Origin of the sequence: uncultured Corynebacterium sp. (genome assembly GCF_902782855.1) — a bacterium.
In the GTDB taxonomy this organism is placed as follows: Bacteria; Actinomycetota; Actinomycetes; order Mycobacteriales; family Mycobacteriaceae; genus Corynebacterium.
Window position 1 is genome coordinate 1 of sequence record NZ_CACZOO010000137.1, and the last position, 41,695, is coordinate 41,695.

40 protein-coding genes are annotated in these 41,695 nt (G+C 68.6%); 17 read left to right on the forward strand and 23 right to left on the reverse strand.

Features of this window, described 5'->3' with window-relative positions; translation table 11 throughout:
• The 6 genes from QZV72_RS06245 to QZV72_RS06270 all read left to right on the forward strand — a co-directional run.
• Positions 1-212 (forward strand): hypothetical protein (locus QZV72_RS06245; RefSeq protein WP_297006366.1); only part of this gene is annotated, 212 nt, incomplete at its 5' end.
• Between the two features lie 50 nt (positions 213-262).
• The gene (locus QZV72_RS06250) at positions 263-1,417 is read left to right on the forward strand and encodes an ABC transporter ATP-binding protein (RefSeq protein ID WP_297006367.1); all 1,155 of its coding nucleotides are present in this window, start codon (positions 263-265) and stop codon (positions 1,415-1,417) included.
• Positions 1,418-1,533: 116 nt separating this feature from the next.
• Positions 1,534-2,649 carry an ABC transporter substrate-binding protein gene (locus QZV72_RS06255; RefSeq protein ID WP_297006369.1) on the forward strand — a complete coding sequence of 372 codons (1,116 nt, stop codon included), beginning with the start codon at positions 1,534-1,536 and terminating at the stop codon, positions 2,647-2,649.
• A complete protein-coding gene (locus tag QZV72_RS06260) occupies positions 2,646-4,418 on the forward strand; it encodes an iron ABC transporter permease (RefSeq protein WP_297006370.1) in 1,773 nt (590 codons plus the stop codon). Before QZV72_RS06255 ends, QZV72_RS06260 begins: the two co-directional genes overlap by 4 nt.
• Positions 4,419-4,450: 32 nt before the next feature.
• Complete coding sequence (locus QZV72_RS06265; RefSeq protein ID WP_297006371.1) at positions 4,451-5,086, forward strand: metallophosphoesterase; 636 nt, start codon at positions 4,451-4,453, stop codon at positions 5,084-5,086.
• 351 nt (positions 5,087-5,437) lie between these two features.
• The gene (locus QZV72_RS06270) at positions 5,438-6,274 is read left to right on the forward strand and encodes a TetR/AcrR family transcriptional regulator (protein WP_297006373.1); all 837 of its coding nucleotides are present in this window, start codon (positions 5,438-5,440) and stop codon (positions 6,272-6,274) included.
• Between the two features lie 23 nt (positions 6,275-6,297).
• On the opposite strand, the gene QZV72_RS06275 is transcribed toward QZV72_RS06270, so the two are convergent.
• From QZV72_RS06275 to trxA, 3 genes are all read right to left on the reverse strand, one after another.
• The gene (locus QZV72_RS06275) at positions 6,298-7,797 is read right to left on the reverse strand and encodes an MDR family MFS transporter (protein ID WP_297006375.1); all 1,500 of its coding nucleotides are present in this window, start codon (positions 7,795-7,797) and stop codon (positions 6,298-6,300) included.
• Positions 7,798-8,083: 286 nt separating this feature from the next.
• A complete protein-coding gene (locus QZV72_RS06280) occupies positions 8,084-8,857 on the reverse strand; it encodes a PspA/IM30 family protein (protein ID WP_297006377.1) in 774 nt (257 codons plus the stop codon).
• A gap of 139 nt (positions 8,858-8,996) precedes the next feature.
• Entirely contained in the window at positions 8,997-9,368 is a 372-nt protein-coding gene (trxA, locus tag QZV72_RS06285) for a thioredoxin (protein ID WP_297006379.1), read from the reverse strand.
• Positions 9,369-9,500: 132 nt separating this feature from the next.
• Here trxA and QZV72_RS06290 point away from each other — a divergent pair, with 132 nt between their 5' ends.
• From QZV72_RS06290 to QZV72_RS06305, 4 genes are all read left to right on the forward strand, one after another.
• A complete protein-coding gene (locus QZV72_RS06290; RefSeq protein ID WP_297006381.1) occupies positions 9,501-9,995 on the forward strand; it encodes a hotdog fold domain-containing protein in 495 nt (164 codons plus the stop codon).
• Between the two features lie 97 nt (positions 9,996-10,092).
• Positions 10,093-10,854 carry an SDR family NAD(P)-dependent oxidoreductase gene (locus QZV72_RS06295; protein WP_297006383.1) on the forward strand — a complete coding sequence of 254 codons (762 nt, stop codon included), beginning with the start codon at positions 10,093-10,095 and terminating at the stop codon, positions 10,852-10,854.
• A gap of 150 nt (positions 10,855-11,004) precedes the next feature.
• Positions 11,005-11,448: a CrcB family protein gene (locus QZV72_RS06300; protein WP_297006385.1), complete on the forward strand. Its 444-nt coding sequence runs from the start codon at positions 11,005-11,007 to the stop codon at positions 11,446-11,448.
• Positions 11,445-11,852, forward strand: a complete 408-nt coding sequence (locus QZV72_RS06305; RefSeq protein ID WP_297006387.1) for a CrcB family protein — start codon at positions 11,445-11,447, stop codon at positions 11,850-11,852. Before QZV72_RS06300 ends, QZV72_RS06305 begins: the two co-directional genes overlap by 4 nt.
• Before the next feature lie 9 nt (positions 11,853-11,861).
• On the opposite strand, the gene QZV72_RS06310 is transcribed toward QZV72_RS06305, so the two are convergent.
• The gene (locus tag QZV72_RS06310; protein ID WP_297006389.1) at positions 11,862-12,410 is read right to left on the reverse strand and encodes a YceI family protein; all 549 of its coding nucleotides are present in this window, start codon (positions 12,408-12,410) and stop codon (positions 11,862-11,864) included.
• A gap of 131 nt (positions 12,411-12,541) precedes the next feature.
• Between QZV72_RS06310 and QZV72_RS06315 the strand changes: the two genes are divergently transcribed.
• Positions 12,542-13,045, forward strand: coding sequence for a MarR family winged helix-turn-helix transcriptional regulator (locus QZV72_RS06315; RefSeq protein ID WP_297006391.1), 504 nt, complete (start codon positions 12,542-12,544; stop codon positions 13,043-13,045).
• Between the two features lie 7 nt (positions 13,046-13,052).
• On the opposite strand, the gene dnaB is transcribed toward QZV72_RS06315, so the two are convergent.
• From dnaB to QZV72_RS06350, 7 genes are all read right to left on the reverse strand, one after another.
• Positions 13,053-14,603, reverse strand: coding sequence for a replicative DNA helicase (dnaB, locus tag QZV72_RS06320; RefSeq protein ID WP_297006393.1), 1,551 nt, complete (start codon positions 14,601-14,603; stop codon positions 13,053-13,055).
• Between the two features lie 598 nt (positions 14,604-15,201).
• The gene (gene rplI / locus QZV72_RS06325; RefSeq protein ID WP_291473414.1) at positions 15,202-15,654 is read right to left on the reverse strand and encodes a 50S ribosomal protein L9; all 453 of its coding nucleotides are present in this window, start codon (positions 15,652-15,654) and stop codon (positions 15,202-15,204) included.
• A gap of 67 nt (positions 15,655-15,721) precedes the next feature.
• Positions 15,722-16,372, reverse strand: a complete 651-nt coding sequence (locus QZV72_RS06330) for a single-stranded DNA-binding protein (protein WP_297006397.1) — start codon at positions 16,370-16,372, stop codon at positions 15,722-15,724.
• A gap of 78 nt (positions 16,373-16,450) precedes the next feature.
• Positions 16,451-16,750, reverse strand: coding sequence for a 30S ribosomal protein S6 (rpsF, locus tag QZV72_RS06335; protein ID WP_211213217.1), 300 nt, complete (start codon positions 16,748-16,750; stop codon positions 16,451-16,453).
• An 85-nt stretch (positions 16,751-16,835) separates the two neighbouring features.
• Positions 16,836-17,018, reverse strand: coding sequence for a hypothetical protein (locus QZV72_RS06340; RefSeq protein WP_297006403.1), 183 nt, complete (start codon positions 17,016-17,018; stop codon positions 16,836-16,838).
• 2 nt (positions 17,019-17,020) lie between these two features.
• Positions 17,021-19,192: a transglycosylase domain-containing protein gene (locus tag QZV72_RS06345; protein ID WP_297006404.1), complete on the reverse strand. Its 2,172-nt coding sequence runs from the start codon at positions 19,190-19,192 to the stop codon at positions 17,021-17,023.
• A complete protein-coding gene (locus QZV72_RS06350) occupies positions 19,193-19,654 on the reverse strand; it encodes a DUF5318 family protein (RefSeq protein ID WP_297006406.1) in 462 nt (153 codons plus the stop codon).
• Positions 19,655-19,795: 141 nt separating this feature from the next.
• Between QZV72_RS06350 and QZV72_RS06355 the strand changes: the two genes are divergently transcribed.
• The 4 genes from QZV72_RS06355 to QZV72_RS06370 all read left to right on the forward strand — a co-directional run bounded on the left by QZV72_RS06355 (position 19,796) and on the right by QZV72_RS06370 (position 22,907).
• Entirely contained in the window at positions 19,796-20,917 is a 1,122-nt protein-coding gene (locus QZV72_RS06355) for an inositol-3-phosphate synthase (protein WP_297006408.1), read from the forward strand.
• Positions 20,918-21,056: 139 nt separating this feature from the next.
• Positions 21,057-21,551 (forward strand): MarR family winged helix-turn-helix transcriptional regulator, encoded by a 495-nt coding sequence (locus QZV72_RS06360; RefSeq protein WP_297006409.1) that lies wholly within the window; start codon positions 21,057-21,059, stop codon positions 21,549-21,551.
• A gap of 3 nt (positions 21,552-21,554) precedes the next feature.
• Positions 21,555-22,526 carry a universal stress protein gene (locus QZV72_RS06365; protein WP_297006412.1) on the forward strand — a complete coding sequence of 324 codons (972 nt, stop codon included), beginning with the start codon at positions 21,555-21,557 and terminating at the stop codon, positions 22,524-22,526.
• 42 nt (positions 22,527-22,568) lie between these two features.
• A complete protein-coding gene (locus QZV72_RS06370) occupies positions 22,569-22,907 on the forward strand; it encodes a hypothetical protein (RefSeq protein WP_297006413.1) in 339 nt (112 codons plus the stop codon).
• Between the two features lie 68 nt (positions 22,908-22,975).
• Here QZV72_RS06370 and leuS read toward each other — a convergent pair whose 3' ends face one another.
• Positions 22,976-25,834: a leucine--tRNA ligase gene (leuS, locus tag QZV72_RS06375; protein ID WP_297006415.1), complete on the reverse strand. Its 2,859-nt coding sequence runs from the start codon at positions 25,832-25,834 to the stop codon at positions 22,976-22,978.
• Positions 25,835-25,862: 28 nt separating this feature from the next.
• Between leuS and QZV72_RS06380 the strand changes: the two genes are divergently transcribed.
• Positions 25,863-26,453 carry an SdpI family protein gene (locus QZV72_RS06380; protein ID WP_297006417.1) on the forward strand — a complete coding sequence of 197 codons (591 nt, stop codon included), beginning with the start codon at positions 25,863-25,865 and terminating at the stop codon, positions 26,451-26,453.
• 36 nt (positions 26,454-26,489) lie between these two features.
• Positions 26,490-27,536: a ribokinase gene (locus tag QZV72_RS06385; protein ID WP_297006419.1), complete on the forward strand. Its 1,047-nt coding sequence runs from the start codon at positions 26,490-26,492 to the stop codon at positions 27,534-27,536.
• Positions 27,537-27,584: 48 nt separating this feature from the next.
• Here the strand turns inward: QZV72_RS06385 and QZV72_RS06390 are convergent, their stop codons facing one another.
• The 11 genes from QZV72_RS06390 to QZV72_RS06440 form a co-directional block, all read right to left on the reverse strand.
• Complete coding sequence (locus QZV72_RS06390; protein WP_297006421.1) at positions 27,585-29,126, reverse strand: AMP-binding protein; 1,542 nt, start codon at positions 29,124-29,126, stop codon at positions 27,585-27,587.
• Between the two features lie 31 nt (positions 29,127-29,157).
• Positions 29,158-30,120 (reverse strand): alpha/beta fold hydrolase, encoded by a 963-nt coding sequence (locus tag QZV72_RS06395; RefSeq protein WP_297006423.1) that lies wholly within the window; start codon positions 30,118-30,120, stop codon positions 29,158-29,160.
• Positions 30,121-30,146: 26 nt separating this feature from the next.
• A complete protein-coding gene (locus QZV72_RS06400) occupies positions 30,147-30,977 on the reverse strand; it encodes a glycoside hydrolase family 16 protein (protein ID WP_297006425.1) in 831 nt (276 codons plus the stop codon).
• Positions 30,978-30,991: 14 nt separating this feature from the next.
• On the reverse strand, positions 30,992-32,071 hold the full coding sequence (locus QZV72_RS06405) for a glycosyltransferase family A protein (RefSeq protein WP_297006427.1): 1,080 nt from the start codon (positions 32,069-32,071) through the stop codon (positions 30,992-30,994).
• Entirely contained in the window at positions 32,068-34,044 is a 1,977-nt protein-coding gene (locus tag QZV72_RS06410; RefSeq protein ID WP_297006428.1) for a glycosyltransferase family 2 protein, read from the reverse strand. Before QZV72_RS06410 ends, QZV72_RS06405 begins: the two co-directional genes overlap by 4 nt.
• A 51-nt stretch (positions 34,045-34,095) precedes the next feature.
• A complete protein-coding gene (locus QZV72_RS06415) occupies positions 34,096-34,899 on the reverse strand; it encodes a glycosyltransferase family 2 protein (protein ID WP_297006429.1) in 804 nt (267 codons plus the stop codon).
• A complete protein-coding gene (locus QZV72_RS06420; protein WP_297006431.1) occupies positions 34,896-35,441 on the reverse strand; it encodes an FcoT family thioesterase in 546 nt (181 codons plus the stop codon). Before QZV72_RS06420 ends, QZV72_RS06415 begins: the two co-directional genes overlap by 4 nt.
• A 17-nt stretch (positions 35,442-35,458) precedes the next feature.
• Positions 35,459-36,343 carry a TauD/TfdA family dioxygenase gene (locus QZV72_RS06425; protein ID WP_297006433.1) on the reverse strand — a complete coding sequence of 295 codons (885 nt, stop codon included), beginning with the start codon at positions 36,341-36,343 and terminating at the stop codon, positions 35,459-35,461.
• Positions 36,344-36,477: 134 nt separating this feature from the next.
• Complete coding sequence (locus tag QZV72_RS06430) at positions 36,478-40,542, reverse strand: AMP-binding protein (RefSeq protein ID WP_297006435.1); 4,065 nt, start codon at positions 40,540-40,542, stop codon at positions 36,478-36,480.
• Complete coding sequence (locus QZV72_RS06435) at positions 40,539-40,769, reverse strand: acyl carrier protein (RefSeq protein WP_297006436.1); 231 nt, start codon at positions 40,767-40,769, stop codon at positions 40,539-40,541. The genes QZV72_RS06430 and QZV72_RS06435 overlap by 4 nt, the downstream gene beginning before the upstream one ends.
• Positions 40,766-41,695, reverse strand: a 930-nt coding sequence (locus QZV72_RS06440; RefSeq protein WP_297006438.1) for an AMP-binding protein, incomplete at its 5' end; no start/stop codon positions are given. The genes QZV72_RS06435 and QZV72_RS06440, both read right to left, overlap by 4 nt.

The window sequence follows — 41,695 nt, forward strand, 5'->3', positions numbered from 1 at the left end:
ATGACGAGCTTCCGGGGGAACTGAAGAAGGCCTCCGGCCTGAAGGTCACCACCGTGTCCGGCGGCTGCTCCGTGGAACTCACCACCGAGACCGACGACCGGCGAGACACCGCCTCGACCTGTGAGGCACTGACCTCCGCCCTCGACGGTGCGGACATGCTGCGACGCGAGGACGCATTCAGGACCGGCCTGCCCCTGGGCGGCACACTGTGACATCTGCGACATCAGCTACATCTGCGACAACCCCAGCAACTGTGGCCCCTGTGACCCCTGTGACCCAGGAGCCCAAGGTGCCCCCGGCGCCGGCACCCATGCTCACCCTCGACAGTGTGTCCCGGGTCTTCGCCGACGGCAGCGGGCTGAAACCCGTCGACCTCACCGTCAACGCCGGGGAATTCATCAGCGTGCTGGGCCCGTCGGGCTGTGGAAAGTCGACCCTGCTGCGCTGTGTCGCCGGTCTGGAGACACCGCAGACCGGCACCGTCACCATCGACGGGAAGCAGGTCTTCCACGCTGGTCGTGCCAGTTCTGCTGGAGCGGACGGCCCAGCCGCCCCAGCCGACCCGGTCAGCCCTGCTCCACTGGACGTCCCGCCCGCGCGCCGCGGCCTGTCGATGGTCTTCCAGGACCTGGCTCTGTGGCCGCACATGAGTGTGGCGGACAACGTGGCCTTCCCACTGACGGTGCGGGTCCCCGGCCGACCGAAGTTGACGGCGGGGGAACGGGACCGACGCACCATCGAGGCTCTGGAGACCGTGGACCTTGCGGCGAAAGCCGACCAGCGGCCCGACACCCTGTCCGGAGGCCAGCAGCAGCGCGTCGCGATCGCCCGGGCGATCATCAACCACCCCCGGCTGCTGCTCATGGATGAGCCGCTGTCCGCACTCGACGCCTCTCTCCGTGAGCAGGTCCGCGCCGAGATCACCGACCTCACCCGCCGACTCGGCCTCACCGTCCTCTACGTCACCCACGACCAGGAGGAGGCCTTGTCGATGGCGGACCGCGTCCTCGTCCTCAACAACGGTGAGATCGCGCAGTTCGCCGCGCCGGCAGACCTGTACGAGCATCCGGCGGACGGCTTCGTCGCCGATTTCGTCGGCACGATGAACCGGCTCGACGGGCACCCGGCCTGGCCGCGGGGCCTGGCGGTGCGTCCTGAGCACGTCGCGGTCGCGACCCCCGACGACAGCATTGCGAATAGCGCAGCTGACGCAGCGGGCACAGCGGGCACAGCGGGCACAGAAAGCACAGGCCGCTCCAGGACAGTCTCCCTGCCCGCCCGCGTCGATTCCTGCCGCTACATCGGAGGACGCTACGAGCTGCGCTGTTCCCTCGACGGCTCCCCACGGCCCTGGCTGCTCCACGCCAGGGACGAGCACCCGGCGGGCTCCACGGTGACACTGCTCGTCGCCTCCTGACCATGCCTGACCATGCCTGACCATGCCTGACCGTGCCTGACAGTGCCTGACCGTGCCTGGCAGTGCCTGACCCCACCTGACGAACCCCTGACGAACACCGACCCAAAAGGACCTCCATGCGCATCCGACGTTTCACCCGCACCGCCACCCGGCACGTCACCGCCCTGCCCTCTCCCCGCACCGTCACCGCCGGTGTCGCCCTCGCGGTCGCTGCCGCCGTCCTCACCGGCTGCGGCTCCGTCGACGGTGATTCCGGGGACGCCACCACGGCGTCCGACGATGTCGAACAGTGGACCGCCCCCGAGGGCCTGTCCGGTGACCTGACCTACTACTCGGCGAACCCGCAGGGTCTCACCGACGACCTCGTGTCCGCGTTCGAGGAGAAGACCGATGTCTCGGTCAACGTCTTCGCCGGTGAGACCGGGAAAATCACCGCAAAGCTCAAGGCTGAGAAGGACAACCCCCAGGCCGACCTGGTCTACCTCGCGTCCTGGTCGGCGGCACAGTCCCAGGCCGCGACCGGCGGGTACGAGAAGTTCACCCCGGAGCATGCGGACGAAGTCCGGGACGGGTGGGCGTCCTCCACCGGGCAGTTCACCGGACGCGACGGCTCGGCCCTCGCACTCGTGTCCAACACGGAGGCCCTCAACGGGGCACCCGTGCCGGAGGACTGGGAGGATCTGACCGACCCCGCCTACAAAGGCAAGGTCATCATGCCGGACCCGCGGGAGTCCGGCACCGCGGCCGATCTCATTGCCGCGATGGTCGACACCTGGGGCGAGGACCGCACCTGGGATCTGTTCGACCGGCTCTTCGACAACGGTATGCAGGTCCAGGGCGCCAACGGCCCGGCGCTGGACGCCGTCACCTCCGGTTCGAAGGCTGTCGTCTTCGGCGGGGTGGACTACTCTGCCTACGCTGCGGCGAAGAAGGGTGAGCCGCTGGAGGTGACAACCCCGGCGTCCGGCACGACGATCACCCCGCGCCCGGTGCTGATCTCCGACCGGTCGGACAACCTCCCGGCCGCCGAAGCCTTCGTGAACTTCATGTTCTCCCCGGAGGGTCAGGCCATCAGCGCCGACAACCACATGATCCCCGGCGTCGGCGGTACCCCGGCCCCGGCGGACGGCACCGACTACGACGACACGAAACAGCTGACCACAGACCTGGACGGTCTCGCGGAGACGTCCGGCGGTGTCACCGACGCCTTCGTCTCCCGGTACCTGTCGTGACCGACCTTCGGCAGCGTCCGGCGTCCGGTGTGCGCGACGCCCGACGGACCGGACGCGGTGCGCGGCGTCCGGCGCCCTCTGCAGCGCCGGTGCTGCCGGTCCTCCTCGTTCTCCTCGTTCTCCTCGTCATCGTCGCCGCCCCACTGGTGATGGTGCTGGTCACGGCAGTCACCGGCTATGACGGGGAACCGTCGGCACTCGGTGACCTCACCGACGGCGACCTGCCGCGCGTCCTCGGCAACACGGTGTGGCTGTCCACGCTCGTGGTCGTGTTCTCCACCGTGATGGCCGCACCGCTGGCCTTTCTCACCAGTTGGACGCCGATGCGCCGGCACTGGTGGATCGACCTGCTGGTGATGGTGCCGTTCATGACGCCCCCCTTCGTGGCGGCGATGGCGTGGATGGACATCACCCGGCTGGGCGGCGTGGCGGACATGGTCTTCGGCGACCTCGTGGGGTCCGCGGTGCGCGGGACGGTGAACTCGGTGTGGGGCATGGCGCTGATCATGTCCTGCGAACTGTTCCCCTTCCTGTACCTGCTGCTGCGCAACTGTCTGGACACGGTGCCCGCGTCGACGGTGGAGATGGCGGCGGTCGTGGGGGCGTCCCGGTGGACGCGGTTCTCCCGCATCATCGTGCCGCAGGTCATCGGCCCGTGGTCATTGGGCGCGCTGATCGTGTTCGTCCGTGCCGCCGGCGAGTTCGGTACGCCGGTCACGCTCGGCAACGCGATCGGCTTCGAGGTCCTGGTCTCCCGTATCCACCGTGACCTCACCATCGACCCGCTCGACTTCTCCTCCGCCTCGGTCGCAGCGAGCGTGCTGTTCACCCTCGGGGTCGGGATCTGGTTCCTGCAGCAGCGGATCTCCCGGGTGTCCGACGGTGGGGGACGGGTGCAGCGTCCGATGAGGGTGACGCTGCGTCGTGGTGGACGTGCCCTCGGTGGACTGTGGGTCGCGGTGGTGGCGCTGGTCGCCGTCATCGTCCCGTACATCTCGATCCTGCTGGGGGCCACGACGATCCTGCGGTCGAAGGCCCCCACCCCGGACAATCTCACCCTGGACTACTTCTCCATCGTTCTGGGGGACGCCCGGGCCCGGGAGGCGTTGACCACCTCCGCGCTGCTCGGCGCGGTGGGGGCGACGGCAGCGGTACTGCTCGGACTGGCGGTGGTGCTGGTCACCACGCTGCGAACCCGACGACGTGCGGAGCGGCAGGACGCTGGGCTGTCGGGTCCGTCGCCGTTGACCAGGATGACCCGCCTGACCGATTTCCTGTCGGTCGCCCCGGAGACCGTGCCGGCGATCGTGCTGGCCATCGGACTGATCTTCCTGTGGAACGCCCGGTGGCTGCCCGCGACCCCGTACAACACCCCGTGGGTCCTGGTCATCGCCTATGCGGCACTGTTCCTGCCGATGGTCGTGCAGAACATCAGGACCTCGGCCCAGGCGGTCTCCCCGTCAGTGTTCGAGGCGGCGGCGGTGGCCGGGGAGTCCTCCTGGTTGTCGTTCCGCCGGGTCACCCTCCCGTTGCTGGTCCCGGGTCTTGTCGCCGGCTGGTTGCTGGCCTTCCTGACCGGGATCCGGGAGCTGGTGATGTCCTCACTCATCCGGCCGAGCGACATGACGCTCCTCTCGCCGTGGATCATGGGGCAGTTCGATCAGGGGCACCGGGCGGAGGCGATGGCGATGACGGTGATCGGTGTGTTCAGTTCTACGGTGGTGCTGCTGGTGGTGCAGCTGTGGCTGCGTCGACGGTCGGTCCGGTGATCCGGGACATGGCACAGGACAGGACCCGGGCTGTGACCCGTGTCGCGGCCCTCGCTGACATCCACCTGGGCCATCCGGACGCGCCGGGCCTGGACTGGGCTCTGTCCGCCCTGCGGGACGCCGCGGCGCAGGGCGCGGACGTGCTTGTCCTCGCCGGGGACCTGATCGACCGGAATCACGCGGACGAGGCGACGGTCACACAGACGGAGCAGCTGCTGCGGCAGGCGGCGTCGACCGGTCTCCCGGTGATGCTCACCTGGGGCAACCACGATATCTCGGCCCGGTTGCCGGAGCGGTTGCCGACCGTGGCCGGAGTAACTGTCGCACCGCGCACTTCGGTTCTGACTCTGACGACGGGGACACGGGAAACGCCGGGGACGACGCCTCGCGTATTGACGGTGCACATGACCTCGGTGGACGCCGACCCTGATCCACGCCGGCCGGTGTCGGGCTTCCCGGTGGCGGACGGCCCAGGCCCGCACCTGGGAATCCTGCACACCAGCCTGACCGGTGAGTACAGCCGGAAACCGTGCCTGCCGACGACCGTGGCTGAGCTGGAGTCGCGCGGGTATGGCCGGTGGATCCTCGGCCATGTGCATCATCGCCCTCCTGTGACCGAGACGATCGGCTGGGTGGGGATGGGAAACCTGCTGGTCGTCGACCTGTGACGGTAGTCATGGGGTGGCTGGGTGGCATCTGGTCCCGCCCAGCGGCATCCCGTCCTGTCGGGTGACGCCCCCCACGCGACAGGTAGCGATGCCGCTCCGCAGGACGGGATGCCACCCGTACACCCGCAGAAACACCAGAGCTCATCGTGAGAGCACCGGAGCTCATCACCAGATCAGCACCTCCGGTTCAGAGCTGCGGAGAGGCCCCAAGGAGAAGTTTCGCGGAAAGTATGTTGTTTTGGCTACCCTTCCAATAGTAGACCTGTAGTGTGCGCTACAACACAGTCTGAGAGCCTCGCGCCGACAGGCCGTCACCAGACCGCACACCCCACCACGGAAGGTTCGACCACCATGACCGCATCACTCACCACCACCGACTCCACCGACGCCACCGACGCCACGCCCGACACCATGCCCGGCATCACCGACGCCACGATCGTCGGCAACTCCCTGGCCCACGGACACACCCCGACCGACCCCGCCCCCTTCACCACCACCCGCCCTGCAGTCTCCCCGGCCGGTACCCGGACCACCCGGGCCACCCGACGATCCGCCCGGGCACACCACCCGGGGCGGGATGCCCGGACCGCCGTCGTCGACGCGGCGTCCTCCCTGGTCTCCGACGGCGGATTCGCCGCAGCGACGACCCGCAACATCGCCGAGCTCACCGGCTTGGCGTCCGGCGCCGTGGAACGGCAGTTCAGCACCCATGACGACCTGCTCGCAGCGGTTTTCCAACGGCTCGCCGCCGCCGAACTCGCCGCCGTGGACCACGCGTCACGCACCCGCAGGACCACAGCGCGCGACCGGCTCACCGCCCTCGTCGACACGTTCGCCACCCGTGCCCTGCACGGCCGGCACACCGCCGAAGCGCTGCTGTTCGAACCTGTGGGCGCGCGGGTGAACCAGGAACGGCTGACCTGCCGGCGTCAGTATCATTCCCTGATCGTCGGCGTCATCGCCGACGGTGTCAGCACCGGTGAACTCCCCGCCCAGGACCCCGGGACCTCGGCTCGCGCCGTCACCGGCGCCGTCGTCGAGACCCTCCTCGGCCGCCTCTCCCCCGCGGTCCCCTGCGGCACCGGCAACGGCGACAACGGCGGCAACGGCGACAGCCGTGGCGGACGAAGCGCCACCCCCCTGATCGACGAGGTCACGGCACTCGTGCTGCGCCTCGTCGGTGCCTGAGCACGGATGACCGGGACTACCGGTCAGTGCCCCGCCGGCGTGTCCTCGGACCGGACAACCTCGACCGGTCCGCGCTTCGCGTCGATCTTGAAGATCACCGTCATGATGAGAGCGACAACGGCCAGCGCCACACCGAACCAGAACGCGATCGTCACACCATCGGTGACGAAGCCCAGCGGATCCGGGAGACCCTCAGGGGTCGTCGCGGAGGAATGGGACGCGCCGATGCCCATGATGGCCACGAACAGGGCGGTACCGGCGGCACCGGCCAGCTGTTGCAGGGTGTTGAGAATCGAGGAACCGTGCGAGGACAGCTTCACGTTGATCGAGCTCAGGGCATTGGACATCAGCGGGGTCATCATCATCGCCATGCCGGCGTTGAGCACCATACCGTCAAGGATGAGGTACCAGATCGAGGTGTCCTCGTTGACGAAGACCATCAGACCCATCGCGATGACGAGCAGGGCGGCACCGGGGATGATCAGCGGGCGGGTGCCCTTGGCGTCGTACGCGCGGCCGATGAACGGGGCCATGACGCCCTGGAGGACGCCACCGGGCAGAGTCACCAGGCCGGTCTGCAGGGCGGAAAGCCCGAGTACCTGCTGACCGAAGATCGGCATGAGAATGATGAAGCCGAATAGAGCGCAGAAACCGACGAGCAGGATCGCGACCGAGAGGTTGTACTCACGGGACTTCAACGGGGAAATGTTCATCAGCGGGGCAACAGCCTCGCCCGCCTCCTGCGCCTTCAGCAACGCAGACTGACGACGGAAGAAGACGGTGAGGACGAGGACGCCGATAGCCAGGAAAATGACGGACTGCGTCGGGAAACCGTCGGCCAGTTCGGAGAGCTTGGACAGACCGTAGATCGTCGAGGCGAAACCGAGGGCGGAGAGCACTGCGGAGAAGACGTCGAACGGGGGTCGGCTGGTCGGAGTCAGTGCACGCATCTGGGCACCGCCGAAGACGAGCGCGAGGGCACCGAGGATGATCATGGTCCCGAAGATCCAGCGCCAGGACGCGATCTCCAGGACGACACCGGCGTACGTCGGGCCGACAGCCGGGCCGACAGCCATGACGATGGCGACGACTCCCATCATCGCGCCGCGCTTCTCGACCGGGATGAGGACCATGATCGCGGTCATCAGCATCGGCATGATGATCGCGGTGCCGGCGGCCTGCACGATGCGGGCGACGAGCAGCACCCAGAACTCCGGGGCGAAGGTTGCGATGACGCTGCCGACAACGAACAAGGCCAGGGCCGTGATGAACAGCACGCGGCTCGAGACACGGGCCATGAGGTAGCCGGTCATCGGGATGACGACCGCCATGGTCAGCATGAAAGCGGTGGTCAGCCACTGGGCGGTGTCCGCACCGACATTGAATTCGACCATGAGGTCAGGCAGGGCGTTCGACAGGGTCGTCTCATTGAGGATCATCACGAACGCGGCTGCGACGATGATGCCGATGAGGAAGCCCGGACGGGCGGGGGCCGCCGGAGCGGAATTCTGGGGTTCAGACATAGTCTGGGGTATCACACTTTCCGTACACGGTCAGGGCACCGGGACTGCGGTGCATCAGTGGGGGAAGGCTCCCGGGAACACCGTGACCCCGGGTCATCATCCACGGGGTGGGTCTGTTCACCGATTACTTCCGACGTGCCGTCCCCGGACCGGACGGGGCGGCAGACACGGAGGAGAAGCCTATCACCCGTCCGGGGGTACACAAAATCCACAGACATGGCATAAGCGCAGGTGAACGACAGTTTACCTGCGTTCATCTGCGCTCAACGGGCACATGGTGCCGAGTTCACCGGGCCGTCCGGGCCACAACCGGGAGCCGCCCAACGACGGCACCGGCACCACCGCCCATCGACGCCCGGATCTCCGCCAACCGACTGGCCGCGGCCAGGTCCCGACCGGACTGTTCGATCTCCGCCATCCGCCCGGAGACGCTGCTCTCCGTGAGCTCCTGGGCACCGAGGGCATTGGCGTAACGGGCCTCGATCTTCGCGCGCACCCCGTCGAGTGTCGGCACGGAATCATCGGCCTGGATGCCCTGCATGGACTCCAGCGCCTGGTTGGAGGCCTCCTGCATCTTCGCCTGGTCGACCTGGGCGCGCAACTGGTCGATCTGGGCGAGCTGCTCCTGCAGGCGGGTGGCGGACTGCGCCTGCTGCTGCTGAGCCTGCTCGGCAGCCTGGCTGGCCTGCGCGTGGAGCTGCTTGGTCTGCTCGATCTGCTGCTCGACGGTGACCAGCTGGGTGGCGAAGATCTCGGCGGTGGACGCCAGCTCGTTGGCTTTGGCCCGGTCACCGGACGCGGTGGCGGCGTCCGCCTGTTGGATGGCGGTGCGGGTGTTGGCCTCCAGCGACCCGCGGTCTTTCGCCAGTCGGTCGAGCTGCATCTCGAGCTGGTTCCGGTTGCCGATGATCTTCGCGGCGGACGCGGTGATCTGCTGGTGCTGCTTCCTCGCGGCCTCGGTAGCCTGCTGGATCTGGACCTTCGGATCAGCGTTCTCGTCGATCTTCATGTCCAGGGACTGCATGAGGTACTTCCAGCCCTTGGAAAAAGGATTCGCCATGGTGACTCCCGGTTGTCGGTGAGATGTGGAGTGTGTGCTGTCCAGCATAAACACTTCCCGCATGCTGCGTCGGTGACCCCCACCGGCGACCACCGGGGACCGGCCGGTCATCCCGGGCCCGGAGGATCACCTCCGGCGATCAGCCCTCCTGGGGCTGCTGCTCCGCGACCTTCTGCCGGACCTCGTCCATGTCCAGGCCCTCGACCTGCGTGATCAGGTCCTTGAGCGCCTTGGGGGGCAGGGCACCGGCGTCCCGGTAGACGAGGATGCCGTCACGGAAGGCCATGAGGGTCGGAATGGACTGGATCTGCAGCCCGGCGGCGAGCTCCTGGTTGGCCTCGGTGTCGATCTTGCCGAACACGTGGTCCGGGTATTCCTCGGAAACCTGCTCGTAGACCGGGCTGAAGCGCTTGCAGGGACCGCACCACTCGGCCCAGAAGTCGAGGAGGACGATGCCCTCCTTGTCGATGGTGTCCTTGAAGTTGTCACCGGTGATGGTCCGGGTGCTCATGTCTGGTCCTTTCGCGAGAAGCGGTACAGGTGGTCCAACGCACCCGTCGGCGGCACTATTCCTGTTCCACCGTACCGGCAGATTCCACTGAACGTCGGCGCGGCACACTCCCGCCCGCTAGGCTGACCGCACATGAACGCCCCCACCCCTCCCCTGTTGAAACTCTGGCGGAAGTTCAGCGGCTCCGCCCCGCGGCGTGGCCTGTTCTCCCTGGGCTACGCCCTCAAGGCCCCCTACTTCCGCACCGTCGCCCCGCGCGTCCGCGAGGTCGAACCGGGACGTGCCGTCCTGCGCATCGGCGACTGGTGGGGTGTGCGCAACCACATCGGCACCTACCATGTCATCGCCGCACTCAACGGTGCCGAGGCCGCGATGGGCCTGGTCTGTGAGGCGACCGTACCGCCGACCCACCGGTGGATCCCCCGCGGCATGCGCGCCGACTACCCGGCCAAGTCCACCGGCGGCCTGACCGTCACCGCGACCCTCGACATCCCCGACTTCACCGCGATCACCCGCGAGTCCGGCGGCGAGCTGCACACGGTGAGGATCCGACTGCTCGATGATGCGGGGGTCGAGCCGGTCACCGCGGAGATCGACATCTGGATCTCGGCGAAGAAGCCGCACTGACGCCCACCCCCGTCTGTGCCACTCCCGGCGGCACCGCCGCCGCGCACGTACTCTCGTCAGGTGAAACACCACGTCCTTCTCCCCGAGAGGAAACACCATGTCAGACACTGATTTCGCAGGTAGGGTCGCCATCGTCACCGGCGGCGGCTCCGGCATCGGCGAGGCCGTCTCCGTCGAACTCGCCTCCCGCGGCGCGTCCGTCGTCGTCGCCGACATCAACGAGGACGCCGCGACCCGCGTCGCGTCCGCCATCACCGTCGACGGCGGCACCGCCGCCGCCTTCCGGGCGGACTCCTCCTCCGCCGACGACAACAAGGTCCTCGTCGACTTCACGGTGCGGACCTACGGCAAGCTCAACTACGCGGTGAACAACGCGGGCATCGGCGGGAACAACGCCCCGACCGGGGACATCGACCTCGACGACTGGGCCCGGGTCATCGGCATCAACCTCAACGGCGTCCTCTACGGCATGCGCCACCAGATCCCGGCGATGCTCGAGACCGGCGCCGGGGAGAGCGCGATCGTCAACATGGCGTCCATCCACGGCACCGTCGCGGCGATCGGGAACTCGGCCTACACCACCGCCAAGCACGGCGTGGTCGGCCTGACGAAGAACGCCGCGGCAGAGTACGGCCCTGCGGGCCTGCGGATCAACTGCGTCGGCCCGGCGTACATCGACACCCCGCTGCTGGCCCAGCTGCCTCCCGAGGCGAAGGAGGCTCTCGTGGCGAAGCACCCGTTGGGCCGCCTGGGCCGGCCCGGGGAGGTCGCCGCCCTGGTGCGCTTCCTGCTCTCCGACGACGCCTCCTTCATCACCGGCTCGTACCATCTCGTCGACGGGGGTTACACCGCGGTGTAGCCTCGACCGCAGAAGTTCGGTCACCGGTGTCGCCGGTGCCACGGCGGTGGGGCTCGCCGTACCCAACCTCGCATCTCCCCGACCGGGGAGGGCCGCGACAACAGTCCCTACCGACCGCACGTCCGTCGTGCCCGATGGTAGGAGACCTCTGTGCACAACCCGCCCCATCTGCGACCCCACCTCATCGCCGTCGTCATCGTCGGCGGCATGGTCGGCGTCGCCGCCCGCGAGGGCCTCATCCTCCTGTTCCCCTGGTCCGACGTGCCCTGGGTCGTCGGGGCGATCAACGTCGGTGGTGCGTTCATCCTCGGGCTCCTCCTCGACCTGCTGCCCCGGTTCGGCCCGGACACGGGGGGACGCCGCGCCCTGCGGTTGTTCGCCGGCACCGGTGTCCTCGGCGGATTCACGACCTACAGCGCCCTGGCGACGGACACCGCCTCCCTCACGTCGGACGGACTGCCGATCGCGGCCCTCGGCTACGCGCTGGGCTCGGTGATCCTCGGTGTCCTCGCCGCGGCGGCGGGGATGCGCGCGGCTGCGACGGTGCGCGTCACCCCGCGGGTGGAACTGACCGGGCAGGGGGATGGGCGATGACCCCGCTGCTCTTCTGCGCCCTGTGCGCCGCCGGCGGCCTCGGCGCCGGCGTGCGCTTCGTGGTCGACGGTGCGGTGAAGGCGCGGCTCGCCCGGCGGTTCACCGGCGGGGACGCCGCAGGCCTGCCGTGGGCGACCTTCCTCATCAACGCCAGCGGTTCCCTGGTCCTCGGCCTGCTCACCGGCCTGGTGACCGCCGGGGCACTGCCGGAGGACTGGCAACCGGTCATCGGCACCGGGTTCCTCGGCGGCTACACGACCTTCTCCACCGCGATGGTCGAGACCGTGAACCTGGTACGTCAGAACCGCCACCGGGCAGCGGCGCTCAACGGGGTGGGCGTGCTGGCGGTGACGGTTCTGCTCGCGGGTCTCGGCCTCTGGGCCGGGACACGGTTGGCCGGTTAGGCCTGCCGGCTAGGCGTTCTTCGTGGCGGAGATGTCGAAGTTCAGCTTGATCTTCTCGGAGACGAGGACGCCGTCGGTCTTCAGCGGGGCGTTCCAGGTCAGCCCGAAGTCGGTGCGGTTGATCTCGGTGGAGCCCTCGAAGCCGACGCGCGTGTTGCCCCAAGGGTCGACGACCTCGCCGTCGAACTCGAAGTTGACGGTGACGGGCCTGGTGACGTCCTTGATGGTGAGATCGCCGGTCACCACGAGTTCGTCGTCATCGCCGGCGGCGGTGACACTGGTGGAGGTGAAGGTGATCTTCGGGAAGTTCTCGACGTCGAAGAAGTCGGCGGACTTCACGTGGCCGTCGCGGTCGGCGTTGCGGGTGTCGATGGATGCGGCGTCGATCTCGACGGAGATCGAGGCTCCCTCCAGGCCGGTGCCGGTGGTGGCGGTGCCGGTGAAGTCGGTGAAGGAGCCGCGGACCTTGGTGACCATCGCGTGGCGGGCGGTGAAGCCGATCTCGGAGTGGGCGGGGTCGATGGTGAAGGTTCCGGCGTAGGCGTTGACGGAAGTCATGGTGTGGTCCTTTCGCGGTGATGGGTTGTGATGTTCTGGCATCATCCGTGGTCTCCCGCGGTGACGGGGTCCATGATAGACCCCATATAGTTGACGTGTCAACCATATATCCGGTGTGATTGAATGGTGACATGTCCCGCACCAGTCACCAGCCCCCCCAGGTAACCCGTTGGCTCTCCGACGAGGAGCAGCTGCTGTGGCGCCGGTGGTTGCAGGCCGGCGCCCGGATCCAGGCGAACCTGGCCCGCCAGATGCAACGGGACAGCGGACTCTCCATGGCCGACTACGAGGTGCTTGTCAACCTTTCCGAAGCCCCCGACCACCGGATGCGGATCGCCGCCCTGGCCGACCGGTTGCAGTGGGACCGTTCCCGGCTTTCCCACCAGATCACCCGCATGCGCAACCGCGAGCTGGTCGACCGGGAGGCCTGCGGCGATGACCGCCGCGGTGCCTTCATCGTCCTCACCCCGGCCGGCCTCTCGGCGGTCGCCGAGGCCGCCCCCGGCCACGTGGCCGCTGTCCGGGAACTGTTCATCGACCGGCTCTCCCCGTCCCGGGCCGCAGCACTCTCCGCCAGCCTGGGCGACCTCCTCGACCAGTTCAACCTCCCCCCGGGATGCCCCGGCGGGAAGTGACCCCGGATCAGGCCCCCGGACTGAGCTCCGAGAACCGCGAGTAGTGCAGCTGGTGGGCAACCCGCACCGTGCCGATCGGACCACCACGGTGCTTCGCCAGGATCAGGTCGGCCTCGCCGGCCCGCTCATGGTCACGGTTCTGTGAGTCCGGGCGGTTGATGAGGATCACGATGTCGGCGTCCTGCTCCAGCGAACCGGACTCACGCAGGTCGGACACCCGCGGCAGGGCGTCGTCGCCACGGGCCTCGACACCACGGTTGAGCTGCGAAATCGCGACGAGGGGAACGTCGACCTCCTTGGCCAGCAGCTTAAGCTGACGGGAGAATTCAGACACCTCCTGCTGACGCGACTCGACCTTCTTGCCCGAACTCATCAGCTGCAGGTAGTCGACCACGATGAGGCCCAGGTTGTGCTTCTGCGCCAGCCGCCGCGCCTTCGCCCGGATCTCGGTCATCGTCAGGTTCGGTGAGTCGTCGATGAAGATCGGCGCGTTCTCGATCTGGGTGACCCGCCTCGTGAGCTTCTCCCATTGGACGTCATCCATCTTCCCGCCGCGCATCGCCGACAGCGGCACCGCCGCCTCCGCCGAGAAGACGCGCATCATCACCTCGGATTTACTCATCTCCAGCGAGAACAGGACGGACGCCTTCCCCTGCTGGATGGAGCACGACCGCATGAAGTCCAGCGCGAGCGTGGACTTGCCGACACCGGGCCGTGCGGCGACGATGATCATCTGACCACCGCGGAACCCGTTGGTCAGCTCATCGAGGTCGTGGAACCCCGACAGGACGCCACCCTCACCGCCGGCGCCGGAGGCCAGGTCGTCGAGCTCGTCCATGGTGGACTCCAGCAGGTCCGCCAGCACCATGTAGTCCTCGGACGCGGACTCGTTGGTGATGTTGAACATCTCCTGCTGGGCCCGGTCGACCACGCTTTCCAGTTCCGCACCCTCCAGGCCCGAGTAGCCGTACTGGACGATGCGGGTGCCCGCCCCCACCAGCCGTCGCAGCACCGCCTTCTCCGCGACCAGGTCGGCGTAGTAGCCGGCATTGGCGGAGGTCGGCACCTTGCTCGACAGTTCGTGGAGGTAGGGGAGACCGCCGACCTCGTCGATGAGTCCGTTGTTGTCGAGCCTGCCACCGAGGATGACCGGGTCGACCTCCATACCCTCGCCGTAGAGCTCCAGCATGGTCTCGTAGATGGTGCGGTGGGCCGGGCGGTAGAAATCCTCCGGCTTGAGCCGCTCGACCACATCGGCGATGGCGTCCTTGCTCAGCATCATGCCGCCGAGGACGCCCTGCTCCGCCTCCACATTCTGCGGCATCTGGCGCATCGGCTCGCCGAGGCCCGAGAAGTCCGGGTTGCCGTTACCGCGGCCCCGGCCGCCTCTGCCGCCTCTGCCTCCCCGTCCGCCGGCGCGGTAGCCGCCGGAACCTCCGTCAGACCCCTCGTCCCAGGCCGAGGGCTCGGGGGGCAGCGGGGCGTCCCCGAAGCTCGTCGCGAAACTGTCCCCGGAGCTTCCCCCCGGCACATCGGCCGTGTTCTCCTGTGCACTCATGTGCCCACTGTAGACCGCACGCGAGGGTGCACTCCAGTTGCTCCGGTCCCCTGTCAGGCGCTCTGGTCCACAGAGTTGTCCACAGGCTGTTGTGGACAACTTGTGGACATGCGGTGCATATCGCGAAATCTCGCAGGTCGGCTTGTGGACAACATGTGGACAACTTTGCCCCGTGACGCGAGGTGACCGGCATTAATGCTGGTCACAGGCGTGGACGGCTGTGGATTGCATGGAATGGACGGGTGGACAACTTCGTGTCCCACCATCGAACTGCAGGTGAACGTACGTCTGTTTACATCACCGCAGGTCACATATGCGCATATTTTTCATTCTTTATTCAGTACGGTCGGTGAGTGTTGTCCACAGGGCAGAAAACACGACACGGACCTGCCCCGGTGTCTGGCCGGGAGAGGTCCGTGTCGTGTGCTGTTGTCGAAGTATGTTCTTCGGGGTCGCCCCCGTCCGTGGACGCGGTGTACGACGGCGGTCGGGTGTCTGGGCCGACCGTCCCCGGGTGTCTGGGCCGGGGGCCGTCACGCGTCGCGGTTCACCGTGGAGGGTGTACCGCAGGGAGGGCGGATAACGGTGGTGACGCCAGTTACTTGGCGACGACCTTGAAGTTCAGCGAAGCGACAACCTGCGGGTGCAGCTTGACGTCCACGTTGTAGGAGCCGGTGGCCTTGATGTCGCCCTGATTGAGGACGATGGTGCGCTTGTCCAGCTCACGCCCGCCGGCGGCCTTGACGGCGGCGGCGATATCGGCGGCGTTGATGGAGCCGAAGAGCTTGCCCTTGTCAGAGGTGCGGACCTTCACGGTCACACCCTGCAGGTGGTCGATCTCGGCCTTGACCTCGTGAGCGTGGTCGAGGTCACGGATGACCTTGTCGGCCTGCGCGCGACGGATGTTCTCGACCTGTGCCTCAGCACCCTTGGTGGCGGTGATCGCCAGACCGCGGGGGAGCAGGTAGTTACGGCCGTAGCCGGCCTTGACCTCGACGATGTCGCCCGGGACACCGAGGTTGTCAACGGCAGCGGTGAGGATCAGCTTCATTGATCCGGTGCCTTTCGTTGTTCTGGGGGTTTGCGAAAATGTCTGTGAAAAGTGATCACACGACAGATCAGAACGGGGGCTCGTCGCCACCGTCGAAACCGGAGGACTGCGGGGCGGAGCTCCAGGGATCGTCGTCGTTGGACGCATTGCGTCCGCCGAAGCCGCCCTGGTTACCCTGCTGCGGAGCCGGGGGACGGTTCTGGTTCCCACCGAAACCGCCCTGGCCGCCCTGGCCGCCACCCTGGTTCCCACCGGAGTAACCGCCCTGGCCGCCACTCCGGTTCCCACCGGAGTAGCCACCCTGGCCGCCACCCTGGTTCCCACCGTTCCAGTTACCCTGACCACCCTGACGGGGGGTCTTGGTGACCTGGGACGTCGCGTACCGCAGGGACGGGCCGACCTCGTCGACCTCGACCTCGAACACGGTGCGCTTCTCACCTTCGCGCGTGTCGTAACTGCGCTGCCGCAGACGGCCCGTGACGATCACCCGGTCACCCTTGGTGAGCGAGTTCGCCACGTTCTCCGCCGCCTGACGCCAGATGTTGCAGGCGAGGAAAAGAGCCTCACCATCCACCCACTGGTTCGACTGTGAGTCGAACCGGCGCGGGGTGGAGGCGACACGGAAGTTCGCCACGGCTGCGCCGCTGGGCGTGTACCGGAGTTCAGGATCAGCAACGAGGTTGCCGACCAGAGTGATCGGAGTGTCTCCCTGTGCCATGTGGTGTCTTTCCTGTCTTCGCTGGCGATGGTGAAATGGTGGGACCGGAAATCCGGTTGACCTGCGCCGTGAGGAGCCTTACTTGGCGTCCTTGCGCAGCACCTTGGTGCGCATGATGATGTCGTTCAGATTCAGCAGACGGTCAAGCTCCTGGACGGTAGCCGACTCGCAGTGCATGTCGACGACGGCGTAGATGCCCTCGGCCTGCTTGTTGATCGGGTACTCCAGGCGACGCTTGCCCCAGATGTCAACATTGTCGACCGTACCGTTTTCCTTGCGAACCGTCTCGAGGAACTTATCCAGGGACGGGGCAACGGTGCGCTCGTCCTGGGACGGGTCGATGATGATCATCATCTCGTATTGACGCACGGACCTCATCACCTCCTGTGGTCTAGTGTTTCGGCCGTGCCCCTGTTGGGCGCGGCAGGAGGGTTCGTTGCGTCAGCAACCGGTCCAGCATACGCTACGCCGCCCAGAACACCGCAATCCCCACCGGTATGAGCGTGATGAACACGACCGCCACGGTGAAGAGCCCCCAGATCACCGCGGGACGCCGCCGCGACATGAAGCTCTTGAACGACGCTCCGAAGAGCAGGAAACCGATGAACACGCTCACCATCGTCACGATGACCCCGGCGTCCGACACGGTCAGTTACCCCCGTTCAGGAAGTCCTCGATCATCTGCCCGACATCCGGCAGCTCGCCGCCACCGTTGCCGAAGCCGGTACCGTCGCCCGTCTCCGCCGGACTCGGGGTCTGCTCCTGCGGGGTGGACTCCTCCTGCCCCGCGCCCGTGCCGGAGCCCGTCCCCGCGCCGCCGGCGGAGGAGTAGCCGCCGGAGGTGTCGGCGGCCACGCCGCCCTTGAAGTTCTCCGCCGGCTCATTGACCAGCGCGGCATCCATGAAGGTCTTCCAGATGTCCGCCGGGGACTGGGAACCGTACATCGAACTGCCGTAGCGCATGTCGATCAGCGGCTGGTTCTCGACGTTGCCCATCCACACCGCCGTGGCGAGCTGCGGGGTGGAACCGATCATCCAGGCGTCCTTGTTGGCGCCCGTGTCACCCAGCTGGGCGGTACCGGTCTTCGCCGCGGACTGGCGGCCCCCCGCGAGCGTGTGCCCGTTGGAGTAGGCGGCGATCGGTCCCATGGCCGAGATCACGGCGTCCGCGGTGTCCGGGTTGATGACCTGGGTCCCCTCCATGGCGGAGTTGTCCAGCAGGACTTCACCGGACTGTGTCTCGACCTTCTGCACGAAGTGCGCCGGGATGTACTCGCCCCGGTTGGACAGGGTGGCCAGGACAGACGCCATGTCCAGCGGACGGGACTGGTACTGGCCCAGCGTGATGCCCTCGTAGGGGGCGCCGCCGTTCTCGGTGAGGGTCTGGTCGATCCCGGGGATCGACGTCGCGACGCCGAGGCGGTGGGCCATGTCGGCGACATCCTGCGCACCGCCGTTGAGACTCTGGGTCAACCGCACGAAGGTGGTGTTCAGCGACATCTTCAGTGCCTGCGCGAGCGAGCAGGTGCCGCAGGTCTCACCCGAGTCGTTGGTCACCGTGTTGTCGCCGGAGACGACGGGGGATGAATCGTACATCGCGGTGGTCGGGATGCCCTGCTCCACGGCGGCGGCCAGGGTGATGATCTTGAAGGTCGAGCCGGTCTGCAGGCCGGCGTTCGCCCAGTCGAAGCCGTTGGGGTCGTCCCCGCCGTAGTAGGCCTCCACACCACCGGTCTTCGGGTTGACCGCCACGCCGGCGGCCCGCACCGAGTCATCGTAGGAGTCCAGGCGCGAATGGACGGCGTCCACCATGTCCTGCTGCTTCGCGGCGTCGATGGTGGTGGTGATCCGCAGGCCACCGGTGTTCACCGCCTCCTCCGAGATACCGTTGGCCGCCAACTCGTTGAGGACCTGCGACTTGATAAGGCCGTTGGTGCCCTCGGCGACCGATCCCTGGACGACCGTCGCCGGGTCCACCGTCTCCGGGTACACCGCCGCGGTCCGCTGCGCCTGGTCGAGGGTTCCCAGTCCGACCAGGCCGTCCATGACGTAGTTCCAGCGCTGCTCGGCCTCCGGACGGTTCGTCCACGGATCCAGCTGGCTCGGCCGTTGGATCGCCGCGGCGAGCACCGCCCCCTCCTCGACCGTGAGGTCATGGACCGGCTTGTTGAAGTAGGCCTTCGCCGCGGCGTTGATGCCGTAGGCGTTGCGTCCGAAGTAGATGGTGTTGAGGTAGGCCTCGAGGATCTCGTCCTTGGACCACTCTCGCGTCATCTTGGCGGAGATGACCAGCTCCTTGCCCTTGCGGACCAGGGAACGCTCGTCACCGACCACCGCGTTCTTCACGTACTGCTGGGTGATGGTGGAACCACCACCGGCCGAATCGTCACCGGTGAGCTGACCGATCGCGGCACGCCCGAAACCGGTGACCGAGAAACCGCTGTTCGAGTAGAAGTCCCGGTCCTCGGCGGACAGCACCGCGTTGCGGACGTGCTCGGGGACGTCGGCGATGCCGATGTTCTCGCGGTTGCCCTCCGGTGGCACGATGCGGGCGATCTCGCTGGTGCCGTCGGCGGCGTAGATGTTGGAGATCTGGTTGTTCTGGAGCTCTTCGGGCTGCGGAACCTTCGTCACCGCGTAGGCGGCGAAGAAGGCGACGAGCGGCACGATGATGAGGACGGCGATGACCGAGCACACCGTCGTGACGACCCGCCGCCACTGCGGACGCCGACGTCGGGTCCGGACGCGGAGCTGCTCTCCGGCGTCACCCGACGCCGCCGTGCCGTTCACGTCCTCGTTCGAGCTGTTGTCGTTAGTCACCTAGCTTGTCTTCCCGTCGATGGCCGGACCCTGGTCGAGCGTGACTTCCCGCCCGGCAGGCCCGGATTCTGGCAGAACTCTCCCGGCAACTCCCCGGTACCGGTCCTCCCGGTGAAGATGGTTCCACCCGCACCGCAGGCAGACCTCCACCGTGTGGACGGTGACTTCCTCACCGGCCCGGAGGACAGACAGGAGCTGTCGTATCTCCGCAAGACTACGCGCTGTGCCTGACTTTTCCCCTATCGCGGTGCCGTGTATCCACTGAGTTTCCCGCAGGTCGGCACCGCAGACCGGACACGCCGGACCAGCGGGGACGCCGAGAACCTCGGCGGTCGCCCGCACTTCCCGGGTGGCGTCGCACACCGCCGCCCGGGTGATCTCCCCGCGGGCCAGTGCCCGCAGGGTGCGTCGCCGGTCCAGGTCGTGGTCCACCGAATGGTAGGGGACAGGGGTGTGGGTCATGCCCACCATCCTAGGGGCCACGTCCGGTGCGTCCCGGGCCCCGGGCTTGATCGGTCAAGACATCAGGTGAACCGGTCAAGACGCCGAAAAACACCGATCGACATGCACGTTTCCGACATCTCGTGGCTAAGGTCCAGAGCCATGACCGACAACACCTCTTCCAACATCAGGCTCGCCATCGTGGGCCTCGGCAACTGCGCCACCTCCCTCATCCAGGGCCTGGAGTACTACAAGGACACCCCGGACGACGCCACCGTCCCCGGCCTCATGCACGTCCGCTTCGGTAACTACCACGTCCGCGACATCGACCTCGTCGCCGCCTTCGACGTCGACGCCGACAAGGTCGGCAAGGACGTCTCCGTCGCCATCGAGTCCGGTCAGAACTGCACCATCAAGATCTGCGACGTCCCGGAGACCGGCATCACCGTCCGACGCGGCCGCACCCTCGACGGCCTCGGCAAGTACTACCGCGAGACCATCGAGGAGTCCACCGCACCGGAGCCCACCCACGACGACGTCGTCGCCGCACTCAAGGAGACCGGCGCCAACGTGCTGGTCTCCTACCTTCCGGTGGGTTCCGAGGAAGCCGACAAGTTCTACGCCCAGTGCGCCATCGACGCCGGCGTGGCCTTCGTCAACGCCCTGCCCGTCTTCATCGCCTCCGACCCGGAGTGGGAGAAGAAGTTCGCCGACGCCGGCGTCCCCATCGTCGGTGACGACATCAAGAGCCAGGTCGGCGCGACGATCACCCACCGCGTCCTCGCGAAGCTCTTCGAGGACCGTGGCGTGACCGTCGACCGCACCTACCAGCTCAATGTCGGCGGCAACATGGACTTCAAGAACATGCTGGAGCGTGACCGCCTGGAGTCCAAGAAGATCTCCAAGACCCAGGCCGTGACCTCGAACCTCCACGGTGAGCTGGCCGGCAAGATCTCCGACCGCAACGTCCACATCGGCCCGTCCGACCACGTCGAGTGGCTCGAGGACCGCAAGTGGGCCTTCATCCGCCTCGAGGGCCGTGCCTTCGGCGACGTGCCGCTGAACCTGGAGTACAAGCTGGAGGTCTGGGACTCCCCGAACTCCGCCGGCGTCATCATCGACGCGGTCCGTGCCGCGAAGATCGCCCTCGACCGCGGCATCGGCGGCTCGGTTGACCCGGCCTCCACCTACCTGATGAAGTCCCCGCGCCACCAGGTCAACGACGACCAGGGCCGCACGGACCTGGAGGCCTTCATCGCCGGCGACACGGGCGCTGAGCAGTAGCGGGACGTCACGGAGCCCCTCTCCCGGCCCTGGCCCGGAGGGGCCCACATTGGCCGTCCCAGTGTGACGGCCAGCATATTCTTCCAGAACATTCCGCCCGGGTGAACAATTCCTCCGCAGAACAGGTAGATTAGTTGCCATGACCGTCTCTTCCATCGGCGTCGCGAAGCAGCTCCGCCCGGTACTCACCCGCCTGTACCTGCTCTACTTCCGTCAGACCGCTACCTCAGCCATCAGCATGGCCCAGCTCTCGATCATGATGAACCTGCAGGACAACGGCCCCCTGCGCATCAGCCAGATCGCCGATCTCGAAGCCATCCGGATGCCCACCGCCTCCAACGCGGTGAACCACCTGGAGCAGATGGGCCTCGTCTCCCGCGTCCGCGACGTCAGCGACCGTCGCGGCGTGCGCGTCCGCCTCACCGAGGAGGGCACCCGCCAGCTCGCCAAGATCACCGACGAGCGTGTCGAGCAGCTCGCCACACTGCTCAACGGCCTCACCGACGAGGAGCTCCAGAAGGTCGAGAACTCCCTGCCGCTGTTCGACCGGGTCCTCTCCACCTTCGGACCCCACGTCAACGGCACCTCGACCGAGGAGCCTGCGGGGACCACCGACGGGGACGCAGCGAAGTAGCCCGTGGCCGACGTGAGCACCACCCGGATTCTCCTGGCCTGGCGTCCCGGCGACGGCGGCCCCGGTTCCGTCGGCGCGGACACCGCCGCAACCGTCGCCTGGATGGCGCGCAGTGGACCGTTGTCGGTCCGCCCGGTGTGCGTCATTCCCCGTATCTGGCCGGAGAACGCGGGTGACGGCCTCACCGCCGACCCGGCCACCCTGCACCACGTCAACGACTGGGCACGCGCGGAGACGGCGGCCTGTCTGGAGGACGCCTGCACCGCCCTGCGTGAGGCGGGCGTCCCCGACGAGGCCGTCGACACCGGGGTGTCGGACAACGCCGGTGGCACCGGCGCACCGCTGCTCTCGCACTCCGAGACCACGGCCCTGATCACCGCCGCCACCGACTTCGACGCGGACGTGATCCTCATCGGTTCCCGGGAGGACGCCCCGGCCGGCCGGTTCCGGGCCGGCGCCACCGCCGACGCCCTACTGCACTGCTCGCCGCTGCCGGTGCTCGTCGCGCCACATCTGCCGACCTTGTCGAGCCACGGTGTGACCCGGGTGACCTGTGCATACGTGGACACTGAACAGTCCCAGCAGGCACTGCGCCATGCCTCGGACCTCGCCGTGCGCTACGGAGTGCCGTTACGTCTGGTGGCCTTCAGCCCGGTCGGGACGACAATGTACCCGCCCCGTGTCCCCCTGCCCGGCGGCGCCGACCAGCTGGAGCGGTGGCGTCCCCAGGCGGAGAGCATCATCGACCATGGCCGTCGCCGCGCGCTGGAGCGCCACCCCGACCTCGAGGTCCAGACCGGTGTCGGCACCGGCGACGGATGGGCGGAAGCGATCGGCGACCTGCGGTGGAAGAAAGGTGACCTGCTGGTCGTCGGGTCTTCTGTCCTCGGTGCCTTCAACCGGGTCTTCATCGGGCCGTCGACGAACCAGATCCTCCGCCACTCCCCGGCCCCGGTGCTCGTCAGCGCCGTCTGAACCGGCGGTGTGTTTCCTTCCCGCCCGCGTTACGCTGGGAGCATGGATTCCATGAACAGCTCGCCGGACCTCATCTCCCATCTGGAGAAGGAGGACCACCGCGCCACCGTCCGACTGGCGTGGCGACTCGGTCTCGGGGTGCCTGTCCTCACCCTGCTGACGCTGCTGGTGTTCTGGCTGCTGACGGGGGATTCGGCGGCGACGCACATCGCCCCGATCGTCGTGTCGTTCGTGGGGGCGGTGGGGACATGTGTGATCACCAGCCGCAAATGGAGCCGGTACCATGCCTGGGCACCGCTGATGGGCGCCGTGTGGGCGCTGGTCCCGTGGTTCCTCCTGGTGGCGACATCCCTGCTGCCGAAGCTCATCCTGGGGAACTAGCGGACGGGGGCCGGCCCGGTGACGGCAAGCTACCGGGAACGGGGCGCGCGGCGCCGGAGCAGGGGCCCCTACTTGGCGACGATGTTGACCATCTTGCCGGGGACCACGATGATCTTCGCCACCGTTTTGCCTTCGACGTGGGAGGCGACGTTCGGCTCGGCGAGCGCGGCGGCTTCGATGGCGTCACGCGCGGCATCCGCCGCGACGGTGATCCGGCCGCGGACCTTGCCCATGACCTGCACCGGAAGCTCCACAGTGTCGTCGACCAGCCACTTCTCCTCGAAGGTCGGGAAGTCGGCGTGTGCCAGCGAACCGTCGTGGCCGAGCCTGCTCCACATCTCCGCGGCGATGTGCGGGGCGACCGGGGCGAGCATGAGCGCCAGCGGCTCGACCGCGGCACGCGGCGCACCGGCACCGGTGTAGCCCTTGGTGAGGTGGTTGACGTACTCGATGAGCTTCGCCACGGCGGTGTTGTCCCGCAGGTTCGCGTAGTCGTCGCGCACCCCGGCGACGGTGCGGTGCAGGGCACGGAGATCGTCGTCGGTCAGCGCGGCATCCGATACCGCGACGTCCCCGGTCTCCTCGTCGACCACCAGCCGCCAGGCGCGCTGCAGGAAACGCTGCGCACCGACGACATCCTTGGTGGCCCAGGGTCGGGAGGTGTCCAGCGGACCCATCGACATCTCGTAGACGCGCAGCGTGTCCGCACCGTAGTTGTCGCAGATCTCGTCGGGGGAGACGGCGTTCTTCAGTGACTTGCCCATCTTGCCGTACTCCTGGTTGACCTCCTCACCGTTGTAGTAGAACTTCCCGTCCTTCTCCTCCACCTCGGCGGCCGGCACGTACACGCCGCGTGAGTCGGTGTAGGCGTAGGCCTGGATGTAGCCCTGGTTGTAGAGCCGGTGGTACGGCTCGTAGGAGGAGACGTGGCCCAGGTCGAAGAGGACCTTGTGCCAGAACCGGCTGTACAGCAGGTGCAGCACGGCGTGCTCCACCCCACCGACGTAGAGGTCCACTCCGCCGGAGGGCACCCCCTCGCGCGGGCCGGTCCAGTAGCGTTCGTTCTCGATGTCCACCAGCGCCTCGGAGTTGGTGGGGTCGATGTAGCGCAGCTGGTACCAGGAGGAACCGGCCCACTGCGGCATGACGTTCGTGTCACGCCAGTAGGTCTGCTCACCGTCACCGAGGTCGAGACGCACCTCGACCCACTCCTTCGCCTTGGCCAGCGGCGGGTGGGGTTCGGAGTCCGCGTCATCCGGGTCGAAGCTGACCGGCTTGTAGTCCTCGACCTCGGGCAGCTCGACCGGCAGCATGGACTCGGGGAGCGGGTGGGCGACACCGTCGGCGTCGTAGACGATGGGGAAGGGCTCACCCCAGTACCGCTGGCGGGCGAAGAGCCAGTCGCGCAGCTTGTACTGGATCTTCTCCTCACCGCAGCCCTTCTCCGCCAGCCAGGCGATGGTCGCCTCGACGGCCTCGGCCTTGTCCAGGCCGTTGAGGTCCAGGCCGTCGGCGTTCGCGGAATTGACGAGGACCCCGTCACCGGTCCATGCGGCGTCCCGCACGTCCGCGGCGTCCTCCGGGGCCGAGACGACCTCACGGATCGGCAGGCCGAAGACGGTGGCGAACTCGTGGTCGCGGTCGTCGTGGGCGGGCACGGCCATGATCGCGCCGGTGCCGTAGCCGGTGAGGACGTAGTCGGCGATGAACACGGGGATCTGCGCGCCGTTGACCGGGTTGGTGGCGTACGCGCCGGTGAAGACGCCCGTCTTCTCCTTGTTCTCCTGGCGCTCCAGGTCCGACTTCGCGGCGATGGCGCTCCGGTAGGACGCCACGGCGTCGGACGGGGACGCCTCGCCGTAGGTCCAGGCCGGGTCGGTGCCCTCGGCGTAGGGGGCGTCCGTGACCAGCGCGTCCACCAGCTCATGCTCGGGGGCGAGCACCATGTAGGACGCCCCGAAGAGGGTGTCCGGCCGGGTGGTGAACACCCGGATACGGCCCTCGGTCTTCGGCGCGGCCAGCTCGACGGCGAAATCGACCTCCGCACCGCGGGAACGGCCGATCCAGTTGCGCTGCATCGACTTGACCTTCTCCGGCCAGTCCAGGTCGGCGAGGTCGTCGATGAGGCGGTCGGAGTAGGCGGTGATGCGCATCATCCACTGCGACAGGCGCTTGCGGAAGACGGGGAAGTTGCCGCGCTCGGAGCGTCCGTCGGCGGTGACCTCCTCGTTGGCGAGCACGGTGCCCAGGCCGGGGCACCAGTTCACCGTGGAGTTCGACCGGTAGACCAGGCGGTGTTCATCGAGGGCGGCCTGCTGCTGCGCGGGGGTGAGGTCGGCCCAGGCACGGCCGTCGACACCCTCGGCGGCGAACTTCTCCTCGAGTTCGGCGATGGGACGGGCCTTCTGCGCGTCCGTGTCGAACCAGGAGTTGTAGATGCGCAGGAAGATCCACTGCGTCCACCGGTAGAAGTCGGTGTCCGTGGTGGCGATGGCGCGGCGACGGTCGTGGCCCAGGCCGAGGCGCCCCAGCTGACGCTCCATGTTGTCGATGTTGGCCCGGGTGGTGGTGCGCGGGTGGGTACCGGTCTGCACGGCGTACTGCTCGGCGGGGAGGCCGAAGGCGTCGTAGCCGAGGGTGTGCAGGACGTTGCGGCCCAGCATGCGGTTGTAGCGGGCGTAGACGTCGGTGGCGATGTAACCGAGGGGGTGGCCGACGTGCAGTCCCACACCCGAGGGGTAGGGGAACATGTCCTGGACGAAGAGCTTGTCGTCCGGCAGCGTCTGGTCCGGGTCAGCGAGGTCCCCGACGGGATTCGGGGCATTGAAGGTGCCCTGCTCCCGCCAGGTGTTCTGCCAGCGGGCCTCGATGTCGCCGGCGAGCTCCGGGGTGTAGCGGAAGGGGGTGGACTCGCTGGAGTTACTCATGGCTGCTCATTGTAATAGACTGCTGATCATGATCGTTCTCTCTGTCCTGCTGTTCATCCTCGGTGCTGCCGTGCTGGTCACTGGTCTGATGGGGCTGACGGGGACGCTGCCGGGCAACAGGTGGGTGGGCCTGCGTATCCCGGAGGTCCGCAAGTCGAAGGACATGTGGGTCACCGGGCACCGGATCGCGGGCCCGTTCTGGACCGGTGCGGGCGTCGCCCTGCTGCTCGCCGGGCTGGTCAGCCTGCAGGGCGGCTGGTTGTGGGCCGTCACGGTGGTCCTGGCGGTCGGTTCACTGGCCCTGATCGGCACGGGTGCGGCCAATGCGGCGCACATCATGGCGCAGATCGACCTGAGGAAGGGCCAGGCGGCCGAGGCCCGGCGCGCCGCGGCAGGCTGCTGTTCCTCGGGTGGTGCCACCGGTGCGGCGAAGGCGCCGTCGTCGGCGGGCGGTCTGACCGTCCCGCCGGTGTCCGCATCGGCCGGGTCGGCCGGGTCCGCCGCCGGCGACTCCTGCGGCGGTTCCTGCTCCGACTGCGGCGCCTGCGACCACGGTGAGGCGGACGTCCCCGACCTCGAGGCCGCCCGCCGGGCCATGGCCGCCCGCGACAGCGAGTGACGCCGGGGCGGGGCACCCCACCGTAGGCTCGTCGGTATGGTCTCCTCCGATCCCGTGTCCCGGCCCGTCGTCACGGTCTGCGGTACCGTCAACGTGGACACGTTCGTCACCGTGGGTCGTTTCCCCACCGCCGGTGAGACAGTGATCGCCGAACCGGTCGGCGTGGTGCCCGGAAGTTCCGCCGACGGCGCCCACGGTAACCTCGGCACCCCCGTCAACCTCGGCGGCAAGGGCGCCAACCAGGCCGTCGCCGCCGCCCGTTTCGCCGGTACCGGACCGGAGGGCCACGGCACTGCGGTGCGGCTGTTCGCCACGGTCGGAGCCGATGACCGGGGGACCGGGGCTCTCGGTGTCCTCGCCGGTCACGGTGTCGATGTCTCGCGGGTCGCCGTCTGCGCGGAGGCGCCCACCGGTTCGGCGTTCATCATGAACGATGCCGAAGGTGAGAACATCATCGTCGTGGTCTCGGGGGCGAACACCTCGACCGATCCGGCGGCTTTCATCTCCCGGTCCGGCGATGACACCGGGGTGGGGTCCGGCGGGATTCTGCTGGCACAGGGGGAGCTGACCCCGGAGCATTCCACGGCACTGCCGGAGCTCGCGCGGAGTCTCGGTGCCCGGTTCATCCTCAACCTGGCCCCGGTCACGGTGCGGGGGGAGGCACTGTGCGGGCTGGTGGCCACCGCTGACCCGTTGATCGTCAACGAGTCGGAGGCCGCCGACGTCCTCGGCGTCGCCCGGGACACCGGCCTGGACGAGGTCCTCGACGCGTTGACCGCCGCGGTGGGGCGTGGTCTGGCGCGGTCGGCGGTGGTGACTCTCGGAGCGCAGGGCGCGCTGGTGATCGATCCCGCGGTGAACGGTCCGATGATGGTCCCCTCACCCGCTGCGGACCCGGTGGTGGACACCACCGGTGCCGGGGACGCCTTCTGCGGCACCCTGGCTGCGGCTCTGGCAGAGGGGTTCCCGCTCCACGAGGCCGTCCGCTACGCCGCCGCGGCCGGTTCGCTGGCCGTGGAGTCTGCGGGGGCTGCCGCGTCCTACGCGGGTCGGGCGGAAGTCCACCGCCGCGCGGACGGCTGAGTCCGTCACGACGAGGGGGCCTCAGGCCGGGTACGACGCCGGAGCCGCTCAGTTCACCTTCCGGTCCCGGCCCGCCCAGAACTCCTCCCGCAGCGCGCGTCGCAGGATCTTGCCCGAGGAGTTGCGCGGCACCGCGTCGACGACCCTCCACCGCGAGGGGATCTTGAACGGTGCGAGGCGGCGCCGCAGGGACACCACCAGTTCCCGGGTGGTCACCTCGGCCCCCGGCTGCGGCTGGACGAAGGCCATCACCGCCTCACCCGTCCGCTCGTCCGGCACCCCGATGACCGCGGCGTCCGCCACCCCTGGCACCTTGACGATCTCTTTCTCGACCTCCGCGGGGAAGACATTCTCACCGGAGACCAGGACCATGTCCTTGTACCGGTCGGAGATGTAGACGTACCCGTCGGCGTCCATGTAGCCTGCGTCCCCGGTGAGAATCCACCCGTCGACCAGGGTCTCGGCGGTGGCCTCGGGGAGACGGTAGTACTCGACCATCCGGTTGGGGGTGAGCAGCCGGACCTCGCCGACCTCGCCGACCGGCACGTCCTCCCCGTCCGGTCCGACGATCCTGGCGCGGAAACCGGGGTAGGGGTGCCCGGCGGCCGTCAGCCTCGGCGAGCCGATGTAGTGTTCCTCCGGCGGGAGGCAGCAGGCGGTGTTCCCGGTCTCGGTGAGCCCGTAGATCTGGATGAACCGGGCGTCCAGGACGCGGATGCAGATCTCGAGGACCGACGGGCCGATGGGGGCGCCACCGTAGATCGCCTGGCGTAGGGCGGTGAACGCCCGGGGATCAGGTGGGGTCAGCGTGGCCAGGGACGCCATCATCGCCGGGACGAGGATCGCGTTGGTGATCCGGTGGATCCGGAACTGGTCCCGCGCTGCCCGGGGTGTGTAGTCCGGCATGCTGAAGACCGTCTGACCGGCGTTGAAGACCTGGGTGGCGTACCACAGTCCGCCGATGTGGAAGCCGGGGATGCCGACGAAGCAGATGTCGCCGTCCTCGAAGGTGATCCAGTCCACCCCGGACTCGCCCAGCGCGTTGCGCACACCGAACCAGCTGCGGTGCGCCAGGACGACGCCCTTGGGAAGACCGGTGGTGCCGGAGGTGTACAGCTGCGCCATCGGCGTGTCCGGTTCCGGGACGAACGGGTCTGCCAACGGTTCGTAGCCCTCCAGCCAGAGGTTCCAGGTCTCCGGCGAGGCATCGAACTCGGTGAGCCCGGTGGTGCCGCGGAGCGGGTGGTCCCCGTCGATCACCAGGGCCAGGGCGTCCGAGTCGGTGAGGATGTGCTCGACCTCGGCGGCGGTCAGGGCCCGGTTGACCGGGACGAGGACCGCACCGAGTTTCACACAGGCGAAGAGGGTCTCCCAGTAGGACGCCCGTTCCCGGCCGACGAAGCCGACCCGTGAGCCTTCCCCGGCTCCGGCGAGTGCCAGTGCGGACGCCAGTTGTGAGGATTTCAGGTCGAGGCGACGGTAGCTGACCTCGTCGCCCTCTGAGGTCATCACCGCCGTCCGGTCCGGTGTGCGGGCGACGTGGTATGCCAGTGATTCGGCGAGGGTGGTGAGCTGGGGCAGGTAGATCATGGTTGTCTCCGGGGATGTCTTGTCGGTGGGTTCAGTGGGTGACGGCGTCCACCACGGACGCCATCGGTTCGCTGCGGGTCAGGAGGTCGAGGTGGTTGCCGGGGACCCGTCGGATCTCCGGCGGGCTGTCGAGTCGGCGCCAGAACTCCTCCTGACGTTCGTTCTCGTCGGTGACCAGGACGGTGGTCCGTGGTGGCACGGTGGTGAGCCGGATCCGGTTCTGCACCCGGATGGCCTGCTCCCAGAAGACGTCGTGCTGGGTCCGGACGTCGCGGGGGACCAGGCCCGCGGTGGCGACCCGCCAGTGGGTCCGCAGCCGCTCGGTCAGCGCCGGCTTGTCCGCCGGTTCGCCGGCGAAGTTCGCCACCGAACCGCCGGCGCCGTGCAGCACCGTGTCCAGCAGGACCACCCGGTCGATCTCGCGGCCCTCGGCCTGCAGCCGGCGGGCCACCTCCATGGCGACGTGTCCGCCGAAGGAGTGGCCGACGAGGGTCAGTGGGCCGGTGGGTTGCAGTTCCCGGACGCGCGGGGTGTGCCGGCGGCCGTGGGCGGCGAGGGTCCGGTCCGGGAATCCCCGCGAATGGAATCCGTGGGCGTGGAAGGCCCAGATGTCGCGGACGCCGGTCAGGTGGGCAGCGAGACCGAAGAAGGTGACCGCCGACGCGCCCGCGCCGGCGAAGCAGAACACCTTCGGCAGGTCCCCGCACCCCGGGGTGAGGTGGGTGCAGGTGTCCGTCCGGACCCGGAAGTCCCGCCGGGACCGTTCCTCGATCCGGGACGCCAGTTCGTGCAGCGGCGGGTCGTCGGCGAACAGGGACGCGTCGATGTCGCGCCCCAGGGCATTGCGCAGTTCGACGAGCACGATCTCGAGGTCCATCGAGGTGCCGCCGAGGTCACTGAACCGGTCGCCGGGGAGCACCGGTTCCACCCCGGTCCGACGGGACCAGGCGGCGGCTACCGTCGTTTCCAGCGGAGTGGTGGTGTCAGGGTTCATGGGTTCGTCCTTCATGGGTTCGTCGTTCATGGGTTCGTCGTTCTGGAGGTCGGGACTGTCGTCCCGGTGGTTGACTCGGCGGCCGGTGTCCCGGCCGGGGCCGCGCTGATCCGCACCCGGTCGACCTCGAGGACCGGCGCCGGTGGATCGACCACCACGCCGGTTCCTTCGCCCGCGTGCGATTCGACCTGGATCCCCAGCCACATGGGGGTGTGCGGGACCGTCGTGCCGTCGGTACCGCCCACCGCGGCTCCGTCGCAGGTGAACCGGACGTGCCCGGCGGTCCATTCGACCGCCACGTCGTGCCAGCGGGTGGCGTCCACGGGCATCCGGAAGCCCTGACGTGCCGGGGCGCCGGACGGGTCGCGGTAGTGGACGAAGGATTCGGTGACGGATCGCTCCGCGTCGAAGCCCTCGGCGATGTCGATCTCCGGTGGCCAGCGGTCATCGGCGGGCCACAGGAGAAGGTGGTAGCTGAACACGGGGGAGGGGTGCGCGCGGATCCGCGCCTCCCACCGTCCGTAGGTGCGGGTGACCGGCCAGTTGGTCACCGCACCGGCCCTGCCGGCGGTCCCGTCCCAGGTCGCGGACAGCACCAGGCAGGAGTCCCGTACCTCGACCAGGGCGGGGTCCCAGGTGATCCTGGCGTCCGATCGGGGCACGGTCGCGTGGGCCCGCCACCACCGGCTGAGACCGCCGCCGAGGAAGTCCTCGGTGAAGATCCCGGCGAACTCCGGCCGAGGGGACGCGCAACCCGGGAGGAGGACCGCGGCGGCGGAGGCGACGGCGAGGACACCGGTGGTGCGCAGGAATGTCCTGCGGGGCACCGGAGCAGGCACCGGGGTGGACGGGGTCACGGGCGTCACGGGCGTCACGGACACCGCCTCCGCCCCATCCGGGACAGCACCGTCCGACCTGCCCGGTACACCGGCGGATACCATCCGAGTGGTCCGAGAGCCCCGAACACCAGGGCATGCGCCGCCTCGCGCAGGTGGCCGGTCACTGCGGCACCGATGATCCCGCGGAAACCGGTCATCGGTCCGAGTGTCCGGTGGACCTCCCAGACCCGGTCCTCCGGCCAGCCCTGGTGGACCGGCGTCGCACAACAGGGGACGATGTGGAACCACACCCGGAGGGACGCCCGGAGGACAGCCGGGCGCAGCTGCCCGGGTACCAGGGGTGGCAGGAGCTCCAGTGCCAGGTCCGCGCACCGGGCGGTGTTCGCCACCTGGCGGGTGTCGGTCGTGGAGATCGACCCCTCGCGTTGCAGGTACCGGTAGCCGGTCTGCGGCAGCAGCACGGTGCGCCCGAGGAGAGGGACGCAGCTCAGCACGGTCATGAAGTCACTCTGTGAGGTGGTGTGGGGGTAGTCGTCGAGGATCCGCAGCAGCACGCTGCGCCGGATCACCTTGGACCACAGGTAGCCGCGCACCGTCCCGTCGAGCAGGGCGACGGCCAGCCGGGAACGGTCCAGTGTGCGTTGCCGGCGACCCGGCGCGCCGTCCACCCGACGGGTGCGGCCACCCGGTTCGACGACGCTCGCCCGGAAGCAGACCATGTCGACCGGGTCTGCGGCGTCGAGCACCCGGAGGACCGGTCCCGTGATCTCCGGGAGGATCCGGTCGTCACAGTCGACCATCCAGATGTAGTCGCCGTGTGCCGCGAGGATCCCGGCGTCCCGCGCAGCGGCGACACCTCCACCCGCTGCGGCATCCGTCCCGGTCACGGTGACATTGCGCCGGGCGGAGGCCCAGGCGTCCGCTGTCTCCCCGGAACCGTCACCGGGACGCCCTGCGGAGCCGTCGTCGACCAGGACGATCTCGAGCCGGTCGCCGGCCACCTCCCGGAGTGTGTCGAGCTGGTCGAGCGCCCGGGGGAGCATCTCACCGGGGTCGCGGAAGGGCAGGACGACACTGATGACGCCCCCGGACCCACCGGCACCACCGGTCACTGTCCGCCCCCCAGTGCACGGACGGCGTCCCCGGCCAGTGCCGCCATCAGCAACGGGGCACCGACCGCGTAGCCGAGCAGTTCCACCGCCACCAGATGTGCCGGGAGGTGTGGGGTGCGCGCGACGTGTCCGGGGACGGCGTCCGCACGTCGACGCGAGGTCAGCAGCGTCGACAACCCGAGCGGCAGCGACGCCACGATGTCGCGGGCGTACCGGCGGTCGTCGAGGGCGCACCGCGCCAGGGACGCCGCCATCCCCGTCCCGAAACCGAACATCTGCCGGCGCAGGGCCCGGCGGGAGTCCCGGTGATGGTGCCGGACCACCATCGTCGGTACGTAGACGATCGTCCCGCCCGCCAGAATCACCCGGCGGAACATGTCGAGGTCCTCACCACCACGGGTCACCCGGCCGGCACCCAGCTCCTCGGCGAAACCACCCAGCCGGCCGAGGCAGTCCCTGGTGAACGCCATGTTGTTCCCGGACCCGAAACACCCCGCCGGGTACGGGTAGACCGGGGGGACCCGGCCCCCCGAACTGCCCGAGCGGGTCCAGGTCGTCCCCGCCGTCCCCTTGTCGAATCCGCCGATCGACTCGAAGAGACGGTGGCTCTCCTCCCGCACCGACACCGGCAGCACCCTCCCGGTGACACACCAGCCACCGGACCGGTCCAGGGCCGCCACCGCGCGGGAGATCCAGTCCGGATCGGGTACGGCGTCATCATCGGTGAACGCGATGACCCGCCCGCGGGCCGCACGGACCCCCACGTTGCGCGCCCGGGACAGTCCGGGCACCGGGGCACGCACCAGCCGGATCCGCGGGTCCGCGGCGCAGGCGTCCGCCACCGCCGGGTCGGAGGCGAGACGCCCCCCGGCCGAGTTGTCCACGAGGAGGATCTCCACGGAAAACGCCGGGGTGTTCGCCGCCAGAGCCGCGAGCGTCTCCGCCAACCAGGGGCCACGGGCGTCCGTGCACAGGATGACCGACACCACCGGGCCCCCTTCGCGGCGCGGCACCGGCACCGGCGCACCACGCCGTCCAGTGAGGAAACCGAGCCCGGACGCCACGACCACCGCACCACCGGTGACGATCCGGGCCACGGCGGTGGGGTCCCCGTGCACCAGCTGACCGAGTTCACCGACCGCCCCGGCAAGGTGGCGGCGCAGATGCGCCCGCTCCTCCCCGAACCGGGTGTAGGGCAACGCCGACATCGCGGCCTTCGACCGGCCCTCCATGACACTGCGACGCACCACGTACCCGGGACGCGTCCGGTCGACGGGCACCAGGTGCCGGACGCGGAACCCGTCCACCTTCACCACCCGCCGCTCCGGACGGCCCGCCGTCAGCCGCTGGAACAGCTCGGTCTCCTCACCCCCCGCACCGTCGGAACCGGTCCGGCCGAAGGCCCCGCTGAACACGTCGCCGGTGCCCAGCACCTCGCGCCGCACCGCCATCGCCGCACCGATCGGGTTGCGGATCTCCTCACCGTCGGCCGGGCCGCCGAGATAGTCGCACCCGAAGATCCAGTCGCAGGACGCCGGCACCCAACGCGGACGCCGACGTTCCCGGCCGTCGGACCGGGTGAACCGCGGCACGACGCGCCCGCCGATCCCGGTCACCGTGGGATCGGCGAACGCCGCCCGCACGGCACCGGCCCAGCCCTTCTCGGGGACGGCGTCGTCGTCGATGAAACAGACCACCGGATTGTCACCGGCCCGGATGCCGGTGTCCCTGGCGCCGGACAGGCCCTTCACCCCGGAGTTCCCGCACACCGTGGGTCCGGTGGCGTCGGGGGAGTCCGGCAGACCACCTGGCGCGGTGAGCTGGCCGACCAGTCCCGGACAGTGGTCGACGACCACCACGACACGGTCATTCCGCCGGGTCTCCGCCAGCACGGAGTCGAGGCAGGACCGGAGGACCGGCAGTCGCGCCGGATCGGCGGTACAGATGACGACGTCGAGGTCGGGGTCGGTCACAATGCTCCCAGGTGGTCGGGGTCAGGCAGGGTCAGGCAGGGTCAGGCAGGGTCAGTGGAAGGTGTGTTTCCGGGGGGCCCGGGGCATCCAGCCGCGGATCCGGGGCAGACGGTGTTCGTCGACCGGGAGCGTGGCACGGGCCCATTCACGCACGAGCGTGAACAGCACCCGCCACCCGTCGCTCCAGGCGTTGAGGTTGGAGCGGCCGTGGAGCCGTCGGTTCTCGAAGCTGGGGACCTCGGCGATGTGCAGTCCGGCGGCCGCGGCCCGGCAGGCGAACAGGGTCTCGATCTCGAAGCCGTCGCCCCAGCACTTGTCCCCGCGGACATGGGGGTCCGGGAGGGCGAGTCGTCCGAAGGCGGCGGTGCGGAACGCGTTGTAGCCGTAGCAGAGATCGGTGAACCTGCGCCGGAACAGGAGATTGACCACGGTGGTCAACACCAGGTTCCCGCTGCTGCGGAGCCGGGTGAGGTCGACACTGCCGCCGGTGGCCAGGTAGCGGGATCCCTTGGCCATGTCCGCCCCGGCGTTGAGGGCCGCGACGAACGCGGGGATCTCCCCGGGGTCGGCGGAGCAGTCGGCGTCGAGCAGCACCACGACATCACCGGTGACGGCTGCCACACCGGCGACCAGGGCATTCCCTTTCCCTATCCTGGCCTGGGGGATGACACGGGCGGTCGGGGAACACCCGGTGGCCACCGCTGTCGTCCTCGCCTCGTCACCGCCCTCGACGATGACGATGTCGAGGTCAGGTGGCAGCCGGGGAAGCAGCTCGGCGAGGTTCGCCTGTTCGTCCAGGGACGGGATCACCACGCTGACCCCGCACAGCGGAACCGCGGGTCCGGAGTCAGTCACCGTCGGTCCGTTCTCCGCGCTGCGTCGGGGATGTCGGTCAGCGCCAGGAGCACGGTGCCGCGTGCCCTGCCCCCGAGGTCGTCGGAGAACTCGACGGAGGTGTCCAACTTGAGGATGCCCCGGTCGGAATGCGTGGTGTCCGTGTCCTCGACACGGAACGTGCCGGTGAACTCGCGTGCGTTGATCGGTCGGGAGTAGCGGCTCCACAGTTCCTGAATGAGCACACAGGGAAGCTGGCGCTCCCAGTAGTCATCAATCGTCCAACCTGAGAATATATCATTTCCTGGTTCGCCGATCACCGCGGCCAGCGCGCAGTACATCAACTGGTTGTAACTGATGATGAACTCCGCGGCGTTGAAATGGCCGGTATCATCGATGTAACAGCTCTCCGGGATCCGGAATGACCCAGCGGCGGAGAACATACCGTCATCCTCGACATCCACGGATATCGAATCCAGATAAATGCACTCTTTTCCGCGGTAGGGGAGTACAGACCGGTCGAAGAGTGGATCTCCGGGCAGATAGGACACATGCTTCCCCATGATGCGTTCGTATCTTCCTACTGCACGCTGGCGTCGAAGGGGAGACCGTCCACCGTGGTGACCCGGTGCGACATGACCGGAGCCTCCGGGTTCTGCGCATGGAGGGCGCAGTGGACCAGGGCGCGGTTGTCCCAGATCACGATCTCGCCGGCCTCATAGGTGTGCAGGACGATGTTCGGGTGGGTGAAGGTCTCGTCGAGCTGACCGCTGGCCTCCAGGAGATCGTGGAGGAGACCCTCCCGGCAGCCTCCGGTGAGGTGGTCGGTGAAACCCTCACTGACGTAGAGGATCTCCTCTCCAGTCACCGGGTGGGTGATGACCGTGTTGTGCACGGCAGGTGGGCTGATCTGCTCAACCTCCGTGATGATGTCACCGAGCGGGCGGAAGACGTCCTCCGGACGGACCTTGAAGAAGCGGCGCACACTGTGGGACGCCCGGGTACCCCGGGCCTCCTCGCGGAGCTCCTCCGGCAGGTTCCGGAACACCTCGGCCATGTCGATGAAGTAGGTGCCGCGCGGCCCCGGGGGCAGGATCTTCTGCGCGAAGATCGTGGTGGACAGCGGCTCCTGCGCGAACATGTAGTCGGCGTGCCAGAACCGTCCGGTACGCGGCACCCCGAGCGGCTTGCCCTCCGCCGAGAGATTCGAGGAGACGAAGATCTCCGGGTACTGGGGGTGATGGTAGTGGTCTTCGTAGTAGGGGACAATGGTTCCGAAATGTCGCCCGAGTTCCACGAATTCTTCGGGTGTGATGTCCTGCTGGTTCTTCAGGACGATGATCCGCCGGGAGATGACTGCGTCCCGGAGGGCCCGGTAGTCTTTCTCCGTGGCGGTGGGAACCGAGAAGTTCCGTACTTCGGCACCCATGTTCCCGTTCTGTGCCGGGATGATCTCCACACTCATGAATATGCTCCGCCTATTCCTGTCAGGAAGCACCGCGACTGCGGCGCCGAGGTCCGTTTCCGATCGGTTACCGACCTCTGTGACCCTCTGTGGAGTAGTCGTTTTCTCTCAGTTGTTGGTTCCCGTTTGATTACCTAGCACCCCGGTTCGGGGGTGATTAGTTGTGTGATACGTTCGACTGTCCCCGGAGACGGCGCCGGCCCGTCCGGCACAGCGCCCGTGACAGCTCCGGCACCCGGGTCCCCGGACTCCCCGGCCAGCCTCGCCCATTCGTCCACGACCGCCCACCGCGCCACCTCCGTCGACGGCCACGTCGTGTCCTGCAGTGCCGCCAACCAGTCGGCCAGCGGCACCACCGGCGCCGTCCCCGATCCCGGAAGGGCACGCAGGAGCGGCACGTACGCGGTCCGGTGACCCGGCACCGTCACAGGCTCCGCGATCCCGTCGCTGCCCCGGCCGGAGAACCTGAGCAGGTATCGGGCGCAGTCTTCTGACCGCAGCACGTCCTCGACGATGTCCACCGCGGGCACCGCCCCGACGGCCCGCACGGCCGCGGCGACCGACACCAGGACGTCGGTGCTTCCCATCGTCCCGGCGACGGGGAGGATCCGGGGCAGCCTGAGGCAACACACATTCCCTGAACCCGGGGTCCGGCGCAGGACGCGACGCTCGCCCAGCCGCTTCGAACGGTTATAGGGGTGGGACGTGACCCCGGCTGATGCCGAGGACAGGTGCAGGAGCGGGAACCCGGTGTCGCGGCAGACCGATGCCACAGTCTCCGCGAGGTCCACGTTGGTCAGTGTCAACCTGTCCAGTGTCGCGGTCAATGACGTGTCGCCGATACCGTTGACCACCACCGCCGGTCGGCCGGAGTCTCTCACGGCGCCGAGTATCAGGCGCAGTTTCGCCGCGGTAAGGTCGCCGATCCTGTCCAGGACATGTCGGCCCTGCCCGGTCTTCGTGCCGGTCACGCCGACCAGCGGTCCCCTTGCGACGAGGACAAGGTCGGCCCCGGTCCCGGACACCGCGAAGCCGGAACCCACCGTCCCCCCCGCCCCGAGGACGACCACGGTGCCGGTGGACCGGTAATGACGGCCGCCGTCCCTCAGGCGTCGCCCGATCCCGGGGAGCAGCGTCCGGATGCGGCGGTCACCGTTCCCGTCCGCCCACCCCGGCCCGGCGAAGTCCCGCGCCCCGACGGAGCCACCGGCATCCACGACGCATCCGTCGTTCCGATCCGTCGCCGTGTCGACCAGCGCTGCGACGTTGTCGGCGGCGAGCAGGTCCCGGACGCTCAGACGGTCGTCGCCGAGCAGACGCCTGGTGGGCTGCAGCAGACGGATGATGTCGAGCGACCCGACACCCAGAACGGTCAACGAGTCGTCCACTTCGACCGGCATGCCCAGCATCCCGGACCAGGCTGCGGCAATCTCCTCTGCCGATGACCAGTCACGGGGACGGGCCACGCCGCCGGTACCCGGGGCCGACATCACCGAGGACCATGCGCCCGCACCGGATTCCCGGAGGACCCGCCGAACCTCACTCGCCACCGGGCCAAGCCCGCTTTCTCGTGCACCGGCAGACGGCTTCCACCGCACGACGGCACGCCCGTGCTCAACACCGACGGCGACGCCCGCCAGTCCGGCGATGGCGTTCAACTTTCTCCGGAGTCGGGCGAGGTCGACGAACCGGCCGCCGATCTTCACCAGCTCATCACGACGTCCGGCGAACTCGAGGACACCGGCGTGGCCGCGCCTGACCCGGTCCCCGGTCGCGAAGGCCGGCAGGTCGCGACCGCCGACCCGTACCCGGCCGAAGTCCCCGGCTGACCGGGGACCGGCACCGGGAAGGTAGCCGGCTGAGACAGTGTCGCCGGTGACCACGACCTCCCCGAAGACGCTGTGCACGGTATCCGGTGACAGTGCCGTACCCACCGCCGTACCCGATTGCGTGTCGTCGGTTCCTGGACCGGCCAACGCCACCGACGTGACGATGACCGTCGTCTCCGTCGGACCGTAGGTGGACACCAGCGACAGTCCTCCGGTCGCTGGACTGGCTCGCCAGGACGCCAACGCCTCGGCATCCACCTCCTCACCGCCGATGACGACCTGGCGCAGACCGGCGGTGGCGGCGTCGCCGACGAGTGACAGCAACCCTGGGTCGCGCGCGAGCACCGACCATACTGCGGTGGGGATGTCCAGCACGGTGGCCCCCCTCGCGATAGCCTCCGCCAGCAGGCTCGCCGCGTCGCTCCGCCCGAGGGCCGACCCGCGACGCACCGACGCCCCAGCGACAACGGCACCGAACACCACCTCCACACTGATGTCCGAGGTCAGTCCCACGCACTCGAGAAGCCGGTCCCCCGGACCCCATCGGTACACCGGACCGAGCGTCGACAGGAAGACGGCAAGGGACCGGTGGCTGACGGGGACCAGTTTCGGGGTTCCGGTCGTCCCGGACGTCGCCAGCACATAGGCGATGCGGTCACCGGCCCCGTGCGGTGCGATCCTGTCCGACCGTCCGGCGGGGACGACGGTGACCCCGGCGGTGACGAGGTCGACGATGCCCACCGTGATTCCGGCCTCCCGGAGCTGCCGGGCACGGGCCGTGACATCCGCCCCGGTGGCGCACGGACTGTACCCGGCACCGGCGAGATGCGTGGCGAGAACCAGGTCGATGCAGTCCTCCGTCCCGTCATCCCCGAAGACCACCACGGCGCCCCGGGGAACCCGGTCCTCCGCGAGCCGACGCAACCAGCGGCCGACCCCCGGACGGTCCGCCAGCAAGCGTTCCCGGTCGAAGGCGGGGTCACCGGTCCAACAGGACTGGTCGCCGTCGACGCGCGGAAGAGCCGGGACCTGCTCCCAGGCACCCGCAGCGCGGGCGGCCGGAGCGTCCGGGTCCGAGGCGAAGGCCACCAGCACCCGGACGATCCGACCCGCGAGACCGACGGAACCCTGGGACGACGGCGGCGTCCCGCTTTCCCACACCGCCACCGTAGTCCCCGTGGAATCGGAGTCATCTGCCAGCAGGAACTGGACCACCGTCCCCTCCACCGGGCCCACCGCGGTGATTTCCGGAGGAGCCGCGAGGAACGGGGCCAACGTGGGGGCCACCCGTTGCCGGAGGATGTTCACGGCCACCTGGTCAGAGACGTCCATCCCCGACCGAAGCAGCTCCCGGTGCAGCTGCTCCTCCCGGAACCAGGCGCGTCGCCGGGCCCGGACATATCCCCGGTCCACCGCGGTGACCAGCTCACGGATGCTGATGAACGGGGAGAACTCCAGGATCTGCATCACCGAATTGACCAGACAGGTGACCTCACCGGAACAGTCTTCCCCGCCCGGGAGGTACCTCGGGTCAAGCGTGTGGACGAGGTTCACGGCGGCCGCCCCGCGGTCCGCCGCGGCGACCGCGGCCACGGCGGCGATCAGCACCCCGGTCACGGGAACCCGGCATGTGGCGGCGAGCATCCTGACTGCGGCGTTTTCCCGCCCGGTCAGGGTCCGGCGGGATTTCACGCACCCCCGTCGGGCCACCACCTGGTGGCGGTCCGGAGCGCCGCCACCGGCCACGGGGCAGGCGTCGAGCTCGGCGCGCACCGTGTCACGGAACCGCCTCTCCGCCGCTGCGCACCTCTCCCGGTCGGACATGTGCACCGCCCGGATCCGTTCCACCGCACGGACGCCCGCCGATACCGGGGAGCGGTCACGGTACCCCCCGGACAACGACACCGCCAACGTATCCTCGATGACCGCCAGGGAGCCCGCGTCCACCACGAGATGGTGCGCTTCGATCAGTAGCCGGACCGGGGACGGGGCCGTCGCCCCGGCGCGACGAAACAGGGTGAACCGGACCAGCGGTCCATCTACCGGATCTCCGCGCCACAGTTCCGACAACGGTGGGCCGTCCGGACCTTCCGGGACCTCGACGACCACGGCCTCGGTGGAACGGGAGACCTCGAGGACAAATGCCCCCACCGTCGGGTCCGGGGACGGTCGCAGCACGGACCGCAACAGCGGGTGCCGGACGCAGACCTCCCGGAGGGCACCCGCCAGCCTGGCGGGATCCACCCCGTGGAACCGGTACTCCTTCGCCACGAGATATGTCGAGGGGTCGGTGGTCTGCAGTGCTCCGGCGAGGATGTTGCACTGCGAGAGGCTCAGCGGGACGACGCCGGCGACAGGGCACAGGTTCACCGTCCGCCACACTCCTCCACCAGGGTCCGGATGGTGGGCGCCGCATACACCCGCCGCATCGGACCTTTCCGACCGGTCAGCCCGAGTGCGTCCGACAGCATCGCCGAGCGGACGGAATCCAGTCCGAGTTCCCGAAGATCGGTGTCATCCCCGTCGACGAGGTCCTCCTCATCGATGTACAAAACCTCGGAGACGAGGCGGATCACCCGGTCACGGTCACTGTTCACCGGTCCACCACGCTTTCCGACCGTCCGGTGAACCGGGCGGTCAGTTTCCCACGCCGGATTTTCCCGGACGCCGTCCGCGGAATCCGTTCCACGATGCGGATGTGGGCCGGTCGTGCCTCGGCCTCAGCCCGGAGTCGGAACTCGGCCGCCACGGAACGCTTCAACCTCCGCCCGGACCCGGTCCCCTCCTGCGCCTGTGAATCCGTGGGAACGACGACGAGCCCGACCACCGCACCGAAGGACGGATCCGGAATCTCGAAACTGGCGGCGTCCTTCACCCCGTGGACGGTGACGGCGATCCTGTCGACGTCGTCGGGCATGACATTGGCGCCGCCGCAGATGATGAGTTCCGAGACCCTGCCACGGAGGGTGATGAACCCGTCCCCGTCGACTGTCACCCGGTCTCCCGTGTTCACCCAGCCGTCGACCAGGGCGGCGGCCGTCGCTGCGGGATCGGCGTGGTATCCCAGCATGGCCGCCGGGGTGCGGATCCACAGAGTCCCCTCCGGATCGGAACACCTGTGCGTGAGCGGAGTCTCCGCCGGATCACCGAGCACACGGATGTCCACCCCGGGGTAGGGCCGCCCGACCTGACCCCGCCGGACCCGGTCAACCGAACCCGGTCCCGTCGGCAGGCACAGTGCAGTGCAGCCGGTTTCACTGAGCCCGAAGATCTGGGCCGTGCGCGCACCGGTCGACTCCAGGAGGGACACGTCCTCCACGATCGCCCGTGACCCGCCGTAGACCACGAGGCGGAGATCCGGGAGAGTCGTCACCTCAGCATTCCTGAACTCGGTGGCGAGGCGATGGAGAAGCGTGGGAACCAGGCAGACAGTGGCGATCCGCCAGCGTCCCAGCGTCTCCCCGAGTCCGGCACCCGGGGTGGCACCGGTGAAGCAGTGACATCCGGCGACCAGTCCGTTGAG

Coding starts and splice junctions, on each gene's coding strand:
- QZV72_RS06255 (WP_297006369.1), top strand. CDS start 1,534: ATGCGCATCCGACGTTTCACCCGCACCGCCACCCGGCACGTCACCGCC.
- QZV72_RS06270 (WP_297006373.1), top strand. CDS start 5,438: ATGACCGCATCACTCACCACCACCGACTCCACCGACGCCACCGACGCC.
- QZV72_RS06275 (WP_297006375.1), bottom strand. CDS start 7,797: ATGTCTGAACCCCAGAATTCCGCTCCGGCGGCCCCCGCCCGTCCGGGC.
- QZV72_RS06280 (WP_297006377.1), bottom strand. CDS start 8,857: ATGGCGAATCCTTTTTCCAAGGGCTGGAAGTACCTCATGCAGTCCCTG.
- trxA (WP_297006379.1), bottom strand. CDS start 9,368: ATGAGCACCCGGACCATCACCGGTGACAACTTCAAGGACACCATCGAC.
- QZV72_RS06290 (WP_297006381.1), top strand. CDS start 9,501: ATGAACGCCCCCACCCCTCCCCTGTTGAAACTCTGGCGGAAGTTCAGC.
- QZV72_RS06295 (WP_297006383.1), top strand. CDS start 10,093: ATGTCAGACACTGATTTCGCAGGTAGGGTCGCCATCGTCACCGGCGGC.
- QZV72_RS06305 (WP_297006387.1), top strand. CDS start 11,445: ATGACCCCGCTGCTCTTCTGCGCCCTGTGCGCCGCCGGCGGCCTCGGC.
- QZV72_RS06310 (WP_297006389.1), bottom strand. CDS start 12,410: ATGACTTCCGTCAACGCCTACGCCGGAACCTTCACCATCGACCCCGCC.
- QZV72_RS06315 (WP_297006391.1), top strand. CDS start 12,542: ATGTCCCGCACCAGTCACCAGCCCCCCCAGGTAACCCGTTGGCTCTCC.
- dnaB (WP_297006393.1), bottom strand. CDS start 14,603: ATGAGTGCACAGGAGAACACGGCCGATGTGCCGGGGGGAAGCTCCGGG.
- rplI (WP_291473414.1), bottom strand. CDS start 15,654: ATGAAGCTGATCCTCACCGCTGCCGTTGACAACCTCGGTGTCCCGGGC.
- QZV72_RS06330 (WP_297006397.1), bottom strand. CDS start 16,372: ATGGCACAGGGAGACACTCCGATCACTCTGGTCGGCAACCTCGTTGCT.
- rpsF (WP_211213217.1), bottom strand. CDS start 16,750: ATGAGGTCCGTGCGTCAATACGAGATGATGATCATCATCGACCCGTCC.
- QZV72_RS06350 (WP_297006406.1), bottom strand. CDS start 19,654: ATGACCCACACCCCTGTCCCCTACCATTCGGTGGACCACGACCTGGAC.
- QZV72_RS06355 (WP_297006408.1), top strand. CDS start 19,796: ATGACCGACAACACCTCTTCCAACATCAGGCTCGCCATCGTGGGCCTC.
- QZV72_RS06360 (WP_297006409.1), top strand. CDS start 21,057: ATGACCGTCTCTTCCATCGGCGTCGCGAAGCAGCTCCGCCCGGTACTC.
- QZV72_RS06370 (WP_297006413.1), top strand. CDS start 22,569: ATGGATTCCATGAACAGCTCGCCGGACCTCATCTCCCATCTGGAGAAG.
- leuS (WP_297006415.1), bottom strand. CDS start 25,834: ATGAGTAACTCCAGCGAGTCCACCCCCTTCCGCTACACCCCGGAGCTC.
- QZV72_RS06380 (WP_297006417.1), top strand. CDS start 25,863: ATGATCGTTCTCTCTGTCCTGCTGTTCATCCTCGGTGCTGCCGTGCTG.
- QZV72_RS06385 (WP_297006419.1), top strand. CDS start 26,490: ATGGTCTCCTCCGATCCCGTGTCCCGGCCCGTCGTCACGGTCTGCGGT.
- QZV72_RS06390 (WP_297006421.1), bottom strand. CDS start 29,126: ATGATCTACCTGCCCCAGCTCACCACCCTCGCCGAATCACTGGCATAC.
- QZV72_RS06395 (WP_297006423.1), bottom strand. CDS start 30,120: ATGAACCCTGACACCACCACTCCGCTGGAAACGACGGTAGCCGCCGCC.
- QZV72_RS06420 (WP_297006431.1), bottom strand. CDS start 35,441: ATGGGGAAGCATGTGTCCTATCTGCCCGGAGATCCACTCTTCGACCGG.
- QZV72_RS06425 (WP_297006433.1), bottom strand. CDS start 36,343: ATGAGTGTGGAGATCATCCCGGCACAGAACGGGAACATGGGTGCCGAA.